The organism is Halobacillus litoralis, assembly GCF_009856445.1.
GTDB classification, from domain to species: domain Bacteria; phylum Bacillota; class Bacilli; order Bacillales; family Halobacillaceae; genus Halobacillus; species Halobacillus litoralis.
Genome location: NZ_WMFA01000002.1, coordinates 281946 through 338511, shown reverse-complemented (window position 1 = coordinate 338511; position 56566 = coordinate 281946). Strand labels below are relative to the sequence as shown.

Here is a 56566-nt window from a genome sequence, read left to right as displayed (position 1 = left end):
TTTGGCATTGAATATCTCTCCCCTTATTAAAACTCTCTACATGTCTAGATCGTCCTTCGTAGTTAGAAAAAAAGCGATTGACTATATGGCACAATCGCCCCTATTCATGAAGACTTAATTTCGAGATAAATTTAACGAATCCTGTATGATCTAGCCACACAAGCCCATCCACTTTCTTCAATAACCTTTTCTAATGTAGTTGGTAAAACATTATTCTTTGAGAAAAGTCGAAAGTATTGGCAGCAGTTTTTTTCCACTAACCAAATGGTCTTGCTTTGCAAGTCGTATAAACCTTGCGTTTGGAATTGCCTTTGTTAGTTGACGACCCACTTTATTAATGGATACAGGGCTTTTTTCGCCAACGATTATTTGCATAGGTATGGAAATTTGAGTAGCACGTACAAGGGGGGGCATATCCTGAGTTAGCATAATATCATAGGCAAGGGTCGGAGCTAGAGCTTTCGTGGTTTTCCAGCCAGGAAATAACGGCAATAATAGAACAAATACCTTAGGCATTCCAATTTCCTTTAAAAAGGTAAGCATTGCTTCTGAATTTTTTTCATTTTCGAGAAGTTCGTGTATTTTTTGGCTTAATTGTTTGTATTCGGCTTTTTCTTTCTCGTCACAAACATATGGCGCATCATACAAAGTTACTTTTTGCACTTTGTTGCCAAGTCGAAGTGCTGCCTCAAGTGCGATCACAGCACCAGAAGAATGGCCATACAAATGCGCCTTTCCGCCTGCCGCATCAATTATAGCTTCGAGATCTTCGATTTCACGTTCTACAGTATAAGGCAGCGTGTTCCCACTATCGCCTCGTCCACGACGGTCGTAATTGTAAACAGTAAACTCAGAGGCAAATATTTTGGCATCTTGCACTATAGGCTTAAATGAGCGATGGCAGCTTGCTCCCGTTATGTAAATGAGCGCTGGACCATTACCGTAAACATCGTACGCCAAGGTTGTGCCGTCTTTTGACTGGGTTGTTTTCATAAATATCACCTTCCCCCTCAAAGAATAGATGAATTTCATCCACATACATTTGCCAACATTCCAATCAATATACTGCTAATACATCCATTAAATTACATAAACATTAATTTCTACATCACCAATAAATTCCCTTCTATTATTCAATAAACTGAACTGATTGTTGAAAGGACTAAATAACGTAGGCGTTGAATTATATATTAAATATTCAAAGGCGTTTTTTGGTTAAAAAAACTAAAGGGGTGTTCTAATGAATAATATTTTTGAGATATCGTATACAGATGAAATATTAAATCGTATCGAAAACTTAAATGTAAATTCACAACCAAAATGGGGGAGAATGGATGTCTCTCAAATGTTAGCTCATTGCTCAGCTTTCCAAGATATCGCAATGGGAAACTCTTTAGCCCGAAGAAGTTGGTTAGGGTTATTAGTAGGTAGATTTGCCAAACCCATCTTTTATAATGACAAACCTTTAGACCACAACATGTCGACTATTCCAACTATTGTAATTACATGTAAAAAAGACTTCGATATAGAAAGAGAAAAACTAAAACAAAAAATAATAACATTTCAAAAGAATGGACCAGAAGCTTGTAAAAATCATCCACATCCTTTTTTCGGAAAACTTACGTCCGAACAATGGGGAAAAGGAACCTACAAGCATCTTGACCACCATTTAAGACAATTTGGTGTTTAGCGCAGAAATTAAAATATACCGTGCCACCTTAAACGAACCTGCATTTGCTCTATTTAACGATTCTAAACGTGGATTAGTTTTAGGAAATAATAAAAAGGACGACTACTCTTATTGAATAATCGCTCCCTATTGTTTGAGACTTGATATCAAGATAATATAAATAATTTCAAAGGACTCCTAAATACAGAATAAAGGAAATTATTTCTTAAAAGATAATCCCTTCTCTTTCAAAGCTGATTTGAGTTTTGGTAATGACGCTGGTCCCATGCCATGAAGTTTCAAAATCTCTTTTTCACTGTAGGTTGATAAAATCTTTAAAGAAGTTACACCGTTGTTTTCCAAGGCCCTCCTGGCTGGTGCTGGAAGTAAAGAGAGGAATCCACTTTCAGGTTTACGAGCGTTTTCACAGATTGGACAAGTCGGACAATCGCTACTTTTATAATATTTGTGCCCTTTGTCGCAGATCCTTCTATTTTCATTTGGAGTCATGTAAACATCTCCTTACTTAAAAAAATGAGATTACATAATAAATAACTTTTATCTTTATTCAAGATAAGCAATGAACTTCTTTTCTTGAAGGAGAGCCCCTATTTCTATATAACTTGATTTCGAGATAAAAACTGCTATTGTTTTATAAATCAACTTTTAGGTTGCTCCATCTTTCCCAAATTGCTTAATAGTAGCTGACTGCTGATTATTGATAAAAGAAATATAATACCTGGTTCACCTGTACTCCATATAGAAGTTACAATAAAAAATAAAGGTACTGAAACACTAATTAATAAAACAATATAGATTAATGAACTTATTATATCAGTCATACTTATCCCTTTCTAAATGATTTCTTGTATGAGCATGCACCGGTTTGTTTACCACTAAGTCTAAGCATATGTAATACATTTGCGTTTTTAGCCACTCATAGTAACTAAATCGTCTCATCCAATTTCTGAATTTTTGATTTAGAAATTAAGTACACATCACCAATAATGTCAATTTTGTCCCCCTTTATACGAACAGCGCAATCTTTGTTCGAGGCATAAATATTTATTTCTTCTGACAAGGGAGACAGTTCTCTTTGAACAAGCTCCATGTTATTTTCTAGATCAAAATGAGATAAGACAGAAAACTCGTCAAGGCCGATTCCTTCGTAAACAGAGCTTACTTCAAGTTCATCTCCAAAGTTTTTTGAGCATAACCATTTAGCGGACATGTTGATTGCACCAGCACTTGCCCCCATTACAACTGCGCTGCTTTTTTTAATCCAATCCGACAATTCATATTCCCTCAAAAAGCCATTTTGTTTAAGAATATCTCCACCCAGTAAGAAAATAACTGAAGCATTGTGAATTAATCTTTGGGCACCTTCCTTCTGAACGCGATGATTAATTAAATGATATTCATCAAACATAATGCCGGCATGATCAAGCCACGACCGTTCAGTAGCACCGTCATCTTCATAAAGTGATGGATTGGAGCTAATCATAACAATTGATTTTCTATCAATGATATCCTCCTTTAAAACCTTTCTCAGATTCTCAGGAAAAAAGTTACTAAACCAACCTAAATAATAATGAATTTTCATAAGTATCCCCCGTAGCAAACTGTAAATAATATTAATTTTCTTCGTTACTCATGTTGTTTTCTAACACCAACACAATAATGTCAATGTTGACTCAGAAAGTAATAACAGGGCAATCTGTATTCCAAGAAAGCCCCCGTTTGAGGAAGACTGAGTTTCGAGATAATTTTCACATAATCTTTCTCTAACTGCATATATTGTATGTATTTTATCTTGTAAAATAAGCCATTAATATTAGATCAAAGTATCTTCCTAAATCATCCTTGATAGCTTCTTGTTTTTGCCCTTCTACTATAAACCCTACCTTTTCATAAAGAAATATAGCATTAGTATTAGATGCAAATACCTCAAGTGAAACTTTCTCAATGAAAGGGTGCATTTTTGCCCAGTTAAGCAATTCTATCAACAAAGCTTTACCTATGCCTTTGCCTCTGAAACTAGAGGAGACACTCATCCCAAAATTTCCTTGATGCTTAATTCTTTTTTTATTTCCGTTATGGAAATCCAAAAATCCTATAATATCTCCACGGTACTCTGCTACTATTGCAAGCTTTCCCTCATCATTTACTATCTTTTTTATAAAGTCTTTCTGCTGTTCTACAGTTAGCTGAAATTCTTCCTCAGTAGTCAATAAATAAGGTGAGTTGCTAATAATCTCTTTATTAAATTCAAGTATTTTGAGAGCATCCTCAATACGAGCTGTTCTTACTTGTACTTCTTGACCGTTCTTTAATTTATAAGGATTTAATTCAATTTGCCCCACTCACAGCCCCCCTAAATTAATCTTAGTAATAGTTTAACTAACGCCCCCGTTAGTTGAAGACTTGAATTCTAGATAAACTCAATAAAACCCTTTAATAAATTTATTAGTTAATATCACGGTAAGGTAATCTATGACTTGTAGGATTAAATATACTATTACAACTAAAATAAAAATGCTTATACAATACGAGAATAATAAGCTACATCGGCCACTCTGCCGTGTAAATGAGATTCAGGCAACACAGCTACTAACGTAAATCCTAGTTTTTCAATTAACTTTTTTGATGACATATTTTTATTATCTATAGTAGCAAATAGGCGTTTAAGGTTTAATGTGCCTTTACTATGTTCAATGACCGCAGAAACCGCTTCATACGCAAAACCGCCTCCCCAATGCTCCCTCATGAACCGAAAACCAATTTCGCCAAGATAACCTTCTGCTATTTCTGGAATCATTACATCACCGATGAACTCATCTGTATCTTTTAATGCGACCGTCCATTTTGTTTCAGTGCGATTCCTAACCATTTCTAACAATGAGTGTTCATCACGAGGGGGATTAATTCCAAGAAATTTTCTTACTTCATCATTGTTAAACATTTTAAGCATATTAGGAATGTCTTTTTCCGCTCTCGGACGTAAAACCAATCGTTCTGTTTGAATTTTCGGTGCTTCTTTTTTTGCCATGATTTATTCCAGCCTTTCGTACATTATATAAATAGTCTATCAATGTGAACGGTATTGAACTTCATCTTTTGTATGTTATAAAGGGCGATTGCTCTATTTAGCAATCGCCCCCGTTAGTTTAATACTCGAATTCGAGATTTGTTTGAATCAATGTTATATAGCATTTCATGAAAGCTCCCTACCTTCCGTCTCTTTTTTCTCTTTCCAGTGAATGACAATAAGGCTTGCCGAGAAAATTAACAATACCAACATAAAAATTGGTGAGATTAGTGATATTACTCCTGCTTGTTCGCTAATCTTACTAATAAGTTCAAACAAAAAATAGGGCATTAACAGTATGCTTAATGCAAATATAAGAACTTCAACTTTCAACTTACATACCTCCAATTCAAATTTTGACTTTTAATTGTATTCTTGTACGGATAGGAAAGTATCAACAATCCTACTGAGCAAACGCCCCCTTTTATGCAAGACTCGAATTCGAGATATCTCTTACTGTCTTTTTCTTTAGAGAAAGAATGGATAAGTAGTTTTTTTTATTTTGCTTTATTTGAGTCAATTGTTGTTCCAACTGTTATTCCAAGAACCAAACCTATACCAGCCCCGATTGCTAAGTCATCAAATAAAGTTAACCCAAGTACTGCTCCTAAAGGTAACCCAATACCAATTCCAACCGCTAGATAAGTATCCCCAGTTGTTTTTTTATTTTTGCCCATCATTTACTTTTCCCTTCTGATAACCTTATTTGCTTTTACTATTCCTCAAGCTTGCTTCGTAAGTTAAAAAACTTCATTTATGATGGTCCTGCTTAAGTAATTAGGGCGATTATCTGTTAAACAATCGCCCCCGTTAACGGAAGAATCGTATTCAAGATATTTTAATTTACTTTATAAACATTTGTTCATTCAGTTCAATTAAGAAGGCAGTGTCTGAATTAAATCGTAGAAATATTTAGGGTCACCCGTATTGAAGTAGCTATACCACGCCTCAAGTGTCTCCTCAGAGAACACATCTAACTTAGCTAGTATAATTTGAGCGAATGGCAGCGCACCTGCAGAACTAGCTGTTATCAAGTTCTGGTCCGAAATAGCTTTAACATCTCTATAATAGGATTCTCCTTTATAACTCGGGCTTACCATCTTGAGATAATCAAGACTGTTGCTAGTATGTACACGTTTATTAAATACACCAGCTTCGGCGAGTACAGTTGTAGCACCGCAAATTGCAGCAACAATTGCTCCACATTCTAACAGTTCAGTTGCCTTTTCTATAATCGGTTTATGTTTTGAGTCATTCCACGTATCTGCCCCGGGCAGCAACAAAACTGACGTTGGAGAAGAAACGATTTCGTCAGTGGTTATCTCTGGTATAACTCTCATCCCCCCCTTGGTTAAAATTGAATCCCTGTCAGCCCCAACGATCTTAACAGAAGCATTTTCACTATTTTTCTTAAAGTATTGACCCGAATTTAATTCTGACGTCACATATCCAAGCTCCCAGTCTGCTAATGTGTCCAAGGCATAAATGTAAACATTAATCATATTACCCCTCCAAAAAAATTACTCTTATTCCACTAACATGCTCCGTGTGTTGAAATACTAGTCTTACCTTTTTAGTCCCTTTGTATAAGAAAATAGGAGAACGCATTATTGAGCAATCGCCCCCGTTTGTTTAAGACTCGATTTCGAGATATACCTTCTTATAAACATTTAATCAGCTTCAATATAATGGTTGATAATTTTCAGAAGTCGATCAGAGCTTTCCGATGAAACACCTTCAGAAAGCCTGGCTGCAGCAATAATAGGAACCCATTCTAAGATTTCAACTTTTGAAAGACCACTCTTCTTACAATATAGATTCAAATATGTATCCGCCATATCCCCTGAGAACTGAGAATATAAAAGGTAAGTCCTACATACATCAGCCCTTATATTTCCAACACTTGCATCCACCCAATCTATTGTTGCAGCTCCCCTGTTCGATCTGATCACATTATATATGTGATAGTCTCCATGACAAAGCCTACTCTCAATGGGCATGGAATCTAACTTTTCAATTAACAATGCTTTGATGTTGTCTTCTAACTTTGGTGCAATTTTAATTTGTCGATTTAATTTTGCAGACATAAGCTCAATACACTCGCCCTCAAGTTGATGAATTCTTTGGTGTATATCTACGGAAATACTCAAGTAATGTTCCTCTTGTTCTGGATTATGTGACATGAGTTCTCCTATTGTTTTTCCGGGGATATACTCCATCAAAAGGGCTTGTTTGCCATCTATTTTAGTAACATCCAATACTTTTGGAACGTGAATTCCACAAGAATAAGCATACTCTTGCTTATAAGCTTCATTTATCGATTCCGTCTCAGGGAGATTATCATTGAATACTTTTATGATTTTGTTCTCAAAAAGATAAACCTTTGCTGTATTACCGACGGCAAATGGCTCTCCTATATCATTTAGGTTCATATGTCACCTCTACATTTCGTTTCTTACATTTTCAAACTAAAGCCCCATTTGTGTAAGACTCGATTTCGAGATAAATTTCATTATAAGTTTATTTTTCACTGGGTGGATACAGTGTATTACCACCTTTTAGTAAAGTGCAGTTACTGAATCAATTCCAACTTTTCCTTTAGCCTACTTACCTAGATATATTAGTTCTTGTCCGTTTTCAGTAATGAAATTAAGAGCTCCATTGACCCCGTGCTCATTGCCGTAATAATCTTCTTTACCTAAGCCGACTTTTCTAAAGTCAAATGTTATTTTAGAGTCCCCGGCACGAAAACTGAAATCATCCTCATTTATAGTGGTGTGGAATTTTATCACATTAATCATTCCGTTTAATTCACGTTCTATTATTTTAGATGAAACGCTCTTATTAACATTTTGATTAAGGCAATTTTTTGCTTGAGATAAACATTCCTCAATAGGCAAGCGTTCAAATTTAATTTTGATAAAATTAGAATTATCAGGGGCTCTGAAGTAAATTTCTTTACCTGAAGCCATGCAGTCAATATCATCTGCAATCATGTGATTTAGTAGCATATCATTATTTTTAACTTCAGCTACAATTTCTTTTTGATTATTCCAAAGCAAAGTATTAACAGATATCTTTCCTTTTTGGTCCTGTTCTAGTTTAAATAATTCTTTTCCTTTCATTCTCAATGTCAGAGAAGGTGAAAAAAGATAGTTATTTCCACATATCACAACTCCCTCATCAATACTCCATCCTAACCTACCTTTAGGTTTTTCTCTCTTTTTAGCTTTTTTCATTTGATGTAAATCTTCAATTGACCAGGCTCCTTGGTCAGCTTGTCTATGGTGAATTGGACAAAGAGCTATCATTCCATCTTCGTTATGCATTTTTCCTTCATTAAAAGGGGGATCAAAGTGATGATATTCGAGAAAAGGGACTCTACAGCCTTCCACTGGGCAGCCAAAACCAACTTCTCTCCTCAACATTCTTCTCTTCTTTTTTCCAATAGCATCCCTCGCCATAACTAACCTCCTCTATAATGATAAAAAATTCATAGTCCCTCAGTTCACAGATGCATTCACATCAACCATACTTTTCCATAATCCGACAAAGTGTAAGTGTAACCCTTTTTTGTATTAAGTGTATTTAGATCAATATCTTGAAACTGAGTCTTCCACAAACCTGCACAAAACATTATGAAGGAGGCAATTTTTCTGTTAAAGAATCGCCCCCGTTTCTTGAAGACTCGATATTGAGACATATTTAGATATTTTATTAACCACATATTTAAGTTAGATGCCTAATTATACATATGGACCAGGGTTACATCGATAAAAATTAATATAAAGAAGGTTAGTGCGCTCCCATATAGATAAACCTTTTTTTCCTTGAATATCCAAGCAGCTAAGGTTAAAAGTGCAAAAACAACTATAGAACCCTGTAATTTTTGTAATCTATCCTGCTTCTGAACAATATCAAGCATTTCTGAAGGGTCACCTTTAAAAGGTTGTTCATTGATTTCCTTACCATACCAGTTATAACTAATAATTCGATAAGTGGAGGATTCCTTGATATACTCTAACTTTTTAAAACCTATCACTGGTAACTCAATTGAAAAAACAAAAAGTAATCCAGCTATAATGAATATTAATATTTGTGCTAATGTCTTTTTTTTCAAAAGAAACCTCCTTATGAGTAAGTTTAATTGTTTAAAGCTAGGCTTTGTTCCATGTAACTCGATTGGTTAAAATAAATAAGCGGTCGTTAATTGAACAATCGCCCCCGTTACAGGAAGATTTGATTTCGAGATATCTTCCTTCACTTATAAATCTCTATATTATATGTTTTATTTTAAAAAGAGCCATATTAATACTAGCGTGACAGCTATTATAGTCCAGAAAATAACTTGTTTATTCCTCAAACTCTCACCTCTTTGTACTAGGTTAATTTTAAGAAAACGCCCCCGTTTATGTAAGACTCGAATGCAAGATATCTTATAACGCTCTTTAACTTTAGAGCTTTATAGATTAAGTTCCATTACTCATAATTTAGTTCCGGATTGGCGGGGATGTTGTCACATACGTTTGCGCAATGAAGTCATGGATCGCACGTTTATCTTCTCTTACCCCTATCATCAAGGCACTTACAATCAATCCAATTCCTAATGTAAGAGTATAGGCAACTCCTGCTACTATAACCCTTAATATCATTGTACCAACCCCAACTTTTCTCCCATCAATTCTTACGATACGATTGCCTGCCATTCTTCTTCCTAACGTGTACCCAGACCATAAAACAGGTAATAACAAGGTATAAAATAATCCTAAAATATCAGTGGGGTAGGAGTTATCACCATCATAAAATACTCCATATAGAAAGTAAGAGAAAATTCCCGTTACCAAAAATATAATAATAAAATCTAAAACACTTGCTAACAACCTGTTCTTAAAACCAGCTGGATAAGTAATTTCCATATACACCACCCTTTCATAATTTTATATTCCCAGCTTTCACACTAAAATAATAGTCCCTTTACAACTAAAGCCCCCATACTTACTATTGAGAATCTCTTATTACTTTATTTGTTATAAGCCAGTCTTCAAATGTCTGAAATGCTTCTTCATCAGATAGACTTTGACCGCAGATAGAAAATATCAGCAACCCATAATTTTTCACATGAACCCCTAATTCCTTCTCTAATACGAACTTAAAAAACACTCCTGGTTCATAGTCATCTATAAATACATCCCAGATGTCTTCCCTTTTCCTTTTATAAGCCACTACTTCAAGATCGTGTCCATCTTCATAATAGCCTATATGATAATGTTGGTGGAGTACGTACATCTTACTTGATCCCTTCCTCGTAATTACTAAAAAATAAAGTCGACATTTTCACATTAACGCCCCCGTTTGTTTAAGACTCGGTTTCGAGATAATTTCTTTTGCAAATTAAAAATACCTAGCGTTAGACTATATTGTTATATGCTGTTGCTATTAAGATAACTATTAAACCAAATATAATAGCAGCCATCGGATGAGCCCATTGCTTCTTATGTTCGCGTCTAATTTTTTCGGTAAACATTAAAGCAAAAAAACCAACAGTAAAAATAAGAACGTAATACATATTCATACCTAAATCAAAAACTAGTTCCACAAAAGTGATGATCAAAAAAGCAATTACATAAGGTGAAATTTCTTTTAAATATGATCTCATAAACATTTATAACACCCCTACACGCTTTTATTTTGTTGACTTGAATTTAGGAATGATCAAAATCAATATTTGTCAATAAAAGTACTAAGTTGAATTGAAAAACCCACTAATAAAATTAGCCCCACAAGTAAACAGCCAATGTGAATGACCCTTTGAAAAGTTGATTCTTCCTTAAGCTTGTGAATAGTAATTAAAGGGAATAAGGTTAACAGGACACCGAACAAAAGAGCAAAATCCATAATATCATCCTTCAAAAATAATTTTTTAAGACTGTAATATGGTTATCTATATGTACGATTATTCCTTACAAATGTTTCAATTTTTTCCTATTACATCGAAACTCAGCCTTTCACAATCCTGTCCAAAACATTAAAAAGAGGGCAGTTGTATTACTGCAGAATTGCCCCCTTTAGTTGAAGACTCAGTTTCGAGACTTTTGTTAGGTGGATGGGGTCTGCGGGGAATAGCTCGCTTTACCATAGAAGGTTCTCGAAACCACTTCCCGAATCATCAGCTATTCAGTTTGATGGAGTATCATTATAAACTCCGATGCAGAGACACTTGAACCCTGAAAGCTTGATACAGAGCGTTTTATGGTTACAACAATCGAGGTAGCGGGATACCATCCTACTTGGGAAAGGGGTTCGTTAGCCCCTTCATCTGATGGGGTGGTTGGGAAGCTGCGAGACTCCCGTGGGAGAAAGGAGATCGGCGAGATCCCGCAGGGCGTAGCCCGAGGAAGCTCGCCACTCCCCCACTGGAAAACGAGTAGCTTCCCAGACACCCCTGACGCTCAACCCGGGCAACGAACCCTGGAAAGTCTCGAAGCTGAGTCTTCAACAATCCTGCCATATACTTTAATAACCATTAATCACCATCAGTTTACCAGATGACGATGAAAAAGCCGTGCTGATGATATCTGCACGGCTTTATATCTTTTATTAACCGATGGAACCTTCCATTTCAAATTTGATTAACGGGGGTTTATAAATGGTTTTGAACATTAATAAATATGCTTATATAACAGCTCTTTAGATATAGGGTTAATAAATAAAAATAAACATTAACAATAGCAGTCGGCACAAAATCGGCACGTGCCGATTGCTGAGTTTCTTCTATATTAATTGTACTTTTGAAAACTTGTTAAATATATGTGGTGAAGTTGTTTGATTTACTTGTTGCTTGCGGAGGTTCTCAGTTTCAAAAGGATCCTCAGAGAGCAAAAGCGAAAGTCAGCAAACCGAACAAAACCAAGAAAGTAAAACGGCAACTCCAGAAAGTTCGTACAGTAGTGAAGAGGCAGGCATTCTAAAACAAAGAAAATGAATTTGTTGCCCTATCTGACTGAACTGATGCAGAGTCACGGTAAATTAATGGCCTTAAGTTCTATGAACCAATAATCAACTACAACTAGATTTTCCTCTTTAAATATTAATTTATCAACTGCTTAACCTTTCCTCGTAATCTCTCATTATGAATGTATTTAATTTAACAATTCCTCCTTATTCAATCCTTACCGAATAACAATACCCTACTGCTCCAATAGTGCATAAAAATGTTATTGTATTTTTTTGGATATATATGTAATATAAAATTTGTACCAAATAAATGGTTCAATTTTACAAAAATTAAGGAGAAGGAGTATTTTGAAAAAAAAACATAAGTATCTTATCCCAGTAATAGCTGTTGTCCTAGCAACAGTAGTTCTTATTCTATATAACTACTATCAACAAATGAATGACTTAGAGAAACTTCAGTGGACAAACACGCAGATTTCAACATGGGGTCGAGATCTAATGGAGGGGGATGTTATTCAGAATAATCAAAACAAAATAAAAGTTGCTATATTAGATAGCGGTATAAACGATGAGCATCCAGATTTAGTTGGAAAAGTAAAAGGAAAATACAATGCTTTTAATGGAAGTGATCAGACCAAAGATGATCTAAACCATGGTACAGCCGTAGCAGGTATAATAACAGCTAATGACAATAACAATGGTGTAATTGGAGTAAACCAAAATATACAGTTATATGATGTGAAGATTTTAGGGAAAAACGGCCATGGTAATTTAGAACACCTTTCAAAAGGTATACAATGGGCAATAAAACAAGAGGTTGACTTGATTAACTTAAGCTTCGGGTTTCAATCTGATAGTTCTGAACTAAAGCAGATTATTAATGAGGCTGTATCCTCAGGAATAATTGTTGTTGCTGCTGCAGGGAACACTTTTAATCTTGGAATGGATTACCCTGCACAATATAATAATGTGGTTTCAGTAAATGCAATAGATTCCAATAAGGACTTGATTAATGCAGCTGCCCTAGGAAAAACTGATTTTGTTGCTCCAGGAGAAGATATACTATCAACCGATTCAGCTGGAGGTTATTCTTTATTTTCTGGTACTTCTTTTGCATCAGCTTATATCACTGGAGGCTTGTCTTATTGGATGGGAGAATTTAAGGATTCGCCAGGATATGAACCAGGAGATTATAGAGGATTATTAAACTATGTTCAAAACAATGATGGATTAGTTACATTTAGCGATAGAAATAAACAACAGTATATTAAAATCAAATAACGAGGTGCCTGATGAATACAAAAAAGATATTTGCTTCTATAATAGTAATTTCCCTTATTATTCCATTGTTTACTAATTATGATCTTATTAGTGCTGAAGAAATACCTGAATATATTGATGATAAGACTATAGAAGGTGATCAGGAATTCTCTGACACTTTAGATAACGGTCTTGAAGTAAAAGTTAAAGAGGATACAACAGAAGAGGTTGTTCTTGAAACAGAACATGTTGCTGGAGAAATAGAAGTAGATGTTCACATAGAGATGGAGAAAGAAACAGAGGATATTAATGTTTCTGGGGAAGTAAAAGACGAAAATGGTGAAACGACTTACCAGAATTATGATGTAATTGTCCATGATGTTGAAGGTGAAAAATTTATTGCAACCTTCATTGATACAGAATCTGGAGACACAGTAGAAATTGATACAACTCAAATGACAGCTTCAGCACTCCCTATTATTATTGTCGCTGCTGTAGCTAGATATGGAATTAGTTATGCAATAAAAAAATATGGAAAAAAAGCTGCACAGAGTGCTATAAAGTCAAAAAGCTATGGCAAAGTTCTTACATCAGTTAGCAGATTAAACGCTAATAGCAGATCTCATATTCTTGCTAGTAAACATAATTGGAACAAGGTTACTGGAAACAATTGGAGCGATGTTTCAAAAGTAATGTCTCATGTAATGCGAAATGGTAAAGAGAGTGCATACAAAAAAGTACGAAAAAAGACTCTTAGTATGAGTGGTAAAACTGTAACAGTTACTTTTACAAGAAAGAATGGCAAAGTATATATAAGTAACGGATGGGTGAGCTAAAATGATTGATAACTTTCGAGATTTTATATTAGAAGGCAAATATTACGAAGCCAAACAATATGCAAAAAATTTATCTATAGACGAACTCGATGGAGAATTAACGGAAATAGCATTTAATCAACCAAGTATATCTATTTATACTTTTGTTATAAGTTTAATTGTAGAAGAAGAAAAGATAGAGTTACATGAAATTGCATTCGATATGCTTGTTAACCCCCTTTGCCACATAGAAGGCGCTTATCATTCTTCGTTATATCACGCAAGACGATGTATTGATTTAGCTGATCAAAGTATGATAGCAGAGTACCTCTCTCATTTACTGTTCTTGCACGATGTACCTGATAAGGTGGTGAGTAAAACTGAAGCAATAGCTACTGCAAATAAAATTTTAGAAATGGATCCCAATTCTGAAATTGCTAAAGAGTTTATAGAAAGACACTAACCTTAGAAACCCTCTTAAAGTATAGGATCTGTTTGATATTACTACAAAAAGGCACTTCCATTTTTAGGGAATGCCTTTTTTGTATTAGGCTTATAAAACTAAAGACCCGTTAGCGTAAGACTTGTATTCAAGATATTGAAGCGTATCTTTAACTAAAGTACGCCTTGAGACCAGAAGGATGAATGTATTCTATTTATATGCCTTTGCAAATGTCGATGGTGAAAAGGAAACTTTGTATTTACCTTCAAGTTCTTTCTGTACTTTTTCTGTTATTTTCAATCCCTCTTTATTGTGTTCTGCTTCAAGTTCTACACCATTAGGAACTATTTCATCTTTATCCCAATCAATCCATTCACCATACTTCCCAATCCATTTCATTAACTCCAACTTCAAATCGCGTTCAATTGGAATCTCTTCTATGTCAAGGTTGCAATTACAGTGATTACACCAAATAGGGTCTGCACCTACATCTCCCTCAACTTTTAATTCATTTGTTTTTTGTTGTTTACATTCACATCTCATATTGTTCCCCCCTCCATTTATTAAAGTACACTGCTCTGTTAGTTAAAAGGACGATCGTCTATATTGAACAATCGCCCCCGTTACTTTAAGACTCGATTTCAAGATATGTCCCTTTTCTTCTTTCTCTTCTCCAGTCTATAATTAAGAGTTGGACTGGTTTTTAAATAATTTAAATAAACCTAGTGTAAACAGGACTAGCCCTAGAACTAATAAAAATACGACGTAGAAATTATCAAATATACTTGGCATACTTAAAGGATTATAGGAACCACTTCCGTTTACTTTGACTGCGGAACTTTCACCAACATATAAGTAAATAGCCAAAAATCTTTCCATAGTGAATAAAACACCACTCAAGGCTACCAGTCCAAGCCCCGTAAAAAAACTTATTTTCGCCATTATTCATTTCCACCTTCTTGCCTCTTACTTTTGTTTGTATCATAACTTTCTTCCTCTTTTGTTCTTTTGCACATTAAGCGACAGCATAGCAAGAATGCTACTATCGCCCCCATTAACGAAAGACTTGAAATCGAGATAATTCTCAAATTAGGTTGAGTAAACATGAACTTTTTGATCTCCAAGTACAATTTCCTTATCAAAATCCATCCCTATTTTATTAGCCACCTTTCTCGAAGGCATATTATTAGGTTGAATTAAAGAAACAAGTCTATTTTCACCTAGATCAATAAGTCCGTATTCCTTCAAAGCTTTTGCTGCTTCTGTAGCGTAACCTTTTCCCCAATGTTTTCGAGAAACCCAATACCCTATTTCAATTTCTTCAGCTCCGTCAACTGTTTGAGGTACCAGACCTGCATGCCCTATTTGAGTATTATCTTCCTTATTTTCTAGTACCATTAAACCCGTATCAGTACCAACATCATATGTACTATAAATCCAATTTAAAAAATTATTGGTACTTTTCTCGTCTTTTGTATTTCCATCACCTATATACCTCACCATTTCTGGATCTGATAGTAAAGAGAATAAGTATTCGAAATCCTCATCATTGTACTTACGAAACTTTAACCTTCTGGTCTCATATATCACTTTTCTATGCACACTCCTTCCAAGTCTCAATCATCTAAATGCGTCCCTTATCATTCCTCAGCTTATGAGGGGCTAGGGTACTCTTACATAAGAAATGCCCCCGTTTGTTTAAGACTCCATGTCAAGATAATTGAGGTATATATTATTGTCTATAGTTAAAAGCCTTAACATCAACTTCATCTATATCGCACAATCCATTGGTGATTCATTCTCTTCCCTCTGACCAAGCGGGAATTCCCACCGATTCCTTAAGGTGTTATAAAATAAAAAATACTTCTCATCACACTTGATTGCTGCATAAGAACCACCTAATCTTTGATAATCGTGAATATTATGTTCGTTGACTACAAGAAAACCAAGAAATCTAAAGCCAATATTATATATAAAAACACTACAGGTAATATGTAATTCCTAACACGCTAGATCCACCACTAATTTTTTCGGAACTTTTTCCCTAACAAAAGTGCTGCAATTATAAATGTCACGACAAACAAGGACTGTGCAATATTTGGTCCCCAGTTTAAAGCGTCATGTCTAATATAATCCGATATAACTAACCAGGCAGTAAGAAGAAAAACCCCTGCAATATAAATTATACTTGTTCTAATAATAATTCCCTCTCTATCAATTTCATTTTTGAAATTTCATTTACTTAATCGAAAAAGCTCATCACTCGTAGATAAGTCCATGGTTATTAGTATTCAGTTGAGCTAACCTGCCATGAAAGGCAAGAAAATCACACCTAATACAATGCTCAATAAACAAGTAATAATCCAGTCTCTCTTGCTTCTCATATTAAACAAAAAGTTAATTGTAGAACTTATGATAAAGCATACTGAAAATGCAAATAAGAAATATGCTATGTATTCCATTTCAACACCTCTTTTAAATACTTTTCACCCTATCGTTTGAATGAATGCCCTCGTCTTCATGAAGTGAAATAAAAACCGCATATACTCCTGACCCAACTCTTGAAAACTCAGTTTCAAGATAACTTCATTAGCCCCTCTATCTCTAATTATCTCTAAAAGATTTTATAATAAAAGAACACACACAGTGCATAGAAGGGGGCAGCCAAACAAATAAATATTATTCCAGATTTTATTTCATCAATAGTATATAGGTGAGAATAAAATAAAAAATATAACAGCCAGGAAATCAAGGCTATAGACGCTATCAAATAATGAAATACTTCGTCTTTTTTTCTATAATCCATTACATCACTCAACGTAAAGCCCCTTTCAAAGATATTTAAAAATCCGATATAACTTATGTACGAGACAAAAAGATTTTAGTTTCAAAATGACTGTTATATCTAAGTTGAGTCTTTAACAACCCCCTGCGCAATCAATATTAAGAGGGCAATTCCATAATTATAGAATTGCCCCCGTTAACGGAATACTCGAATTCAAGATATTTTAATTTACTCTATAAACATTTGCTCATTCAGTTCAATTAAGAAGGCAGTGTCTGCATTAAATCGTAGAAATATTTAGGGTCACCCGTATTGAAGTAGCTATACCACGCCTCAAGTGTCTCCTCAGAGAACACATCTAACTTAGCTAGTATAATTTGAGCGAATGGCAGCGCACCTGCAGAACTAGCTGTTATCAAGTTCTGGTCCGAAATAGCTTTAACATCTCTATAATAGGATTCTCCTTTATAACTCGGGCTTACCATCTTAAGATAATCAAGACTGTTGCTAGTATGTACACGTTTATTAAATATACCAGCTTCGGCGAGTACAGTTGTAGCACCGCAAATTGCAGCAACAATTGCTCCACATTCTAACAGTTCAGTTGCCTTTTCTATAATCGGTTTATGTTTTGAGTCATTCCACGTATCTGCCCCTGGCAGCAACAAAACTGACGTTGGTGAAGAAACGATTTCGTCAGTGGTTATCTCTGGTATAACTCTCATCCCTCCCTTGGTTACAATTGAATCCCTATCAGCCCCAACGATCTTAACAGAAACATTATCACTATTTTTCTTAAAGTATTGACCCGAATTTAATTCTGGCATCACATATCCAAGCTCCCAGTCTGCTAATGTGTCCAAGGCATAAATGTAAACATTAATCATATTACCCCTCCAAAAAAATTACTCTTATTCCACTATCCTGCTCCGCGTGTTGAAATGCTAGTCTTACTTTTTTAGTCCCTTTGTATAAGAAAATAGGAGAACGCATTATTGAGCAATAGCCCCCGTTTCTAGAAGACTCAGTTTCGAGATAATTTTCACATAATCTTTCTCTAACTGCATATATTGTGTGTATTTTATCTTGTAAAATAAGCCATTAATATTAGATCAAAGTATCTTCCTAAATCATCCTTGATAGCTTCTTGTTTTTGCCCTTCTACTATAAACCCTACCTTTTCATAAAGAAATATAGCATTAGTATTAGATGCAAATACCTCAAGTGAAACTTTCTCAATGAAAGGGTTCATTTTTGCCCAGTTAAGCAATCCTATCAACAAAGCTTTACCGATGCCTTTGCCTCTGAAACTAGCGGAGACACTCATCCCAAAATTTCCTTGATGCTTAATTCTTTTTTTGTTTCCGTTATGGAAATCCAAAAATCCTACAATATCTCCACGGTACTCAGCTACTATTGCAAGCTTTCCTTCATCATTTACTATCTTTTTTATAAAGTCTTTCTGCTGTTCTACAGTTAGCTGAAATTCTTCCTCAGTAGTCAATAAATAAGGTGAGTTGCTAATAATCTCTTTATTAAATTCAAGTATTTTGAAAGCATCCTCAATACGAGCTGTTCTTACTTGTACTTCTTGACCGTTCTTTAATTTATAAGGATTTAATTCAATTTGACCCACTCACACCCCCCCCCCTAAATTAATCTTAGCTATAGTTTAACTAACGCCCCCGTTTACGTAAGAATCGATTTCACAGTAATATTAACCCATCTTTCTTTAACAATAGGGACATTGGAATAAAATAGATCACGTTAGCGACAAATCATTATTTTGTATCTTTTTCCTTTAAAGCTCTCTTTATATCAAAGAAACCAAACGCTCCACAAACAAATGTGCCTAAAACTAAAATAAATGTAAGAATCCAATTTTGTCCCCAACTACTAATGTTTTCTTTTGACTCAGAGAAAAATAAATCTCTAAGATGTATTTCTGCCATACCTAAAACAAATCTTTTACACGAACAGATATTCAAAAAATTGTAAAACAACGTTTGCGATTATTGACTTCATCATTATTTAGGTGTTGATCAATTAGCTGTAAGGTCGTTTATGACAATGGTTCCTGAACTTGATTTGGGATTCGTTGTGTTATTGAACTTTGATGGGACTATGCATTACCAAATTTGTGATAATTAAATCATAGAAACTTTTATTGACTTATTGGTAGGAGTTGCTCTTCTAGGTGCTTACATATGGGCTGTACCTATGAACATGGGGTTTTTCGAATACTTCCAGAACTGGGGAGCTTAAGTTACCCCAGTTCTGAATTCATTATTCATGTTATCTGCATAAACGCCCCTAATACAGGAAGACTTGATTTTAATAAATTTTGTGTGATTCAATAGCGTACACACCAGTTACTAGAAGAAGAGTGTTATCCATTTAGTCTACTTTGTAATTTTTCCAAGGAATACATTAATAGAGGGAGCAACATTTTCTGTAAAGTCTAGAGTGAAGTCCTCTTTGTTGGATAATCCAATGAAACTTATAATTAACCAGTTACTTTTCGCATCATAAGTTCAATTGGCCCTCTCTTGAATTTTTTCCTCCAATAAGTCGATAGAATTGTAGAGATTAGAAAGAAGGTAATAGCAATTGTTGTTGTAAATTGCAGGGTGTTATTGACTAATCCTCCAAACATTGATAAGACAACCAATACGAGAAAATGGCCCACATAGAGGGTTAGGGCAAGTTGTCCCGTGTTTACAAGTGCTTGAATTATGGCATTTTTTTTAAAGCTTTTAGATAGTTTGATACATAGAAGGATGATGAGGATCGCCGTACTTGTGCTTGAAATCATATAAAACATTGTTGGGGGCATAGGCTTAGTGTCGAATAAATAGTACGCCACTTCATGCCCTAGTATGGGTGAAAAAAGTTTGATTAGAGCAAAAGACGATACTTCTACAACCGAGAAAGTAATGAATGATACGATCATTATTTTTCTTATTAGTTTATTGTTTCGGAAATTTAGTCTTCCTAACCACATTCCAATGAATACGAATGCCATCCATGGAAAGATAGGATGATACCCGTTAAAGAATAAGTTGCTTATAAATCCTTTAATCGTCCAAAACTCTTCGTAGTATTGAAACGATTTATCCCATCCATACTCATAGTTTAATAGGAGCTGAAAGACTTGTGAAGTAAGCACTGTAGCAAGGGCTGCTAATAAGAGGTTCCTAGCGGAAGTCACTATGAAAAACGATGCAATGAACATATAGAAGGCATAATAATGCAGGATATCTGCGCTCCATTGCATTAGAAAGAGACACATGCCTAGAACGAATAAGAATACTGACCGTCTCCAAATCATTGTTCGATTTTTTTTAGAGGAAGTACTATGTAGCAAGGCTTTTCTCGTCATCAATGAGATACCGATACCCGCAAGGATAACGAAAATGGCAGAGGCTCTGCCTTCAAGTAAACCAGTGGAGATGATAAGCCATTCTGGACCATTACCTTCTGCATGCATTGATATTTTGTAGTTTACAATAACCATCCCGAGTATAGCTAAAGCACGAGATATATCGAACCCAATAATGCGATTTTTAGATTTCAACATAACATTACCCCTCATTGGAAAATACTTTTAACCGAAAAGACCCAGATAGAAACTGGATTAAAGGCATAATCTTCGTTCGAATATTTATCAAGCCCGTCGACTATTAAAGTCAAAAATTCTGCCTTGGTTTTTATCTCATCATTTGAAAGTAATTCGTACTTATGGGCTAATTGTAAAAGGTTTTCAAACCCGAATAGGAATTCATGAAGAACCTTCTTTAATGCCTGTGCATAATGTGAGTTCATAAAGATAAACCTTTGCTGTATTACCGACAGCAAATGGCTCCCCTATATCATTTAGGTTCATATGTCACCTCTACCTTTTGTTTCTTACCTTTTTAAACTAAAGCCCCCGTTAGCGTAAGACTCGAAATCGAGATAAATACAATTTATTATACCTCTTCTGGTTATATATAGTAATTCCTGACACCCTTAAAAGTCTATTTGTATTTTTGCATCTTCCCCCAAGGGTTGACCATTATTATCTGTCGGAGCCTTTATAAGAAAATCAACGCTTTCAATCTCCTCAACTGTCGAAGTTTCGAATAAATAAGATATCATGCGAGACCTTGTATAATTTTCTTTAATATATTGCATTTCCACTTGGTCACTCATATAGTCGTGAGGGGCTTCAAAGCTTTCACCCGTATTGGTTGTTAATTTCAAGTGTTTGCTAGAGAAGTTAATGTCTTCTTCAGTTGTATCAATCTCCAGCCCTATGTTTATGTAATCAATATTTTCTTTTCCTATATTATCAAGTATAAAAGAATCTGTTATTGTACCTTTAACTAAATTAGAGACTACAACATTTATCGTTAAAGGACCTACTTTCACTTTTTCTATATCTTCTCTATGAGCAACTGCCTCAAAATCCCCACCAAATGTATCTACTTCAGTTCGGTCTGAATCCTTTTCTTTGGTCTGTTTCTTTTCATCCTCTTGAACAGAATTATTTTCTTGTTGAGTTTGATCAACCTCCTCATCTTCGTTTCCTTCACTGCAAGCTCCCAAAAATAGTATTGGAAGCACTAAAGAAGTCAGTATAAATCTTTTCATGATCCATCTCCTCTGAATATATTCAACACACATATTATCACTTACTTTTTCAGGGTACAAAGATTGTTATTGAGATTGATGGATATGATTTTTTGACCTGCCCATCTAACAAAAAAAGCGATTGCACTTATTGAACAATCGCCCCCGTTTGTGAAAAACTCAGTTTCGAGATAATCGCTATTATTTACTGATCCCTACCTTTTAAACCTTCAAATAAAGAAACCATTTCCTTTCTTCCTGACTCTACATTTGGATACTTGTTCAGTAATTCTTTTATAAGTTGTTCTCTTAAAATATCCGACTGCACATAATCATTTCTGAAGATCTTCAGGTACCCCAAAAGTGGCTCCCCTTCTTCAACTTTAATATCACATAGGTATGTTATTTAGACCTTAACCACATGTGTATTTGCCACTATATCGTATAGGGATTGTTTCTTTCTCGTAAAAATGGCTGTTAATATATATGCAAATATAAGTACATAGATAATCCCGGCTAGCAAATAGTGGGTGAACGGTACTTCGCCATCACCTATATAAATGAGTCGATATACAAGGAAATGTGACAACTCCCAAGGCAAAAACTTTAGGATGGTCCGAAAAGTTGCATGTGGCATTGTTAATGCCTTCCCTTTGTTTCCAACCACACGTATACCAACTTTCCTTTTTCCGAATGACTGTGCAACAACATTTGAATCACTAATAATAAAATAAAGGGATACAGGTAAAGTTACTAATAAAAAACCTGTTACCTGAGCTACAATTAGTGAGCCGGTGAAGAATTTCTGTAAGAATGGAAATAGAAATACACTGAAAATAAAAAGTCCGACTAAATAAATGAGGATAAGGATGTAATCAATGATGAAAGCTTTGAAGCGAAGTAAAAATGAGGCATTCATTAACACGCCCTCTTTCGTTTTGGTTTATAAGTTTACTAAACTGCTACGTTAGCAAAATAAGCGACAGCCGCTGTACAGTTATCGCCCCGATAAAGTAAGACCTTTTAAATAAAAGCCCCCTTTACAGGAAGACTCAGTTTCGAGATATTTATTTGCTTTTAAGTTTTTCCTTCACTAGCTCAACAGCGGATTACCCTTCAATCATTTTAAGATATGGTATATGCTTGTCATTCACAATTGCTATGTTTACTTGTGTGTTTGTTTCGTATATCTTAACTCCAACTGGTAATTTATTTGCTGTACCGTTAGTAAAATTACTAGCCTGATCTGTTTGTTTAGTTACTTCTCCTATTTGCTCACCTAATTTATAATCTAGTTCTTCAACCCAATCCACATCCTGAGCATTTGAATAAACATTTCCTCCAAGAAGAACTATATCTGCATCTTCGTTCTTCAAAAAATCCTCAGGCGTTGGATTGCCTATGGTCTCGCTTTCATTAATGCTGCTATTACAGCCAGTTAAAAGTAAGGATAAAAAACCTAGTAAAAGTAAAATCCTTGAAAGATTCATTAGTATCTCCCCTTATAAATAAGCAGATGTACTAAACCAAAAATAGTTACTCACATTCGTTAAACATCCCGGCTTGTAAGTTATTTCTAATAGACTTACACTTTGTTTAAAGAAGGCGAATACTTTACTGAGTAAACGCCCTCGGTTTAAAATCGAGATATAGATTAAATTTTACTATGAGTTTTCTTATCTAAACTATAATCGATGACTTTATTTGACTTATTAAGTGTTAACTTTACATCTACATACCTACTAGTAATAAAGTAAAATGTTGTATCTTCATGCTCGTTATAACTTGACTTAATTACTTCCAGATCATTTATGCTAACTTGGCTTATTTTTGCAGCTATACCTAATAGAGAAGCCTTATCAAAACTTTCAATTACATGTACTTCGGCTTCATCTGATTTATTTTTCTGAAAAAAATCGTAGATGTATGCTCCTATTATAGAAGCAGGTATATTACTTAACCAAAGCAGAAGATCTATTCCCCAATCAGATGCACCTTTCTCGAAAATCTTTTCAGAATGTGTAATTTTTAATTCCTGTCCAAACTCATTATGTAATTCATTTATCAAACTCTGAGTTAATTTCTCATCAAAGTTAGAAACATGAACTAGAGTATCACCCAAGTTAGAATCAAAGCTTGGATAATCAATTTCTTCGCCATTACTTTTTAGATACTCTGTAATAAAAGAATATTCACTAGTATCAAACAGTTCTATTCTTACAAAGATGATGTTATTAAAACCGTTAATATACACAGAAAACCCATCACCTATTCCAAACCCTATTTTTCTGTGAACTTCTCTGGAAAACTCATCTAATTCCTTATCCAATTGATAACATAGTGTCTTTAAATGTACATCTTCTTTTGGGCCAAAACCCATCTCGTCCCAAACTTGTTTATAAATATCTACTATAAACCTATTAATGATAAACTCCCCCTCATCTATAGAATTATTCTTCTCAATAAAGAGATCACTACATATATTTTAATTATCTCGAAGCTGTGTCTACGACTATTCATATTGAATAATCGCCCCCAATTCATGAAGACTTGATATCAAGATAATGACCCGTTTACAACAATATTTATAAACTACCTTTTATTTAAAATAACAAAAAAATTATCGATATAACTAAAAATGGTGAACCGAATATGCCAATCACCATTCCTAATCTCCTTTCTTCTCTATCACCTTTATCTTTTGAAGCTACATTTAATTCAGATCTTCTAATAAAAGTTTTCATAAGGAAAGCAGAAATAAATGCTGATCCAAAACCGATAATATTGACTATACTGATGAACATTTTCAAGCTAACAAATGTTGTAAATGACACTATAATTAATAATACAACACCATATAATATTGCCTTTCTCAATATCACACCTCACTCTTTATGTTTTATGTCGTTTATATCCATATTTTAACCGAATTGCTTGCCAAGGAAGCTAACAAGACATATCTACTTATGATTTTCCCTATTAAATTAAAGCCCCCCCTATAGATGAAGACTCAATCCTGAGATCATTAAAACAACAATCTAAATGCTAATATCACAATAATTACCAAAGTAACAGCAGAGAGATTGTTAATAGCTCTTTTATGCAACTTATGTTCCCTCCTGCTTCTATTAGAGAAATCAATAAGAAACTTTATAAACAATATCCCTATTATTGCTAAACCTGCATATAAGGTTTCTCCACCTCCAAAAGCTACAGCGAGGACAATAAACAAAGAGAATATTCCTATAATTTCTTCTTCTTTTTTTATCTGCTTTTTTATTTTCTCATTTTTTCCACTCACACACCTCTTTTTCAAGACATTCACCTCAACTTAGAGGAATCCACCGTTTCTCCACTATTAAAGATTCCTTATTAAACATACGATATCAATCCAATTTAGTTTCAAAACTGGCCATTATCTCGAAATCGAGTCTTCAACTAACCTGCCCGTTTCTGTAAGACTCAGTTTCGAGATAAATGAAACACCGACTCCACCTTTATGATTACATGGGATCTGGAACCGAAAAGTAAAAGAGACTAAAAGAGTCTACTCTACAAAGCTTGTTCAAACAATCACTGACCAAACCTCCCAGCATTTCTTTCAGAGTTCAACAACTATATATTTATTAATCCCTTATGATTCCGTGACTCGAACCAATCAACACTTCTTTTCCATGTTGATTGCGATAGACAGACTTCATCTCCACTTTCTTATGCCCATCGGCCTGAACAACCTTTTCCAAGTTCACTTCACAGGTAATCGTATCCCCAGTAAAAACAGGGCGGAGAAACTCGCTGACCATATCTCTTGCTATGTAGTGCAAATCCCCGCCGATCTTTGTACCGATCGTAGCCGTTAGTAATCCTTGAACCATCAGTTTCCCCTCATCATCGGGTTCCATATGGTGTCTGCCCTGATCACCGGATATCCGGCCGAACTCCAAGACTTCCTCATTCGTAAACGTGCGTTTCCAAGTGTACCTATCTCCCTCTTTCATCAAACTCATCCCCTTTACATGATTGAAAGAAGTCCATTTCACCTTCCGACCTTCATGGTGAAATCTCCATCTCCTAATACTTTTTCAAAGTGAGAACGCATCCCGTCATCTAAAACGAGGTGATAGCCATTCGATGTATAAAGCCGTATGGCACTTTCCCATGAGTTGTGCGTCTCCAGCACAAGTCTCTCATACTTGCAGAAACGCGCAGAATCTTCAAGCTTTTCAAGCATCGTTTGCGCGATCCCCTGCCTTCTGTAAGAACTTTTCACAGACATCCGCTCAATTCTCCCCATCCGGTGATCCTCTTTCGTAACGGCACCTGTCGCTACAAGCACACCATCATCAAAAGCAACAAAGAATACATGGCCTTCTTTCGCATAGGTGCCCATCAGATCTTTCAAGTCGGGGTTCAGCGAATGATCGATAAATCCAAAACGCTCTAAAAACCCGGCTAATATAAGATCCCTGGCTTCGTCCTCCACCGCTTTATATAACGGCAGAATTTCCAAAGACCGGCTCGCTTCTTTTTTCAAAAACCATCGCTCCCCTCTCCAAGAGAAACTTCCACTTGAAAATTCTCTAATTCCGTCAGGTAGATTTGTAGACGCTTTTCGATTTGTTCTTTTGTTCCAAACCGGATGATCTGTTCCTTCATTAATGTTTCTTCCTGCAGCAGTTCAAGATGAGCATGGGCCATCGTCACAAGTTTCAAAAACACTTCAATATGAAGGTCCATTCGTTTTTGTTCTGAACCATGCGTATATCCTTCCACAAAGCCATCGGCATGAACTTTCAAAAGGTTGGCATAGAGATGATACTTTCCTTTTGCATATCGCCTTGTATCGTAGACGGTAGGGAAAAAGGTGCGATAGTTGAATACATGGTTAGCAGCAATAGAGGTTCCTGTGTAAAGAAGCGGGACAGGATCGATCATTTTCACGCCGTTACTTGTGAAGATCAAATTTTCCGGCGATGTATCCTGATTGGTGAGGATCCGCTTCTCCTGATCGATGGAGCGGTTGGGGATTAATTCCTTTCCGACGGCCGCCACTTTTTCTTTATCGAATTCATAGGCACTTGAAAGAAGGTTATGAAGTTCTTCTTCATATTCTCCTCTCTCTTCGACGATACACGCGCTCAGATCCATGTCGAGTCCGCCTTTTAATTCCCCGTTTTTCGCCACTTCCAAATAACCGATCCCTTCATAGGGAGGATCGATTTCTTCAAGGGTGCGGAAGAAATCACCCATCTCTCTTCCGTATTGCTCTGACTGTTTTTGCGTCTGTCCTTCCATTCCCAATGTTTCACCCATATAAGATTCAAGCGTGTAGGTAAGGTCTTCATTGATAAGATAATGGAAGAATTCCGGGCACATGCCTTTCTGTGCCTGGCTCGCTGCCTTGTAAAACGCTTCTGTCGCTCCGTATTCCGCTGTTAACTGATCACGGTTGAAAACGACGGCTTCCTCGTAAGCGACCTTTTTAGGTATTCGGAGGACTAACTGGTCTCTCTCCACTAAGTAAGCATAGTGCCAGGATCCCTCGCCTAAACGTTTGATATCCGATTCTCCCGACAGCGTGTTCAATCCTTCGTTTTCTAACGCCCGGTTGACCTGTTCGAATTCTGTTACCGATTGTTTCGTTAAAAACTCCACGTCTCGTTTCCTCTTTTCCTATCCATTATTTTGTTTTCGTTTGATTCCCAGTGTCTCCCTATGAAAAGTGAAGCAACTTCCCATATTTTAACATGATTTTCAGAACAATCAGCATAAAAAGAGGAATCGTACGAATAGACGCTGCCTAAGCGGATGAGTGTTTTTACTTTTTTGACTCATATCCTTATAAACGTTATACTAGAAAAACTCTTGAGACTTCGGTACTCATTTGAAATAAGTGATCAGGAGTGAGCAAATGTTAAAATTTGATGTGGGGCAGTCCATCCAGGAAAGATGCACAAGCTGCTACCATAATGTTCTTAAAGTAATTAAAGTCGTTCCAAAAGAATTTGAAGATAAAACGGCTTATGTTGTTTGGACGCAATGTCCGGAATGTGGAAACAATGATCATCAACTAACTCAACAAGACGCATAGAGGACATCCTTTCCGTCCCAGTCATTCATAAAGAGCTCTTAGAGCAAAAAAGGACTTCCTTATTCAGGAAGTCCTTTTTTGCATATATTGGACCAATCAACCCCACCATTCAGAAAGAAAGCGATATCACCAAGTTATTTCCTAAGAATCTCGAAAAGTCTATTGTCCCTTGTGAAGATTCTTGTTAGGATTATCTTTATTCCTTTAAAGCAAACCATTACATCACGAAAGGAACGAACCTATGAAACAGAAAAACTCATTCTCTACGTATGCCGTCATCGGGACGATGCTTTTCGGGCTCTTCTTCGGTGCGGGCAATTTAATCTTTCCTATTCAATTGGGCCAAATGGCAGGAACCTCCTTCTGGCCGGCACTGATCGGATTTCTTGTAACGGCCATCGCCCTTCCCTTAATGGGTATCCTTGCGATCGTTTTGTCCGGCAGTCAAGGTTTGAATGACCTTGCCGGTAGGATCCATCCGTTATTCGGTATCTCTTTTGCCGTCATTCTCTATTTGACGATCGGTCCTTTTTTCGCGATTCCAAGAACAGCAACGGTCCCTTTTGTGGTGGGATTTGAGCCATTCATCAAACCGGATCAAACTCAACTGTGGCTTGCCGTGTTCAGTTTCGTATTTTTCGCACTCGTCTATTATTTTTCACTGAACTCAGCCAAAGTTATGGATATCATCGGAAAGTACCTAACACCGACATTCTTACTGTTTTTATCCATTCTCATCATTACCACTATTGTCAAACCAATGGGTGATTTTGGTGCACCGACCGGTGATTATGCTTCGGTACCTTTCATGACAGGATTCACGGAAGGCTATAACACGATGGACGCCCTCGGTGGCTTGGCGCTCGGAATTGTGGTGATCACCGCAATCCGCCACATGGGAATCACCGACACGAAGGCGATTGCTCAGACGACATGGAAATCAGGAATTTTCGCCATGGTGCTTATGATGCTCATTTACGGTCTCATTGCGTATATGGGAGCTTCCAGCGTATCTGTCGTTGGCAATCTTGAAAATGGCGGCCTTACTTTCGCAGCGGTGGCTAAGCATTACTTCGGTCCATATGGAGCGATTCTGCTCGCAATCATCATTGTCCTCGCCTGTTTGAAAACGAGTATCGGACTGATCATCGCCTGCAGTGAATTTTTCCATACCGTCTATCCGAAAATCAGCTATAAAACATTCGTGCTGATCCTATCACTGTTATCATTCATGATTGCAAACTTCGGCCTGACAAACATCATTCAATATGCGATTCCTGTGCTGATGTTCTTATATCCGATGGCGATCGTCCTGATTCTGCTCGGGCTCAGCTCTAAACTGTTTCAGCATAAACAAAGCGTCTATGCCGGCGCTATGATGCTGACTGTTTTCGTAAGTACCATCGATGGCTACAATGCGCTCCTGGGAACGATTCCTGGTGTCGCTAATCCTTTGTTGGATTCAGTCAGCACTTTCTACCAATCCTATCTTCCGCTTTACGGAATTGGACTCGGGTGGATACTGCCCGCTCTGATTGGTGCCATCCTCGGATACTTGTTGAAAGAAGGAAAAACGTCGGAATCCACCGTCCGGACTCATGAGGCTGAACACCTACCCCATTAAGAAGAAAAGACCAAGCCCTGACGGCTTGGTCTTTTTTCACCTACTTTTTCTTACGACGGTACAAATCGAGGGATTTATAGCCTTCCGATAAGATATCGATCATTTGTTTTGTCCGCTTATCTCGTGTGGTTTGCTGTTTTGCGGAGAAAATATGACGCGCCCAATCCCTTTGATAACCTGGGGTCAAGTTCTTGAAAAACTCCTGGGCAATCGGATGATCCTTTAATAGATTTTCAACATCCTCCACCTGGTCTTCATAATCGGCCACACATTGACTGGCCGCAGCGGTTTTTGGTGCTTTTTTCTTCTCCCGCTTCATGCCGACAACTGTGAACACGTCATCCATACTGACCATACGGGAAAACTTGATATCACTGCCTCCCACGTACTTATCCTCCCCGATTTTTAATGCCGGAAACATGTCATCCCTGTGTATGTACGTATCGTAACGCGTATTCCCTTTTTTCGGGTAGGCAAAGAAAACGTAGCCTTTCTCTGCTAAAACCTCCTTGCGATCGAGAAGTGTTTGCAAGTGTTCTTTCATCTCCTCAAGGTTTGCCACGAAAATAAAAATCGCATCATGATTTTCGGATAGGATTGACGATTGCTCATCAAATAAATCATAGTCTTCCGGCTGGTGAAGGACAACCATATTCTTATATTTCGTTAACTGTAACTTATCTTTGATTGTTGGTATGATAAACTCCCCCTCTTCAAATCAAACCTAAGGTAATACTAAAATAATATAGCAGAATCGCTTTGGATCATCGCTATTTCTTCATATTCATAAATCGAAGTTCATTTCCATCCGGATCGGTGATACTTAACATACGGATGCCCTCTATCATTTCGTACGGCGGATTCACTTCAAGTTTTTCCTGCGGCAATGTCTCATAAAAACGATCGACATCCTCGACAAGAATATGAACCAAACCACCAGGCTGGCAATCTCCTTCATGGGCGGTTAAATAGAGAAGATCTTCTCCCCTTGAAATCTGCATGAATACAGGATAACCAGGCTCAAAACGGTGCTCCCAGTCCACTCGAAACCCAAGCCCCTCTATATAAAAAGTCTGACTCTTTTCTTCGTTTGAGATTTTCAATGTCGGAATGACCTTCTGCATCCGCCTTCCTCCTTCTAAACAATCCTCTTATCTTTCTATTATAAAGAATATCTTCAGAAAAAATAGCTGGCGGCTGACGAAAAGCAAATCTTTAGTCATCCACACGATATGTTGAAATAATTGTAAAATGTCATGTGCCACCGTATACATTTTCCATATTATGAAACGATTTGAAGGGTTGCATCGTATGATAGATGATGGAAAGTACGAGGGGTGAGGACATGTGGATTTGGCCGATCATCAGTTATTTGTTCGCTGGAATCAATGGCGCTTACGTGGTGACGAAGTATAAGCTGCAGGAAGATATTACAATGCTCGGGAGTGGCACAGGGGGAGCAAGAAACGCAGGGAGAATGGCGGGGGAACAGGCATTCATTTGGACCGTGGTGATCGATGCACTGAAAACCATTCTTCCTCTGAGCCTTGCTCTCTACCTAAGCGTCTCCCCTGTCATCCTTGCGGCGATGGTCATATCCTCGGTTGCTGGTCATATTTGGTCGATTTGGCTGAAGGGCCGAGGGGGCAAGGGTGTTGTCGTCTATCTTGCCTGCACGCTTGTCCTCGAGTGGCCGGGACTTTTGATCTTTGGAGGGGCCGCATTACTCGCCAAATTTCTTCCCGTCTCTTTTTCAAAAGTGATGCTAGGCGCCATGATCATCCCCGTGGTCAGTGCCTTTTTCCGAGGAGATCCGGCTGTAAGCTTCGGACTCTTAATCGGATATGGATTAGTCGTCCTTTCCCATCTTATTCCTGTCCACCCAGGCAGCTAGAAAGAGGAGGAACATCTATGAAACAACCGTTCATATATAAAGTGGCATCAACCGATGAAGAATACGAGCAGATCCATCAATTGAATTACGCCACATTCGTCGAGGAGATTCCCCAACATGATCGAAATGAATCTCGTAGACTCACAGATAAATTCCATAATGAAAATACATATATCATTGCTAAAAAAGGAGAGGAAGTCATCGGCATGATTGCTGTCCGAGGCGATCGTCCCTTTTCTCTCGATCATAAACTGCCAGATATCGATAACTATTTGGAAGAGGGGTCTGTTCCCTGTGAAATCCGTTTACTCTCGGTGAAAAAAGAATACCGGAAGCGGACGACTTTCTTCGGTATGATTGACCAGCTGGCCAGCTACTGCCTGAAACAAAAATTCGATGTCGCGCTCATTTCTGGTACAGAACGCGAGCTCGTTTTATATCGGAAGCTGGGCTTTGAACCATTTGCTCATACTGTAGGGACGAAGGAAGCACTGTATCAGCCCATGAAGCTGACGAAGGAGAATTTCGTCAAGGCGACACAGGCCTATCACCGCATACTCGCCCGCTACGAGCCGATTTCCTTTTTATCCGGACCTGTTCCGATGGATGAAGATGTAGCTCAGTCATTGAGCAAAGCGACTCAATCCCACCGTTCAGATGAATTTTTGGAGCTGATGACGAGTGTACAGTCTCTGTTGACTGAGAAAACGAACGCCCCTCATGCTTCCATCCTTGTCGGAACGGGGACGCTTGCCAATGATGTGGTGGCCCAGCAAATCAAGCAGCTTGACGGGGAAGGTCTGATTTTATCCAATGGAGAGTTCGGCGAGCGGCTGATCGATCACGCCACAAGAGCAGACCTCTCTTTTCACACCATCCAAAAGAAGTGGAACACGGCCATCTCCATGGAAGAAATCTGTTCCGTGCTGGATGAGCGCCCTAACATCCGCTGGATATGGACGGTCCATTGTGAAACCTCTACCGGCTATTTATACGACCTGAAAGCACTGAAAGAAGCAGCAGCCGATTATGGTGTTCACTTATGTCTTGATGCATGCAGCTCCCTCGGCGTCGATGAGGTGGACCTTCGTGATGTGTACCTGGCTTCAAGCGTGAGCGGGAAAGGTCTCGGGTCTTATCCTGGTCTTGCCATCGTCTTTCATCATCACAAACCGTTTCCGAATTCCACGATTCCAAGGTATTTGGACTTAGGCTTATACGCATCAAAGAAAAGTACACCCTTCACTCACTCATCAAACGCTCTTTTTGCAATGAAGAAAGCACTGGAGCTTGATGCATCAGCAAAGGTTGAGTGGATGAATCTGCTGCGGTCGGAATTGGAAAACCAAAGTTGGACGGTTATTGGCGACAAGACGTATTCGAATGGGATCGTCACCATCGCCCTTCCCTCCACGTTTTCTTCCGTCACGTATGGAAATCGGTTGAAGAAGCAGGGCATTCTAGTCAATTATGAAAGCAGCTATTTGCAAGAGCAGAATTGGATGCAGATTGCCCTGATGGGAACAGTCTCCCATGTGAACATCACTCGGTTGCTTGATGCCATGAACCGCTTGAAGGAGACCGAACAGAAAAGAGTTTCGTCATGAAGGCGTACACAGGGCTGATTGCCTTTTACTGGGTCAAAATCGTGCTTCTTATGTACATCGGTTTTCAGCTGCAGCCGACGCATTGGCCCGTACATCTTGTGATGATCCTGACGATCCTCGGTCCTGTCATGCTTCTTTTCAGCGTGCCGCTTTTTACACCGGACCGGTTCAGGAAATGGGTATTACCAGCACTCCTGTTTCTCGTGACGTTCTGGTTGTACGCCCACCTTCTGTACTATCGTTTTTATGAAGACTTCATGACCTTGACTATCCTCCTTCAAATCGGGAATGTCGGTGGTTTGAGCCGCAGTACGTGGGAGCTCTTTTCCCCGTGGGATCTGCTTTTATTTATTGATATTTTTGTGTTCGGCTGGTTGTTGTTCAGAAAAGAAACCTTTCAGACGCCTCCGAAAAAGGGGTACCTTACAGTTGCAAGCCTTATGACCATCACCATGCTTGCAGCCGGCCTTCTCTACAAGCCGTATGTGCTCACGGAGAATTACAACCGCACCCAATTTGTGCAGACGATGAGTTTGTTTACCTATCAATGGTTCGATGTCGGGCACTCCATCCGCTCCCCGTTGTTCAAATGGTTGTCCGACCCCAGCGATGCAGAGCCGATGCAGGCCTATATCAAAGAGCAGGAAAAGGAAACAACCGAATGGTTCGGGGAAGCCGACGGGATGAATGTCGTGTTTATAGGTCTTGAGTCCGTACAAAATTTCGTCCTGGACTTGGAAGTTGATGGTGAAGAAGTGACGCCGTTCTTAAACGAAATCAAGGACGAGAGCTTTTATTTTTCTAACCTATATGAACAAACCGCCCAGGGAAAAAGTTCCGATGCGGAGTTCATGCTTGATACCGGCCTCTACCCGCTCGACGGTGGTTCCGTCTTCGTCCGCCGTCCCGACAATGCGTTTCACGGTCTCCCGGAGATTCTCGGAAACTACCAGTCTGCCGTCTTCCACGGCAATGAGCGATCGTTCTGGAACCGTACGGAAATGTATGACACGTTAGGCTACGACCGCTTTTTTTCAGAAAAGGATTATAAGGTCACCGAAGAAAACTCCGTCAACTATGGCCTAGAGGATCTCCATTTCTTCGAGCAGTCGGTACCCAAATTGAAGGAATTGGACACGCCTTACTTAGCTAAATTCATCACGTTGACAAACCACTTCCCGTTTTTGCTGCATGAAGAGGACCAGACGTTTGAAACGGACGTGACCTCAGAACCCGTTGTGAACCGTTATCTTTCAACGGTCCATTACTTGGATTCCTCTGTTGAAACCTTTATGGAGAGGTTAAAAGAACAAGGGATGTATGAGAATACGATGTTTGTCCTTTATGGGGACCATTACGGAATCTCCACAGAATATGAGGATGGTCTATTTGAACTGCTCGACCAGCCAGAGACGACCTTTTCTCACATCAAGAATCAGCGCGTCCCTGTCCTCATTCACATTCCTGGACTACAAGGAGAAACGTTCGATAAAGTGGCCGGCCAAATCGATATCCGTGCGACAGTTCTACACCTGCTGGGAAAACGGAGCGCAAACTATATGAGCTTTAGCGAGAACTTGTTGACCGGTGAGCACGACGCCTTTGTCACCTTCCGAAACGGAAATTACATCTCTGAATCTACCATGTATATTAAAGGACAGTGCCTCGATACTGAAAAAGGGACCCCCTTATCCAATCAGGATTGTGAAGAAGGAAGAAGCAAAGCCAGAAGCGAACTGCAGCTCTCTGATCAAGTGATCAAAGGAGATTGGCTGCGGTATAAAGATTAAGGAGTCATGGGACCATGACTCCTTTTTTCTTGCGCGGGTTTCTCTGCTTCTTGCGCGCGTTCCCTACTTCTTGCGCGCGTTCCCCGCTTCTCGCGCGCGTTCCCTGCTTCTTGCGCGCGTTCCACCGCTTCTTGCGCGCGTTCCCTGCTTCTTGCGCGCGTTCCACCGCTTCTTGCGCGCGTTCCCTGCTTCTTGCGCGCGTTCCACCGCTTCTCGCGCGCGTTCCCTGCTTCTTGCGCGCGTTCCCCGCTTCCCGCGCGCGTTCCCCGCTTCTCGCGCGCGTTCCTCTGCTCCTTGCGCGCGTTCCCTGCTTCTTGCGCGCGTTCCCTGCTTCTTGCGCGCGTTCCACCGTTTCCCGCGCGCGACTCACTCTTCCTCCGCGCGACTCACTTTCCCTGCTCGCGGCTCACTCTTCCTGCATGATATACATTTTCCCACCCCAGCCCATAGGTAAGCCTCTACACATCATCCACCGCCCTCATGAATAGGATAGGTACAAGGACAGATGTTTCACTTCGCAAAGGAGGAACCGTATGATCCAGGTATCCGGGAGGCCCTTTCAACCAGATGATTCGTGGAAAGCAGATACAACGGAAACGACGATCATAGAAGCCTTGCAAAAGACGCCAAACCTCTACTCTTTTTCATCAGAAAAGGAACTCATGTTCGAAATCAAAAGCAGAAAGAACATCATTGTGAGCGCAAAAGAAATGGACAATGGCGAATCATCCTTTGCCACTTTTCGCACGGCACGCTGCAACCCTGAATATTGGCAGCTGACGACCGCTGGCGGATTTTTGTTGAGAAGGCAGGTTTCCCCTGCTGATGCCACCCGGGATATTTTCACAAACAGTGCTCAATATAAATTCGAGTGTGCGACCGCTTGTGTCATCAACTTTTATCACGGTCTCCTCAAAACGATGGGCGCCTCTTCCTTCAACACGCTCTTTCCAAACCTTTATTTATACAGCTGGCATACCGATGACGACCTCGGTCTGTATTCCTTTTTTGCCAACCATTATGTTCCTGGAGATGTTGTGTATTTCAACAATCCTGATGTGAATCCAAGTACTTCATGGTTCAGAGGGGTCAACGCGATTGCCATCGGAGACAATGAATTCTTCGGACATGGATTCAGTATACGGACCTCTGAAAAAATGATTGAAGGCCTGAATACAAAAAGGAAACCCGACAGCCAGCAATCTGCTTATTTGTCAGGCTTGATCACCCGTCCTTCCTTCCAGTCATTATCCAGGTTTTCAGGCGGACGGACGATTCACAAAACAAGACCCTTCCTTGTCCACCACAACAAGACTTCCGTGTCCTACAGGCAGTATTTGTATGAGTTAAGTTATAAACCGAAGTATTGAGATTCACGTTGGCTGGAACAGCTCACGTTTTTATACCTTTCCATGATGAACACTCCCCAAGGGTAAAAATACTCACTCACAACGGGGAGTGTATCTTTTATGCCGAGGTTTATTTTTGAGGAAGCAGGGTATTAGTGAATCATTACTTATGACCCAGGAGATTATTTATGAATAAAGATAAAGAACTATTGGATAGAATTTCCATGAGAGAGAAAGATGCCTTTGATCAGCTAACTCAGAAGTACACCTTTTACCTGCACCGTTTAATCAGCAGGAGTATCCATAACCCCCGGGAAGCGGAAACCCTTCTGACTGAGATCTTCAAATCTATTTGGAAGACTCCCCAACACTATTCGCGGGAGAAACATGTTTCTGTAGGCATAACCAAAGCATGTTTACAATTGATTGCTGACACAGTTGGAAACAGCCATGAAGGACAGAAGCGGTCTCCAATCAATTAGACGTTCCAGTTCTTTAAAGATCCTGTCCGTTATGAATGGAATGGAAAACCCGCTTCTTCATTCCGGATGGCGGGCCTCCTTTTCCCCTCCTTTTACCTGCTTCTCCTATCTTCTGTAACACTTTTATTTCCTCACTGCATGTTGGACAATGATTCAGGTGTTTTTTAAACGCTATTCTTTCCTTTTCGTCCAATTGATTCCTTAAATAGTGGACGATCTCTTGGCATAGCTCCTCATTCAATGGTATTCCTCCGTTCTTCCTTTAAAAATTTCCGTAATTTCTCCAGCGCGAGTCTTATCCTTCCTTTGACCGTTCCAAGGGGAATGCCCTGCTTCTCTGAGATTTCGTTCTGAGAGGCTCCCTCCATGTAAGCGAGCTGAATCACCTCCCGTTGTTCCACAGGCAACCTTCTAACCGCTCGTCTCAAGTAATCATGATCCTCTTTGACTGTCAGACTTTCTTCAACATTCCATTCCCCCTTCTCTTCTGTGTCGTTTGAATTCCACTCCACTTCCGTCACGTTCCTTTTACGGACAAGGTCGATCGCAGCGTTTCGAGTGATTGTTAAAAGCCAGCTTGAAAATTTACCACGTCCCGGATGATAAGCACCTTTCCGGCTTCCTTTCCACAGCTTCATAAATACATCATGCATGACCTCTTCGGCGGCATGTTCATCATTCACAATTTGAAAGGCGAAGTAGTACAGAAGCTTTTCATAACGGGTGTAAAGGATCTCAAGGGCTTGTTTATCTTTAGAAAAGATTCTTTCATACAAGTCTAGATCTGTCTGTTTACTCATCTAAAGTTCTCCTTTGATGCCGTGTTACCTTTACAGCTTTTGAAACCTGTAGCCTGCACGGTTCACCCAGCATACGATGAAAGAAGCCCTTTAGATCATTTTTCTGCTACATAAAAATGAAAAGAAATCCCGCCTTGTGATTTTTCAGCTGTCCTAAACTGAATGAGCGCTTATTTGGAGTCGATTTTCAAAGAATCATTTGGAAGATCACCGCTTTGGTACACTCGTGACATGCACCCATTTTTAAGGTTGACGGGCTCAACTTTCTGTTAGGCGAGTACAATATAGTGACAAAGAAACAAAAGGAAAGGGATGTTTTCACATGGAAAATGTTAATGCTCCGTACACGATGGGCGCTAACGTAAACGCACCGTATATGGGGGCAAATATGCCTCACATGCCGTCTGCGCCTATGTACCACTGCCGTCCACGTCGAAACAATTTTGTTTTGATTGTGGTATTGTTCATTCTTTTGATCATTGTCGGCTGCAGCATTAAGTGGTAAACCCTTGATGTTTTCGTCCATGTTGATCAAAATGCATGGACGGAAGCCTGACAAAGATAAAAACTAAAAAAGGACGATGGCTCTTTATGAGCCATCGTCCTTTTCACATTCTCTTACTTCATATATTTATATTCCATCAAACTGTTCAAAATATAGATCTCCTGCAACAGTTCTTCCCCGACGTTCGTCTCCAGAACCTTCTTCCTCTCAAGCTCTTTATCTACCAATCGCTTCACAGATAATACATCCGTTCCATCCCGCAGCACTTCTTCCTTCGAGTTGAAGCGTTTGTGAGCGACCAGCTGCATGCCGAAGGAATTATACAGCAGCGTATATCCGGCAATGCCTGTGGTCGATTGATAGGCTTTCGAGAAACCTCCATCGATGACGACCATCTTCCCGCCTGCTTTGATCGGATCTTCCCCTTCAATCTCTTTGACAGGGGTGTGGCCGTTGATGATATGGCCCTGGTCAGGATTGAGCTCGAATTCTGCAAGGATCTTCCGGCAGACATCTTCATCTTCCCTCAGGTAATAGTAAGGATTTTTTCTCTCTTTGTGTGTCGATTTATCAGCGATGAAGTAGCGCTCGAACGTCGTCATTTCCCTTTTTCCGAACAAGGATGAGTACTGCCCTGTCCATAAATACCAGACCATATCTGTCGCTAGGTCATCGGTTTCTTTTGGATTGGCAAACGAATGACGCAGGTAATGCTCAAATATATCGAGAAGCTCACGTCCGGCATAGGATTTGTCTTCAATCGTCATTTTTTCCATATTTCCTTCTTCATCGACCGGGATGCACCCGTGAATCAGCAGGTTGCCATTGTATTTCAAATACAGGCTGCCCTTTTTCACGAGGAACTTCATGTGTCTGGCAAGCTTTTCTGAATGCTGGATAGAAAACAACAGCTTCTCGATGACCTGTTCTTCTTCCTCAAGGAGACGGTTAGGGTCTTCAGGGTCAATGGTTGAGAAACAAGGATTTTCAAGTGGATACGTCTTATCGTGGAGGGTGATTTCCTCCCGGTCATAGTCCACTTTTTCAAGCAGCAGGCGCTCAGACATGTGGAAATACGGGCGTCTTTTAATAATCGAACTCTCAAGCTTGAACTGAATCATCGCGATCGCCTGATGCATTTTCGTAATCTGTAGCTGCTCATGTTCCGATGGTTTATCATCGGTATGGATTTTAGGTCTGAACGCCGCATGATCGCCGTAATATTTCTCGGCGAGATTAAGGAGCGGCCTCAAGTTAATGCCGTACGCATCCTCAATGATTTCCAGATTGTTATAGCGGGCGCAGATGCGGAGGATGTTAGCCAGACACACTTTCGATCCGGCAAAAGCACCGATCCATAACACATCGTGGTTGCCCCACTGGATATCAACCGATGGGTAATGGATGAGTGTTTCCATGATTTTATCCGGCTCGGGTCCCCGGTCGTAAATATCGCCGACCACATGAAGGTGGTCTACCACTAATTTTTGTGTGGCATAAGCAAGACCACTGATCAGCTTGTCCGCCTGACCGAGAGAAATGATCTGTTGAACAATTTTCTTATAGTACGATTCTTTATTTGTTACATCATCCGTCTTGTAGAGCAGTTCTTCTATGATATAAACGAATTGCGTCGGAAGGGCTTTACGCAGCTTGGATCGTGTGTACTTGGAAGAAGCATAGGAAATGAGCTTGATCATCCGGTCGATCGTGTGCGTGTACCACATCTCCAACTCTTCATTATTATCAAAAGCGTTCTTGATCCGTTTGATTTTTTCTTCCGGGTAGAAAACGAGTGTCGCGAATTCATCCAGTTCCTTCCCAGCCATCTCCTCTTCAAAAAGATCCCTGATTTTTTCTTTGACTCTCCCTGAGCCATTTCTCAATACGTGCTGAAATGCCTGGTATTCCCCATGAAGATCACTGACGAAATGCTCGGTTCCTTTCGGCAGGTTAAGGATCGCTTTCAGATTGATAATTTCCGTGACGACTTTTTCTTCGCTGTCGTATTTTTGAGCAAGTAAGTCTAAGTATTTTGTATTCAAGGTTATGTATCCCCTTTCAAAATTCACTACGAGATCCTATTTAAAGACAAACGCTCTGCCAAGCCTTGCTATTCCTTTTAATTATTTCAAACGATTCTGTCTAAGACAATACTATTTGATAAAAAAGAGGGAGATCCCAGTTAGGAAAGTCCCTCCATCTGTTAATTAAGCATTGGAATTTGCTTGAACCTCATTGCTTTTTCCAATTTCATCCGCTTCGGGGCTGCCCTGCTTCCAAATGATATTCTGGAAGACAATCCCCACGGAACCAATACCTATTAAACCAATACCGATGATTTTAAATGCCGTCGTTACACCAAACTGATGAATGAGCAGACCGCCCAGAAGCGGACCGATGATGAACAATAAACTCAAGGTAGAGTCCACGATGCCGGATACCCTCCCAATCGCTTCTTTTGGAGGCTCTTTTTGAATCAGATAATTGACGGCAGTAAAGGCGAGGCCATTGCCGATTCCACCCAGGAGACCAAGACCGATGACTACAAATAGTATGGTAGAGGTGTTCAGAAAACTGAATCCCCCAGTCATGATACCGATAAGAAGGCTTCCTGTGCCGAAAAACCATCCGTATTTCTTAATTTCATCCAATCGATTCAAACCAAGGACTACGAGCAGCGACCCAATCCCGATGGCTGAAATAACCCATCCGGTGAGCTCTGCTCTCTCAGGAAAGATCTCACTGAACAGGGTGACGAACTGCGCATCAATCATCTGAATCGTCAAAGTAGTGACGATTCCGTATAAGAGGCTGGCCGTCAGAATACGACTGGTCAATACATAGCTCCAACCTTCTTTCCACGATGTCCAGAATCCAACGGTTCCCCCTGGAAATTCTGGCTTTTCTTTTGCCTCCTCTTTATTGGGACGAATGAACAGAAGAATGACTCCTGAAAGAAGAAAAGAAGCACCATTGATCGCGATTGAAAAAGATGGTGAGGAAGCGGCAGTCAAGGAGCCACCAATTAACGGCCCTACCACTTTCACGAGTTGAAACAGGCTTCCGTTTATCGTTACCGCCTTCATGATGGCCTCTTCATCCACGATCCTTCTCAACAACCCCTGCTGGGCAGGTAAACTGATGGCCCCCGCCGTATTCCTTAGGAAAATCAAAGCAAGTGCGAGAAATGGAAAAGGAGTAAAAACGAGCACCAATGTCAGTATCCCTCTCATCCAATCGGAATAGACCAGGATTTTCAGCTTATCCCGACGATCGGCAAATACACCAGCGAACTGTCCGAGCAATATACTGGGAACGGCGTACATCACTGGGATCAAAGCAATCAGTAAAGGATCCGCCTGCCACGTGTATCGAAATAAAATCAATACCGCTACAAAGTCAAACCAATTTCCTAAATTAGAAAGGGCATTCGCTGAAAAAAACGTAACAAAGTTCCTGTTTTTCCATATTGAATGTTTCTGTTTCATCTTTCATACCTCCCCGTCGTTCTTGCAAAAATCATAACGGAGAAATATCAGAAGAATATCAGAGATTGTTATTTTTTCTCAAATGAACATCCAATTGGTATTCAATGCGCTTTTTCAACTCAGAAAATCTGTATTCAAAAGCGAGTTCCTGCCACATCTCTTGGTATGTAAAAAGTAAACGGCTCTCCGGCCGGAATTCTTTGATGAAAAAGAGGATGACGTTCAAGCTGATCAGTAAACCTGGGATATACTTCGCTTCCTTGAACAGCTTGAATCCTTTTTGAAAAAAACGATCTGCTTTGTTTTCTTCCTGATTCCAAAAGCATTGGAGTCCTGTTAAAATGACAAACGTGGCTTGTTCCCGAGAGTAAGGATACTTCTCCAGCATCTCCCTCACTTCCTTCATCTTTTCCTCTATGGACGATTTTTCGTTTTTTAAAAATACTAAATAAAGTTCGGTTAATAGAATGAAAGGATACATATTCTGCAGCCCTCGATGTTCGATCTCATCCTTTGAAGCGCTGAGCTGGTGTTCTGCTTCTTGAATCCTTTTTGTAAAGATCAAGAGACTCAACCGGTTCAACAATCGTATTTCTGTCCTGTGGAATTCGGGGAGTTTCTCTTCCTCTAATGCCCTTGTGAAATAATCCAGACTTTTCCCTTGATCGGGTTGAATGTACGAATAGATATGCAATAAATAATAACAGCGATCCCAAAACGAACGTTCATTCCTCAGAAACCACCGGAAGTCACCCTTCATGAAGTGGAGATAACACTGGTTTTCAACATCGAGTTCAAAACCGAAGATATCCTGATTTTCCTCGAGCACCTTCAATGCTTTTCCCTGCCCATAAAGATGGTACTTATGAAAAAGCACTTTCGCACTGGAAGCAACTTCCTGGTCCTGCGTGAGTGGGCTTTTGTGAACTTCCTCATCCACTTTTAGCAGGTATCCTTTTCCCCTTACTGTAGCAATGTTCAAGATAGAAGCGAGCGGTGTCAGCTTTTTCCGGAGCCGATAGATATGATCATCCACGGTGCGGTCTGTCGGATTTTCCATCGACCACACCGCATCAAGAAGGTCCTCTCTTGAGAACACTTGAAACGGCCGCTCCCATAAATACTGCAGCAATTGATATTCTTTTGGAAGCAAAGATACTTCTTCTGAAGCATGTTTCACTTTCAGCTCATGATCGATCCATTGTAATTTTTCCATTTGTTCCACCTTCACTTTTTCGGCTCAGTCCTTGAAACACATTCCATTCCAATGAGCTCTGAAACTAGAAAGCACCATTTTCATTCGGTGAGTCCTCCGGCAGCGGCTGACCGATGTCCCACAACTCCACAATTTTTCCACCTTCAAACCGCATGATATGGACTACGGCTACTCCCGTATCATCCTGCTGTTGTTTAATATGAGAATGAACGACGACCATATCTTTTTCTTCGATCGCACGATGGACTTCAAGCGTCTTACGAGGATTTTTGGCGGCGTCCTCTTCCATTGCGCTCATCAGAGAATCTTTATCTCCACGGAAATAAGGATTGTGATGGGAAAAATCAGAACGGACATACCTTTCATACGCTTCCCGTACCTCTCCACCTGCCACTTGCACCAAAAATGATACCGCTCGTTCTTTGTTGGAAAATGCTTCACTGTTCTGTTGAGAATTCATAGATAAGCACCCTTTCATCAATAAGTCATCGATTAAGTTATGTACCTCTCAATTATTTCAAACGCTTTCAAAATACTCAAGATGTATGAAAAAAGCGCAACCTTTTTAGAGGTTACGCTTTCTGCATGATTTGTTTTTAAGCTAAAAGGGGACGGGCACACCCTTTTAGGAAAGGATGTTCACAACCGTTCTTCCTCTTACTTTTCCTTGTAAAATATCGGATAAAGTATCAGGAAGCTCTTTTAGTGAAACTTCCTTTTCAATCTCTCCTAAATCATCCGGCTTCAAATCCGTAGCCATCCGCGTCCATAGCTTCTCTCTCAAGTCTTTCGGACAATAAACGGAATCGATGCCGAGCAGATTCACTCCTCTTAGGATGAAAGGGAAAACCGTTGTCGGCACTTCCACTCCGGCAGTCAAACCACTTACAGCAACGGCACCGCCATATTTCGTGTTGCTCAAAACAGAAGCCAGTGTTTTTCCTCCCACGGGATCGACCACACCAGCCCACTTCTGCTTACCGATCGGGCGGATTTTCTCAGGGGTGACTTCTTCCCGGGAAATGATCTCTTGTGCGCCCAACGTTTTCAGATATTCATGCTCCGATTCTTTTCCTGTACTAGCCGTCACATGGTACCCGCGTTTGGCAAGCATGGAAACAGCCATACTTCCGACACCGCCAGTAGCGCCTGTAACGAGAATCGTTCCATCTTCCGGTTTAACGCCGCTTTCTTCAAGCCGATGGACAGAGAGCGCTGCCGTGAACCCTGCTGTACCAAATGCCATCGCTTCCTTCAATGTCATATTCTCAGGCAGTGGAACCACCCAGTCGCCAGGGACACGTGCATATTCACTGTAACCACCATAGTGGGAAACGCCTAATTCATAACTCGTCACGACCACTTCGTCACCTTCTTGGTAGCGGTCATCCTCGGACGAGACGACAGTCCCGGCAAGGTCGATCCCAGGAACGAAAGGATAGGACTGAACGATTTTGCCATTCGGAATACTTGCCAACCCATCTTTATAGTTGACGCTGGAATAGTGGACGTGAATCGTCACATCCCCTTCAGGCAGATCTTCCAAAGTCAACGATTCCACATTCACTGAAAAATCTTCCTCTGTTTTGTTCACGACAAGTGCATGGAATTCTTTTGTCATTCGAACATTTCCCCTTTCTGCTTCCTCATTTAACTAGATTATAAATCTATCATAGACCATTTTATACTGACCGGTCAATTTATTTTGACCAGTCAGTATAAAAGATTCGAATATCCTTTCTTTTTCTTGTATAATAAACAGAGCATCCAATGGAGGTTATATTAGAAAATGGCAAAAAAAGCAGAACAGAGACGCAAACAGATATTAAAAGCTGCCTTCCAAGCCGCAACCGAAAAAGGCTATGAATCCGTCACCCTGCAGGAAATCGCCGATTATGCCGATGTCAGCAAAGGGGTCACGAACTACTACTTTAAAAATAAATCCGATGTTTTCACGCAATTGTTTGAATGGATCACAACCCGCATCTATGAAAAAGAAGCCGCATCCGTTGGTGAACAGGAAACGGCAATTGGGAAACTTGAAGCATACATCGACCGCGTGTTCATCAGTCCAGAAGAAAATAAAAATTTCTATCGTGTCTACCTGGACTTTTTATCCCAAGTGAAAAATAACGATTCGTATAAAGAGATCAATCAAAAATTCTATGAAAACTGCTGGTCCATCGGCCGAGAGATCATCCATCAAGGATTGGAAGAAGAAATCTTTGAAGTCGATGATGTGGAACAAACAGCGATCAGTATCCGCTGTATGATTGACGGAAGTCTGATTCAATGGCTGATGAGAAATGACGATCAACTGCATGACTATTACCGGACGACCTGTTACGAGTCCATACTGAAAATCCTTCAATACAAAAAATAAAGCGACCGTTAGTCGGTCGCTTTTTATAATATTGCCCGCAAGGTATTATTTTCCTCTATATCTTTTGATTTACTTCTGTTCCGTAACGGACTCCTTTAAACTATTTTAGTTCTTCATCCGTTCCTTTTCTGTCGACAAACGTTTCATACAAATTCGCAGACCGGTTTTCCTCTAGACTGCTTTGATAAAAATCAATTTTTTTATTTAATAGATCCAGGTTTTTCTTGTAGATCTCTATTTGCTTTTTCACTTTATCTCTATGGTTGGTCAGGATATCAATCATTGCCACAGTACCTTCTTCTCCTGATTCCCACAATTTCGTATAGTTCTTCAGGTCTTCCATAGACATGCCTGTTTCTTTCATGTGCAGGATAAACTCTGCCCATAATTTATTATGTTCGGAATAATTACGGACATTGTTCTTGTCACGATCAGGTACAACTAACCCCTCTTTTTCGTAATATCTTAACGTATGTTCACTGACACCGATCAATTTTGAAAGTTCTCCAATACGATACCCCATGGTTTACACATCCTTATTGTCTTTTTCACTTACAGGACAACTTTATAAAAATGTTCCTGCAACCGTTCTTTTTGTTTTCTACCTATACATTACTACTTAGAGTTAACTTTAAGTCAAGGTTACGGCCGAATGTTCCTTTTACATTTTATCCCTTGCCTTAAAGTGTACACGAAGGTCTATACTTTTCCTTGAAAACTTGATTAAAAGAATTGGGAGGTTAAGAACATGGCAAATGAAGAGTTGCGGAACAGCACGATCTTTCCACTGGGACAGAAAGTCGAATCAGATAACTTCATCGGTGACGCTTACTTGCAGATGGTGTTTACAGATGAGAAGCCACTCAATACAGCTATAGGAAATGTAACCTTTGCTCCGAGAGCCCGTAATAGTTGGCACTCGCATACAGTGGGGCAAGTCTTATTGGTTACAGGCGGGCAAGGCTGGTACCAGGAAGAAGGAAAACCGGCCCAGTTCCTCGAAACCGGCGATGTGGTGAATATTCCTGCCCACGTAAAACACTGGCACGGGGCGACAAACGAAAGCTGGTTTGTCCACTTAGCCATGACACCAGGAGAAACCGAGTGGATGGAACCTGTCGATGACGAGTGGTACGACCATTTGTAAAAGCAAATAAAAAACGGAAAAAGTCAATCTTATCATGTAGAGGTTGGCTTTTTTCTCGTCAGCTGTAACCAGTTGCCTTAGAGTCCACTCCAAGGGGTAAAATGGGAGTAATGATCTTATTAATGAAAGAAGGAGGACTCCTATGGACATCAACGGATTTTTAGACCATTTGAATAAAGGCAGGACTGTAGAAGGTGGATCAGAGGTCCATCAAGTCATGCACCAAGTCTCACAGGAAGCATTGAAAGTAACTGCTGAGCTGAACGGGAAGTATCATCCTCCTGAAAAAGTTCGGGAGCTATTTTCCGAGTTGATTGGAAAACCCGTCGACAGCAGTTTCGCCATGTTCCCTCCCTTTTCCAGCGATTGTGGCAAAAACATCGAAGTGGGGAAGAATGTCTTCATCAATTCCGGCTGCCGCTTTCAAGACCAAGGAGGGATTATCATAGGAGATGGAGTGCTTGTGGGACATAATGTCGTATTGGCTACGCTGAATCATGACGTCCATCCTGAGAAGCGCAGCACGCTCCACCCCGCTCCTATTAAAATCGGAAATAATGTCTGGATCGGTGCAAATGTTACCGTGCTCCAGGATGTGACCATTGGTGATGGAGCCATCATCGCTGCAGGCTCCGTCGTTACGAAAGATGTTCCATCGAACGTTATGGTCGGAGGAGTCCCTGCGAAGGAACTGAAAAAAATTGATACTTCTCAGGAGTAAAAAATAGAAATCGGTCTCCTGAAGCGATGGGAAGCTATCTAACGAATTTATGAAAGCGTACAAGTGAAATAGTTTAGAAGACAGGTGCTGATGCGCCTGTCTTTTTTTAAAGAAACTGGCAGGATTATATTCAAATAAAAAGAGACCGATTTCTCGGCCTCTTTTTGCTGTTCCAAAATCGATGTTATTTAGTGAAACTTTCAGATTTAGACTATTACAACTTCCCACCGAATACAGGCATGACACTCGCCTCACCGTAATCTTTGATGGTTTCGATATTTTTCAGGAAATCCATGTCCTCATCAGAAATGGTGAAATCTACATCTGCATTATTCTTCATATGTTCCGGATTTGCTGTTTTAGGAAGTGGAAGAAGTCCAAGCTGCAAGACATACCGAATGCTTAATTGAGGTACAGAAACTCCGTATTTTTCTGCAAGGTCTACCACTTTTTCATTTTTTAACAATTCTCCGTGAGCGATCGGTGAATAAGCTTCCACGAGAATGTCTTGCTCCTGCGTATATTGAATCAATTCGAACGGTGTATTGCTAATATGAGCGAGGATCTGATTGACCATCGGTTTGACGATACAAGCACTAAGAATGTTTTCAACATCTTCTTTTTGGAAGTTCGATAAACCGATCGCACGTATTTTCCCTGCTTGGTACGCTTCTTCAAGAGCTTTCCATGCTTCACGGTTTCCTTCAAAGTAACGATCTTCACCTCCGAAGTCCTTCCATGGTTGTGGACTGTGAATGATCATCATATCCACATAATCCAGTCCCATCGTCTCCAAGGATTGATCAATGGCTGAAACGGCTTCGTCATATGATTTGACTTCCGCAGCCAGTTTTGTCGTAATGAACAAGTCTTCCCTGTCCACACCACAAGTGCGAATGCCTTCTCCGACACCACTTTCATTCTGATACGCCTGAGCTGTATCAATATGACGATAACCGATTTCCACAGCATCCACCACAGCCTTTGCGACATCGTCATTGTCAATCATCCATGTTCCAAGACCTAATTTAGGAATCTCGATTCCATTTGATAACTTATACGTTTCCTTCAACATCATAAGAACATCTCCTTTTTTTAGTTCGTGTTGACCGGCACGCAACCTCTGTGCCAAAAAATCAAAGACATTCAAGTCAAATGTGATTGATTTACGTGAAGTATATTGCCTAGAGTTAACTCTAGGTCAAGAATAAACCCTTGAAATCATTTATGTTTATGTTAAAGAATAAAACGCCCAATTCTTATGATCCCGCTCTTTAACGAGTGAGGTCAGGCTGGATAAATTCAAGGAAATCCTAAATAATCATCCCTGTCGTTTATCTACTTGGAAACCAGGACCTCTTTCAATCGTACCCATATGAAAAGAGTCCTTGGAAGTATAAATCTCCTCAAGGACTCTTTTCTATGAGACTGGCATCATTTGATAGTACTTATACAACGCCTGCGTCCCATCATTATCTCCACCTGCTTCACTCAGTTCTTCATACAACTGCTTCGCAAGTTTCAATCCAGGAACAGGAATCTGCATGGTCTCCGCAGAATCAATGGCGATCTTCATATCTTTGATAAAGTGCTTCACATAAAATCCCGGATCAAAGTTACCGTCAATCATCCTCGGACCGAGATTGGATAACGACCAACTTCCAGCTGCACCGAACTCAATGCTGCTCAACACCTTCTTCGGATCGAGACCGGCTTTTTCTGCATATGTAATAGCTTCACAGACACCTAGCATCCCGGATGCAATCGCGATTTGGTTGCTCATTTTCGTATGCTGCCCTGCTCCCGCTTCGCCTTGGAGGACGATATTTTCACCCATCGCTTGAAAGACGGGCAGGACTTCGTCAAAATAGTCCTGTTTCCCACCGACCATGATCGTGAGCTTCCCGTTTCTTGCGCCAACGTCCCCGCCGGATACAGGAGCATCATACGCATGAATACCAGCCTTTTCAGCTTTTTCAGCAATCTCCTGTGCCAAATCAGGAGAGGATGTTGTCATATCGATCACATACGATCCCGGCTTCGCATTCTCTAAGATTCCATCTCCGCCGAGATAAACTTCCTCTACATCTGAAGGGTATCCAACAATGGTAATGATGAGATCAGAGTGCTCAGATAGGCCAGCCACACTTTCCTTCCAGTTTGCTCCTTCTGCTACCAGGTCGTCCGCCTTTCCTTTCGTACGTGTAAACACATTCAGATCATATCCAGCCTTCATCAAGTTGCGTGCCATGCTTTTCCCCATCACACCTGCACCGATGAAACCAATGGTTTGTTTAGTCATCTGCCTCTTCCCTTCTTAAAACGAGTTGTCTCAAGTATAGCAACTTCAGCACTCTAAAGAGAAGGGAAATGCCAAACCCTGACACTAGATGGAAGAGTGTTTGTCCTTCTTATGCCGCCACAACATGAAGACGAACTGACTGATGAAAATACCAAAAAAAATTCCTATAAACGATGGCCAGTCAACGTTAAATTCATTGAGCATATACGTAACCATCACACCTAATAGTCCAGCAATGACCGAATAGAGGAGAAACTTCCACTTTTCCAAAATGATATCCCCCTTTTTAAACGCCCATAGTTGCCCCAGGCACCTTTGGACATCTATTACCTGAATCTTGCATACCCAAACTCTCCCAAATAAAAAGGCCGATTCCCCTTGGTTATATGGAGAACCGCCCTCTTATTTCGTTATCCTCTTCTTACATGAAATAGCCATTTGGAAAATCGATGATCCTTCCCTGCTTTGTTAAGGAATGGTCAAGTCAGGAAGCCTCCAGGATCAACCTTCGCATAGATCTATCATTCATTTCGATATAAAAGGCTTCAGCAAGTGGCTCAGTCCTTTCAAGACACCCATGTTCGGGCGAGTCACAATCTTCCTTATCAATGGATTATGAAGAGACTTCGTCACTAAATCCAGCTGATGATTGCTCAATCTTTCAATCCCTCTGCGGAGGACAAGGGAATCTTCATAATCGTTGAAGAGCGGTTTACATAATTTTTCATAATCCCCATGACCGCAAATATCCTGCGCTGCGTAAATACCAGTCAGAATGGACCCTGTCTGACCAAAACCCAGGAAAGGAGTAATAGCTCCGAAACAGTTGCCGACAAAGAACGTGTTTCCGATTCTTGGATAGTGGCATTTTCCTACGATATAATCGTTGATCGTAAATTCATTCTCCACCACCAATTCCTGCTCAAGGGCGTGGGAGGCTTCCTTCACCATGGTTTCCCAGAACTCACTTCTTTTCTGCAGCCACTCGTCTTTATATTGTGGGAAGACAATGACAAGAGTCGCTTGAGTTTCGGAATGCGGGATCAAATAGCCCATACCTTGGGGAGCAAAATCGTTATTGAACCACGTATGTACCTCATTCCGGACAAACTCACCTTTGACGACAGCACCGGCAAAAGCTGAAGGCAGTGCGATGTCAAAGGGCTGGATCTGCTGTGTATCCTGTGGATCCCCCGTGGCTACGACCACGTGGGTATATTCTTTGGAGATGTTTTCATAATTTGCGTGGCTGTCATAATGGATGGTGCTATGCACCAGCTGTTGAGCCAGTTGTTTCTCGTAAGAGTCCTCATACCTGCCTCTCATATTCACAAAACCGATATTTCCTTCAACATAGGAAGATTCGTTCTCAGAATGAACAAAGATCTTCTGTACATTGCTGGCCGGCTTGAAGTGGATATCATAGGTTTCAGAAAAGAATTTCACCGAATCATTGATGGGTCCATGAAGAATAGGCGTCATTAATTCTGCAATATCGTAACCTAAACCTATTTCGTTTCGTTGCTCAAAAATATCAGCCGAATGGCCGTGTTTCTCCAATGCCACGGCACACGAAAGGCCGGCAAGTCCTGCTCCGATGATCGCTATTTTCACAACGTTCCCACCTTTTTTTTCCTAGTGTTCCTAAACCCTGCTGATTTATGTATATCCTGTCTTTACAGGGCCGCCGATACATTCTTTCTCTATGCCACATAATACAACTATAGAGTCCTCCCTAATCCAAGATATAATAAGGCTGTTGTTAATCTTCTGTTCACTTTTACGATGTAACATAGAAAGTGGTGGAGAAAGGATGAATGTGATGACCTCAATTTTAATCATCGATGACGATCCTCACATCGTAAATCTTGTAGGGGTGACTCTAAGGGAAGCTGGCTTCCATACATATAAAGCCGGAAATGGTTTAGAGGCCTTGGAACTGCTGGAAGAATCGGCGATTGATTTAGCTATTGTGGATGTGATGATGCCCAAAATGGATGGGTACACGCTTACAAAAAAAATAAGGGATACGTACGATATTCCGGTCATTTTACTCACAGCGAAAGGTGAACTCTATGATAAAGAGCAGGGCTACACGGCTGGAACGGACGATTATATCGTCAAACCTTTTGAACCAAAGGAATTAATTTTCCGGGTTCAGGCCGTCTTACGGAGATATGATAAACCGAGCAATTATGTCATTCAATTACAGGACGTGAAGATTGATCAACGAAACTATGAAGTACAGATCGGTAAACAGCACTTGCTTATGCCTTTGAAAGAATTTGAATTATTAGCCCTATTAGCCTCCCGCCCGAACCAGGTCTTCAATCGTGACGCCTTGATTGAGAATATATGGGGACTGGATTTTGAAGGGGATGAGAGAACGTTAAACGTTCACATTAAGAGAATCCGTGAACGTCTCGGCAGACTCACCTCTACGATTCGAATTGTTACGGTCCGTGGTGTCGGATATAAATTAGAGGTGACTTTCTCATGAAGTCCTTGTATTCCAAATTTCTGGTGACCACGTTATTCATCATGTTACTCAGTTCGATTATCGGTTTTTTTATGGCCAATGCCTACTATCAAAATAACCTGAAACCGGAAAACGACTCAAAAAACATGGAAATCGCCAGCAGAATCGCTGAATACGCAGAAACACAGGAGAACCTTGATCAATATCTCGAGCATACTGCTTCTATAGGATATCAACTTTTTGTCGTCGATCAGCAAGGAGAAAGACGTTCTTTTGGTGGATCTTTTGATGAAAAAAATCTATCATCAGCGACGATCGAGAATGTCCTTAGTGGGCAGGTTTATCATGGGATGAGAGATTTCCCCAAGAAAACTTTTGTGACCGGTTTTTTTGCGAATGAGCTGAAAAATTCTGTAGGTGTGCCATTGACTCACAACAGCACTACGTATGCTCTATTCCTGCGGCCGAACATCAAGCTTTTGTTTAATGAAATACACATTCTCATGGGGTGGATGGGTTTGGCTGTTTTCCTACTCAGTTTAGTCGCTGTACTCATTTGGGCGGCGATGATCATACGCCCTGTTCGGAAGTTATCTCATGCTACGAATAAAGTGGGAGAAGATGGATTTGACGTCCGTCTAGACATCCACAGGAAGGATGAAATTGGACGTCTGGCTCAAAATTTCAAGCATATGATTTCAAGGCTGGGAGAGTTAGACAAGCTGAGAAGAACATTCGTCTCCAACGTATCGCATGATATTCAGACGCCTTTATTGAATATCCAGGGATACAGCCGTTTATTAGAAAGCCACACGCTTTCTGAGGAAGATCGAAAAACGTACTTAAAAGTGATTCAGGAGGAAGCAAAGAGGATGTCGACTTTATCCAAGCAGCTGTTAACCTTATCATCACTCGAACCAAACGGTCATGATTTTCCTGAAAAACCCGTGGATGTCACCGGCCAATTGAGAAATCTCCTTCATAAGTACTTTTGGCTGATCGATGAAAACCAACTGTCATTGACCTACTCTCTTGATGAGGTGTGGGTGAAAGGAAATCCGGAACTCCTTCATGCTGTTTGGGAAAACCTGTTGACCAATGCGGTTAAATATAATAAACCGGGCGGGAATATTGACATCGTGGTGAAGAAGTCAGGCGATCAAATCGAAGTCACTTTTACAGATACAGGGATAGGTTTAAGACCCGGAGAGAAAGAACAAATCTTTGACCGCTTTTACCGTGCCGACTCAGCCAGAAGCAAACAAGGAACAGGCTTAGGATTATCCATCGTGAAGGAAGTGATCGACCTCCATGGAGGAAGCATTTCAGTAAATAGCCGCTTGGAAGAAGGAACCACATTTAAAATTCTTCTTCCCCCTATGTAATGGATCATTAACCTTTTGTTCACTTCCCTGATTTAAAGTAATCAGGGAAGTGAACAAAAGGTTTTTTTAGAAAGGATGGAAGGATCCATGTATATGGCTTGGAAAGAAATGAAAAAGAATAAAGTGAAGTTTTTAATTGTAGGCTCCATCGTTTCCCTCATCAGTATGTTGACGTTCATCATTTCCGGTTTGGCGGATGGACTATCACAGGACAACGTATCCTTGATAAAAAATATACCGGAAGGAACGTTTTATATGTCCGGGGATTCTAATGATTCCTACACCCAGTCTCATATAGACGATCAGAAACTGGAGGACTTTAAAACAGAAGATGAGCATTCCTTCGCTTTTTCACTGCAAATGGGGGCTCTGAAAACACAGTCCGACAATCAACAGAGTGTCGCTTTCCTGACAGCTACAGAAACGCCGCTCCTTAATACTGTGAAAAGTGGAGAAGTCATCCTCGACCGCTCATTAAAAGACGAAGGCATAAAGATTGGTGACCGACTGTCCAGTCCACAGTCTGAGGAAACGTTTGAAGTCGTCGACTTTATCGATCACCAGAAGTTCAACCATTCCCCTGTGGCATTGATCCATTCAAAGGATTTTAACCGCATGTTCAGAACAAAAGAATATCAGCTGATCTATAGTGAAGAGACAACAGAAAACATGGGAGGATTACAGGCATTCTCAAAAAGTGAATTCTTGTCGACGATCCCCAGTTATCAAGCGGAGCAAATGACTTTGAATATGATTGTCTGGTTTCTCGTTGTGATCAGCGGCCTGTTATTTTCCATCTTCTTTTATATGATGAATGTCCAAAAAATAGCTATGTATGGCATACTCAAAGCTCTAGGCATTCGTACAGCTGATTTGTTCCAGATGATCTGGAGTCAAATGGCCCTGATCACCATGACTTCACTACTTGTTGCTGCTTTGATAAGCCAGGTTTTTCAAGTTTTCGCTCCTGATACGATTCCCTATCACTTATCGGTCTCAACCACTGTTCAACTATCCGTTGTATTTTTCGTGGTGGGATTCTTAGGATCTACCTTATCAGGATTACAGATTAAACAAATTGAACCTTTACAAGCCATTCAACAAGGGGAGGCCTGACATGAGTCGATTACAATTAGAGCAGGTAAGAAAGTCATTTAAAAATGGTGACACAGAAGAAGAGGTATTAAAAGGCGTGGATGTGACACTCGAAGAAGGAGAAGTCACTGCTTTAATAGGGGCTTCAGGTTCTGGAAAAAGTACACTCTTGACCATCGCTGCCGGTCTGCAACGACTTTCTGAAGGCCGGGTGTTATTTAATAATCAAAATCTAGCCGAATGGAAGGCAGAACAAGTGAGAAAAATTAGAGCTCAGCATTTCGGATTCGTATTCCAAAGCTCCCACCTTGTCCCTTTCCTAACGGTTGAAGAACAACTTTCGATCATGATGGACATCGCTGACCGTCGTGGCATCAAACAGGAAAAACAAAAACAGATCAAGAAAATCCTGGATGAAGTAGGGATGTCCCACCGACGAACTGCCTACCCCTCTTCCCTCTCCGGTGGAGAAAAACAAAGGGTAGCAGTGGCACGTGCCATCATCCATGAACCTTCCATCCTTTTCGCGGATGAACCGACGGCCAGCTTGGATTCAAACAGGTCAAGAGAAACGATGGCGTTGATTCAACAGGTCACTAAAACTCAGAATATGGCGACACTAATTGTGACTCATGATGAACAAATGTTGAATTACACGGATCGTATTGTGAAAATGAGTGACGGGAAAATCGTTTCTTGAAAGGAAGAAGAGGTCGGAGTGTTTTACTCTGACCTCTTTTCTTACGCTTTATCTTATATCAAGAAGCCCACGGCTATTACGCGTTCCTGTTTTTCGATTGCTTCCAATGCAAGTATTGATTGTATTTATGGATTCTCTTATTTACATAATGAATAAGCGGGAAGGATAACAGTAAAATGAGGGCTGCATAAACATAAAAAGCTCCCTCAGAAACAATGGATAATCCTCCAAACATCACGTTGCCAATTAGATATACGAATAAAATCAAAACCGATGAAACCGTATACTTCACACGTAACGTATAACGACTGTTCACTAAGATCTTAAAATGAATGAAGAACGTGATGGAGCAGGAGACTACAGCGATCAACACGCTCATTGCATAACTAAACATCTGTGAAAATAAGGGCTGTCCGGTCACAAGAAGCAAGGATGCGCGGATCATCACACCGACACATACCGATAGAATCAGAGCTTCCAAAAAATATTTACGCAATTTCCTCACCTCATTCCTAAAAACGCTTTAAAAGACTTGACGTAACTCTTGGAAACTTCCACTTCTTTTTTTGACCCTGCAAACGTTAATAAAAGTCTTCGGTTGAACCATGGAATGACTTTCGTCACCGCATTGATTTGCACAATAAAAGACCGGCTCACTCTGACAAACTGGTCGCCGGGCAGGCGGTTTTCCAGTTGAAACAACCGCTCTTTCAGATGATAGGTTTCCTCAGAGGTATGACAGAGAACGACGGCATCCAGTGCTTCAAAATATAAAATATCTTCATGGGGTAGAATGTAATACGCATCATTCAACATCCCTGTCACCTTAGATGTCACAGATTTGCCCACATAATGATGTAGTAAATCCACCAGCCCATCAAGGTTGTCAGGATGAAAAACGATGCAGGGGAGCAATCCCTGGTGCAGCCCCTCTTGTACAAGATACACATCGGCACTGGCGTATAACTCAACCCCGAGCTCCTGAACTTTTGCAGCAACGTCCTCCCGGATCCTATCCTCACAAACTAATCCTATTTTCATGACTACTCCTTTATCAATGGCGTCTTTTTTTAACGATAAACACTAGCAGACCTATAAACACAACGAGAACCATTCCACCAAAATACTTCCCTGCAAACGCATAAAACGTGTGCGTTCCCTGGACAGGCATATGGCCACGCATCACCCAGTGATCGGTAGTAAAATGATTCATTTTCGCCAATGTCTGCCCTGTATAATCGGTCATCATGGACATACCGTTAACCGTTTGGGTAACGGTATTCGCTCCATTTTCAATGCCGCGGAAATTCCCCACAATCGTATGATAGGGTGATATTTCTTCCCAGTCTGCCGAAGGGATGAATAAATGGTCAATGTCTTTTTCCCCCACCTGATTGACTACGGAAGGGAAGTCTTTATCCCAGCAAATGATGCCCGTTAACCGACCATAAGGCGTATCAACAGCCTGGATCTCCTTCCCTTTCGTTACCGTCTGTTCAATAAAATTGCCGCCATATTTATAGTGCTCTAATACAATCTCTCCGTTCGGATCGATGACGTACAAGACATTTTCATTCTTTTTGGCGTCCTCTGTAAACACATAAGGAACGGTAATCATGTACACCTCATTTTCTTCCGCCATACGCTGCAAACGACTCAAGTAGGAGGAGCGCTGAGATTCATCCATCACGGCGGTTCCTTCTGAATGGTGAATGATTTTCGCACCCGCTTCTGCTTCCTGCATGGTCCGCTCCATTAAGGTTTCGATATGCTTTTCTGTTTTCTCGGTAAAATCCTCCAAATCCTCATTTCGCAAATTAAAGATCTCCAGGACCTCTTCATTGTTACGATCCAACGTATGAATGCCTGAAACGAGAA

Annotated in this window: 67 protein-coding genes (2 of these 67 only partly in view); 19 read left to right on the top strand and 48 right to left on the bottom strand. The window is 40.0% G+C overall.

The window, feature by feature from the left end:
- Both GLW00_RS06980 and GLW00_RS06975 read right to left on the bottom strand, forming a co-directional pair.
- Nucleotides 1-8: the beginning of a phosphotransferase gene (locus tag GLW00_RS06980; protein WP_160912544.1), read on the bottom strand. The gene continues 787 nt to the left of window position 1, outside the view; only the first 8 of its 795 coding nucleotides appear in the window; the start codon lies at nt 6-8; its stop codon lies off the left edge, out of view.
- Nucleotides 9-210: 202 nt separating this feature from the next.
- Nucleotides 211-993 carry an alpha/beta fold hydrolase gene (locus GLW00_RS06975; protein WP_160912542.1) on the bottom strand — a complete coding sequence of 261 codons (783 nt, stop codon included), beginning with the start codon at nt 991-993 and terminating at the stop codon, nt 211-213.
- Between the two features lie 247 nt (nt 994-1240).
- Between GLW00_RS06975 and GLW00_RS06970 the strand changes: the two genes are divergently transcribed.
- Nucleotides 1241-1690: a DUF1569 domain-containing protein gene (locus GLW00_RS06970; RefSeq protein WP_160912540.1), complete on the top strand. Its 450-nt coding sequence runs from the start codon at nt 1241-1243 to the stop codon at nt 1688-1690.
- Nucleotides 1691-1888: 198 nt separating this feature from the next.
- Here GLW00_RS06970 and GLW00_RS06965 read toward each other — a convergent pair whose 3' ends face one another.
- The 13 genes from GLW00_RS06965 to GLW00_RS06905 all read right to left on the bottom strand — a co-directional run bounded on the left by GLW00_RS06965 (nt 1889) and on the right by GLW00_RS06905 (nt 10419).
- Entirely contained in the window at nt 1889-2179 is a 291-nt protein-coding gene (locus tag GLW00_RS06965) for an RNA polymerase alpha subunit C-terminal domain-containing protein (protein ID WP_160912538.1), read from the bottom strand.
- Nucleotides 2180-2615: 436 nt separating this feature from the next.
- Nucleotides 2616-3272, bottom strand: a complete 657-nt coding sequence (locus GLW00_RS06960) for a Type 1 glutamine amidotransferase-like domain-containing protein (protein WP_160912536.1) — start codon at nt 3270-3272, stop codon at nt 2616-2618.
- A gap of 205 nt (nt 3273-3477) precedes the next feature.
- Nucleotides 3478-4032, bottom strand: a complete 555-nt coding sequence (locus tag GLW00_RS06955; RefSeq protein ID WP_160912534.1) for a GNAT family N-acetyltransferase — start codon at nt 4030-4032, stop codon at nt 3478-3480.
- 176 nt (nt 4033-4208) lie between these two features.
- Entirely contained in the window at nt 4209-4718 is a 510-nt protein-coding gene (locus tag GLW00_RS06950) for a GNAT family N-acetyltransferase (RefSeq protein ID WP_160912532.1), read from the bottom strand.
- A gap of 165 nt (nt 4719-4883) precedes the next feature.
- Complete coding sequence (locus GLW00_RS06945; RefSeq protein WP_160912530.1) at nt 4884-5090, bottom strand: hypothetical protein; 207 nt, start codon at nt 5088-5090, stop codon at nt 4884-4886.
- Between the two features lie 164 nt (nt 5091-5254).
- The gene (locus GLW00_RS06940; protein WP_237417459.1) at nt 5255-5437 is read right to left on the bottom strand and encodes a glycine zipper domain-containing protein; all 183 of its coding nucleotides are present in this window, start codon (nt 5435-5437) and stop codon (nt 5255-5257) included.
- Nucleotides 5438-5632: 195 nt separating this feature from the next.
- Nucleotides 5633-6259: a DJ-1/PfpI family protein gene (locus tag GLW00_RS06935; RefSeq protein WP_160912528.1), complete on the bottom strand. Its 627-nt coding sequence runs from the start codon at nt 6257-6259 to the stop codon at nt 5633-5635.
- A 168-nt stretch (nt 6260-6427) separates the two neighbouring features.
- Nucleotides 6428-7189 carry a phosphotransferase family protein gene (locus GLW00_RS06930; RefSeq protein WP_160912526.1) on the bottom strand — a complete coding sequence of 254 codons (762 nt, stop codon included), beginning with the start codon at nt 7187-7189 and terminating at the stop codon, nt 6428-6430.
- A gap of 171 nt (nt 7190-7360) precedes the next feature.
- Entirely contained in the window at nt 7361-8221 is an 861-nt protein-coding gene (locus GLW00_RS06925) for an HNH endonuclease (protein WP_160912524.1), read from the bottom strand.
- 278 nt (nt 8222-8499) lie between these two features.
- Nucleotides 8500-8877, bottom strand: a complete 378-nt coding sequence (locus GLW00_RS06920; protein WP_160912523.1) for a hypothetical protein — start codon at nt 8875-8877, stop codon at nt 8500-8502.
- A gap of 370 nt (nt 8878-9247) precedes the next feature.
- Nucleotides 9248-9673, bottom strand: a complete 426-nt coding sequence (locus tag GLW00_RS06915; RefSeq protein ID WP_160912521.1) for an RDD family protein — start codon at nt 9671-9673, stop codon at nt 9248-9250.
- Between the two features lie 82 nt (nt 9674-9755).
- Nucleotides 9756-10043 carry a DUF3986 family protein gene (locus tag GLW00_RS06910; protein WP_160912519.1) on the bottom strand — a complete coding sequence of 96 codons (288 nt, stop codon included), beginning with the start codon at nt 10041-10043 and terminating at the stop codon, nt 9756-9758.
- A gap of 121 nt (nt 10044-10164) precedes the next feature.
- Complete coding sequence (locus GLW00_RS06905; RefSeq protein WP_160912517.1) at nt 10165-10419, bottom strand: hypothetical protein; 255 nt, start codon at nt 10417-10419, stop codon at nt 10165-10167.
- Nucleotides 10420-12059: 1640 nt separating this feature from the next.
- Between GLW00_RS06905 and GLW00_RS06900 the strand changes: the two genes are divergently transcribed.
- The 3 genes from GLW00_RS06900 to GLW00_RS06890 are packed head-to-tail and all read left to right on the top strand — an operon-like array spanning nt 12060 to nt 14249.
- Nucleotides 12060-12992, top strand: coding sequence for a S8 family serine peptidase (locus GLW00_RS06900; RefSeq protein WP_160912515.1), 933 nt, complete (start codon nt 12060-12062; stop codon nt 12990-12992).
- An 11-nt stretch (nt 12993-13003) separates the two neighbouring features.
- Nucleotides 13004-13807 (top strand): SAR2788 family putative toxin, encoded by an 804-nt coding sequence (locus GLW00_RS06895; RefSeq protein ID WP_160912513.1) that lies wholly within the window; start codon nt 13004-13006, stop codon nt 13805-13807.
- Between the two features lies 1 nt (nt 13808).
- Nucleotides 13809-14249, top strand: a complete 441-nt coding sequence (locus tag GLW00_RS06890) for a hypothetical protein (RefSeq protein ID WP_160912511.1) — start codon at nt 13809-13811, stop codon at nt 14247-14249.
- Nucleotides 14250-14438: 189 nt separating this feature from the next.
- Here GLW00_RS06890 and GLW00_RS06885 read toward each other — a convergent pair whose 3' ends face one another.
- The 16 genes from GLW00_RS06885 to GLW00_RS06810 form a co-directional block, all read right to left on the bottom strand.
- A complete protein-coding gene (locus GLW00_RS06885; RefSeq protein WP_160912509.1) occupies nt 14439-14771 on the bottom strand; it encodes an immunity protein CdiI family protein in 333 nt (110 codons plus the stop codon).
- Between the two features lie 141 nt (nt 14772-14912).
- Complete coding sequence (locus GLW00_RS06880; protein ID WP_160912507.1) at nt 14913-15170, bottom strand: hypothetical protein; 258 nt, start codon at nt 15168-15170, stop codon at nt 14913-14915.
- A gap of 147 nt (nt 15171-15317) precedes the next feature.
- A complete protein-coding gene (locus GLW00_RS06875; protein WP_335808450.1) occupies nt 15318-15830 on the bottom strand; it encodes a GNAT family N-acetyltransferase in 513 nt (170 codons plus the stop codon).
- 1443 nt (nt 15831-17273) lie between these two features.
- Nucleotides 17274-17900, bottom strand: a complete 627-nt coding sequence (locus GLW00_RS06870; protein ID WP_160912505.1) for a DJ-1/PfpI family protein — start codon at nt 17898-17900, stop codon at nt 17274-17276.
- 194 nt (nt 17901-18094) lie between these two features.
- On the bottom strand, nt 18095-18649 hold the full coding sequence (locus GLW00_RS06865; RefSeq protein WP_160912504.1) for a GNAT family N-acetyltransferase: 555 nt from the start codon (nt 18647-18649) through the stop codon (nt 18095-18097).
- A 145-nt stretch (nt 18650-18794) separates the two neighbouring features.
- The gene (locus GLW00_RS06860) at nt 18795-18965 is read right to left on the bottom strand and encodes a hypothetical protein (protein ID WP_160912502.1); all 171 of its coding nucleotides are present in this window, start codon (nt 18963-18965) and stop codon (nt 18795-18797) included.
- Between the two features lie 554 nt (nt 18966-19519).
- Nucleotides 19520-20593 (bottom strand): DUF418 domain-containing protein, encoded by a 1074-nt coding sequence (locus tag GLW00_RS06855; protein WP_160912500.1) that lies wholly within the window; start codon nt 20591-20593, stop codon nt 19520-19522.
- 431 nt (nt 20594-21024) lie between these two features.
- Nucleotides 21025-21648 (bottom strand): hypothetical protein, encoded by a 624-nt coding sequence (locus GLW00_RS06850; RefSeq protein WP_160912498.1) that lies wholly within the window; start codon nt 21646-21648, stop codon nt 21025-21027.
- Nucleotides 21649-21832: 184 nt separating this feature from the next.
- A complete protein-coding gene (locus GLW00_RS06845; protein WP_160912496.1) occupies nt 21833-21988 on the bottom strand; it encodes a hypothetical protein in 156 nt (51 codons plus the stop codon).
- A 45-nt stretch (nt 21989-22033) separates the two neighbouring features.
- Nucleotides 22034-22546 (bottom strand): RDD family protein, encoded by a 513-nt coding sequence (locus GLW00_RS06840; protein WP_160912494.1) that lies wholly within the window; start codon nt 22544-22546, stop codon nt 22034-22036.
- A gap of 190 nt (nt 22547-22736) precedes the next feature.
- Complete coding sequence (locus tag GLW00_RS06835) at nt 22737-23117, bottom strand: hypothetical protein (protein WP_160912492.1); 381 nt, start codon at nt 23115-23117, stop codon at nt 22737-22739.
- 164 nt (nt 23118-23281) lie between these two features.
- Nucleotides 23282-24007: a hypothetical protein gene (locus GLW00_RS06830; RefSeq protein ID WP_160912490.1), complete on the bottom strand. Its 726-nt coding sequence runs from the start codon at nt 24005-24007 to the stop codon at nt 23282-23284.
- A 645-nt stretch (nt 24008-24652) separates the two neighbouring features.
- Complete coding sequence (locus GLW00_RS06825) at nt 24653-24928, bottom strand: hypothetical protein (RefSeq protein WP_160912488.1); 276 nt, start codon at nt 24926-24928, stop codon at nt 24653-24655.
- A 325-nt stretch (nt 24929-25253) separates the two neighbouring features.
- Nucleotides 25254-25625, bottom strand: coding sequence for an FAS1-like dehydratase domain-containing protein (locus tag GLW00_RS06820; protein WP_160912487.1), 372 nt, complete (start codon nt 25623-25625; stop codon nt 25254-25256).
- A 38-nt stretch (nt 25626-25663) separates the two neighbouring features.
- Complete coding sequence (locus GLW00_RS06815; RefSeq protein ID WP_160912485.1) at nt 25664-26161, bottom strand: GNAT family N-acetyltransferase; 498 nt, start codon at nt 26159-26161, stop codon at nt 25664-25666.
- On the bottom strand, nt 26158-27282 hold the full coding sequence (locus GLW00_RS06810; RefSeq protein WP_160912483.1) for a hypothetical protein: 1125 nt from the start codon (nt 27280-27282) through the stop codon (nt 26158-26160). The genes GLW00_RS06815 and GLW00_RS06810 overlap by 4 nt, the downstream gene beginning before the upstream one ends.
- A 256-nt stretch (nt 27283-27538) precedes the next feature.
- On the opposite strand from GLW00_RS06810, the gene GLW00_RS06805 reads away from it, so the two are divergent.
- Both GLW00_RS06805 and brnQ read left to right on the top strand, forming a co-directional pair.
- Nucleotides 27539-27718: a hypothetical protein gene (locus tag GLW00_RS06805; RefSeq protein WP_160912481.1), complete on the top strand. Its 180-nt coding sequence runs from the start codon at nt 27539-27541 to the stop codon at nt 27716-27718.
- A 241-nt stretch (nt 27719-27959) separates the two neighbouring features.
- Nucleotides 27960-29342, top strand: coding sequence for a branched-chain amino acid transport system II carrier protein (gene brnQ / locus GLW00_RS06800; RefSeq protein WP_160912479.1), 1383 nt, complete (start codon nt 27960-27962; stop codon nt 29340-29342).
- A 40-nt stretch (nt 29343-29382) separates the two neighbouring features.
- Here brnQ and GLW00_RS06795 read toward each other — a convergent pair whose 3' ends face one another.
- Nucleotides 29383-29994 (bottom strand): YdeI/OmpD-associated family protein, encoded by a 612-nt coding sequence (locus GLW00_RS06795; RefSeq protein WP_160912477.1) that lies wholly within the window; start codon nt 29992-29994, stop codon nt 29383-29385.
- Nucleotides 29995-30112: 118 nt separating this feature from the next.
- Nucleotides 30113-30466, bottom strand: coding sequence for a glyoxalase superfamily protein (locus GLW00_RS06790; RefSeq protein ID WP_160912475.1), 354 nt, complete (start codon nt 30464-30466; stop codon nt 30113-30115).
- 221 nt (nt 30467-30687) lie between these two features.
- Here GLW00_RS06790 and GLW00_RS06785 point away from each other — a divergent pair, with 221 nt between their 5' ends.
- The 5 genes from GLW00_RS06785 to GLW00_RS06765 all read left to right on the top strand — a co-directional run bounded on the left by GLW00_RS06785 (nt 30688) and on the right by GLW00_RS06765 (nt 36464).
- Nucleotides 30688-31236 (top strand): glycerol-3-phosphate acyltransferase, encoded by a 549-nt coding sequence (locus GLW00_RS06785; RefSeq protein ID WP_160912473.1) that lies wholly within the window; start codon nt 30688-30690, stop codon nt 31234-31236.
- Between the two features lie 17 nt (nt 31237-31253).
- Entirely contained in the window at nt 31254-32843 is a 1590-nt protein-coding gene (locus GLW00_RS06780) for an aminotransferase class V-fold PLP-dependent enzyme (protein ID WP_160912471.1), read from the top strand.
- Nucleotides 32840-34633, top strand: coding sequence for an LTA synthase family protein (locus GLW00_RS06775; protein WP_160912469.1), 1794 nt, complete (start codon nt 32840-32842; stop codon nt 34631-34633). The genes GLW00_RS06780 and GLW00_RS06775 overlap by 4 nt, the downstream gene beginning before the upstream one ends.
- Before the next feature lie 533 nt (nt 34634-35166).
- Nucleotides 35167-36003 carry a spore coat transglutaminase TGL gene (gene tgl / locus GLW00_RS06770; RefSeq protein WP_160912467.1) on the top strand — a complete coding sequence of 279 codons (837 nt, stop codon included), beginning with the start codon at nt 35167-35169 and terminating at the stop codon, nt 36001-36003.
- Nucleotides 36004-36170: 167 nt separating this feature from the next.
- Nucleotides 36171-36464, top strand: a complete 294-nt coding sequence (locus GLW00_RS06765) for an RNA polymerase sigma factor (RefSeq protein WP_160912465.1) — start codon at nt 36171-36173, stop codon at nt 36462-36464.
- Between the two features lie 13 nt (nt 36465-36477).
- Here the strand turns inward: GLW00_RS06765 and GLW00_RS06760 are convergent, their stop codons facing one another.
- Complete coding sequence (locus GLW00_RS06760; protein WP_160912463.1) at nt 36478-36705, bottom strand: anti-sigma factor family protein; 228 nt, start codon at nt 36703-36705, stop codon at nt 36478-36480.
- Entirely contained in the window at nt 36698-37264 is a 567-nt protein-coding gene (locus GLW00_RS06755; RefSeq protein ID WP_160912461.1) for an RNA polymerase sigma factor, read from the bottom strand. The genes GLW00_RS06760 and GLW00_RS06755 overlap by 8 nt, the downstream gene beginning before the upstream one ends.
- 322 nt (nt 37265-37586) lie before the next feature.
- On the opposite strand from GLW00_RS06755, the gene GLW00_RS20660 reads away from it, so the two are divergent.
- Entirely contained in the window at nt 37587-37769 is a 183-nt protein-coding gene (locus GLW00_RS20660; RefSeq protein ID WP_089650981.1) for a YjcZ family sporulation protein, read from the top strand.
- Between the two features lie 113 nt (nt 37770-37882).
- Here the strand turns inward: GLW00_RS20660 and GLW00_RS06745 are convergent, their stop codons facing one another.
- From GLW00_RS06745 to GLW00_RS06725, 5 genes are all read right to left on the bottom strand, one after another.
- Nucleotides 37883-39814: a fructose-1,6-bisphosphatase gene (locus tag GLW00_RS06745; protein ID WP_160912459.1), complete on the bottom strand. Its 1932-nt coding sequence runs from the start codon at nt 39812-39814 to the stop codon at nt 37883-37885.
- Between the two features lie 165 nt (nt 39815-39979).
- The gene (locus GLW00_RS06740) at nt 39980-41260 is read right to left on the bottom strand and encodes an MFS transporter (protein ID WP_160912457.1); all 1281 of its coding nucleotides are present in this window, start codon (nt 41258-41260) and stop codon (nt 39980-39982) included.
- Between the two features lie 58 nt (nt 41261-41318).
- Nucleotides 41319-42476: a winged helix-turn-helix domain-containing protein gene (locus GLW00_RS06735; protein WP_160912455.1), complete on the bottom strand. Its 1158-nt coding sequence runs from the start codon at nt 42474-42476 to the stop codon at nt 41319-41321.
- A 64-nt stretch (nt 42477-42540) separates the two neighbouring features.
- Nucleotides 42541-42936 (bottom strand): nuclear transport factor 2 family protein, encoded by a 396-nt coding sequence (locus tag GLW00_RS06730; RefSeq protein WP_160912453.1) that lies wholly within the window; start codon nt 42934-42936, stop codon nt 42541-42543.
- A 165-nt stretch (nt 42937-43101) separates the two neighbouring features.
- Nucleotides 43102-44097, bottom strand: coding sequence for an NADPH:quinone oxidoreductase family protein (locus GLW00_RS06725; RefSeq protein ID WP_160912451.1), 996 nt, complete (start codon nt 44095-44097; stop codon nt 43102-43104).
- A 168-nt stretch (nt 44098-44265) separates the two neighbouring features.
- Between GLW00_RS06725 and GLW00_RS06720 the strand changes: the two genes are divergently transcribed.
- Nucleotides 44266-44859, top strand: coding sequence for a TetR/AcrR family transcriptional regulator (locus GLW00_RS06720; RefSeq protein WP_160912449.1), 594 nt, complete (start codon nt 44266-44268; stop codon nt 44857-44859).
- A gap of 100 nt (nt 44860-44959) precedes the next feature.
- Here the strand turns inward: GLW00_RS06720 and GLW00_RS06715 are convergent, their stop codons facing one another.
- Nucleotides 44960-45382 (bottom strand): MerR family transcriptional regulator, encoded by a 423-nt coding sequence (locus GLW00_RS06715; RefSeq protein WP_160912447.1) that lies wholly within the window; start codon nt 45380-45382, stop codon nt 44960-44962.
- Nucleotides 45383-45607: 225 nt separating this feature from the next.
- Between GLW00_RS06715 and GLW00_RS06710 the strand changes: the two genes are divergently transcribed.
- Together GLW00_RS06710 and GLW00_RS06705 are read left to right on the top strand one after the other, a co-directional pair.
- Complete coding sequence (locus GLW00_RS06710; protein WP_160912445.1) at nt 45608-46006, top strand: cupin domain-containing protein; 399 nt, start codon at nt 45608-45610, stop codon at nt 46004-46006.
- 142 nt (nt 46007-46148) lie between these two features.
- Nucleotides 46149-46727: a DapH/DapD/GlmU-related protein gene (locus GLW00_RS06705; RefSeq protein ID WP_160912443.1), complete on the top strand. Its 579-nt coding sequence runs from the start codon at nt 46149-46151 to the stop codon at nt 46725-46727.
- A 214-nt stretch (nt 46728-46941) separates the two neighbouring features.
- Here the strand turns inward: GLW00_RS06705 and GLW00_RS06700 are convergent, their stop codons facing one another.
- From GLW00_RS06700 to GLW00_RS06685, 4 genes are all read right to left on the bottom strand, one after another.
- Nucleotides 46942-47805: an aldo/keto reductase gene (locus GLW00_RS06700; RefSeq protein ID WP_237417458.1), complete on the bottom strand. Its 864-nt coding sequence runs from the start codon at nt 47803-47805 to the stop codon at nt 46942-46944.
- Between the two features lie 342 nt (nt 47806-48147).
- Nucleotides 48148-49029: an NAD(P)-dependent oxidoreductase gene (locus tag GLW00_RS06695; RefSeq protein ID WP_160912442.1), complete on the bottom strand. Its 882-nt coding sequence runs from the start codon at nt 49027-49029 to the stop codon at nt 48148-48150.
- A gap of 84 nt (nt 49030-49113) precedes the next feature.
- Nucleotides 49114-49299: a hypothetical protein gene (locus GLW00_RS06690; RefSeq protein WP_160912440.1), complete on the bottom strand. Its 186-nt coding sequence runs from the start codon at nt 49297-49299 to the stop codon at nt 49114-49116.
- A 255-nt stretch (nt 49300-49554) separates the two neighbouring features.
- A complete protein-coding gene (locus tag GLW00_RS06685) occupies nt 49555-50643 on the bottom strand; it encodes an NAD(P)-binding protein (protein ID WP_160912438.1) in 1089 nt (362 codons plus the stop codon).
- A gap of 208 nt (nt 50644-50851) precedes the next feature.
- Here GLW00_RS06685 and GLW00_RS06680 point away from each other — a divergent pair, with 208 nt between their 5' ends.
- From GLW00_RS06680 to GLW00_RS06665, 4 genes are all read left to right on the top strand, one after another.
- Nucleotides 50852-51529, top strand: coding sequence for a response regulator transcription factor (locus GLW00_RS06680; protein WP_160913762.1), 678 nt, complete (start codon nt 50852-50854; stop codon nt 51527-51529).
- Complete coding sequence (locus GLW00_RS06675; protein WP_160912436.1) at nt 51526-52893, top strand: sensor histidine kinase; 1368 nt, start codon at nt 51526-51528, stop codon at nt 52891-52893. Before GLW00_RS06680 ends, GLW00_RS06675 begins: the two co-directional genes overlap by 4 nt.
- An 87-nt stretch (nt 52894-52980) precedes the next feature.
- The gene (locus GLW00_RS06670; RefSeq protein WP_160912434.1) at nt 52981-54009 is read left to right on the top strand and encodes an ABC transporter permease; all 1029 of its coding nucleotides are present in this window, start codon (nt 52981-52983) and stop codon (nt 54007-54009) included.
- Nucleotide 54010: 1 nt separating this feature from the next.
- Nucleotides 54011-54688, top strand: coding sequence for an ABC transporter ATP-binding protein (locus GLW00_RS06665; RefSeq protein WP_160912432.1), 678 nt, complete (start codon nt 54011-54013; stop codon nt 54686-54688).
- A gap of 76 nt (nt 54689-54764) precedes the next feature.
- Here the strand turns inward: GLW00_RS06665 and GLW00_RS06660 are convergent, their stop codons facing one another.
- The 3 genes in view from GLW00_RS06660 to GLW00_RS06650 are tightly spaced (at most 13 nt apart) and all read right to left on the bottom strand, a layout consistent with a single transcriptional unit that may run on beyond the window.
- Nucleotides 54765-55184 carry a hypothetical protein gene (locus GLW00_RS06660; RefSeq protein WP_160912431.1) on the bottom strand — a complete coding sequence of 140 codons (420 nt, stop codon included), beginning with the start codon at nt 55182-55184 and terminating at the stop codon, nt 54765-54767.
- A 5-nt stretch (nt 55185-55189) separates the two neighbouring features.
- Nucleotides 55190-55729, bottom strand: coding sequence for a LytTR family DNA-binding domain-containing protein (locus tag GLW00_RS06655; RefSeq protein ID WP_160912429.1), 540 nt, complete (start codon nt 55727-55729; stop codon nt 55190-55192).
- Between the two features lie 13 nt (nt 55730-55742).
- Nucleotides 55743-56566 carry the 3' portion of a nitrilase-related carbon-nitrogen hydrolase gene (locus GLW00_RS06650; RefSeq protein ID WP_160912427.1) on the bottom strand. Its footprint extends 628 nt past the window's final position, so only the last 824 of its 1452 coding nucleotides appear in the window; its start codon lies off the right edge, out of view; it ends in the stop codon at nt 55743-55745.

Excerpts from the sequence above, each read along its gene's own strand:
- GLW00_RS06880 (WP_160912507.1), bottom strand. The coding sequence starts at position 15,170 with ATGGCGAAAATAAGTTTTTTTACGGGGCTTGGACTGGTAGCCTTGAGT.
- GLW00_RS06710 (WP_160912445.1), top strand. The coding sequence starts at position 45,608 with ATGGCAAATGAAGAGTTGCGGAACAGCACGATCTTTCCACTGGGACAG.
- GLW00_RS06725 (WP_160912451.1), bottom strand. The coding sequence starts at position 44,097 with ATGACAAAAGAATTCCATGCACTTGTCGTGAACAAAACAGAGGAAGAT.
- GLW00_RS06735 (WP_160912455.1), bottom strand. The coding sequence starts at position 42,476 with ATGGAAAAATTACAATGGATCGATCATGAGCTGAAAGTGAAACATGCT.
- GLW00_RS06950 (WP_160912532.1), bottom strand. The coding sequence starts at position 4,718 with ATGGCAAAAAAAGAAGCACCGAAAATTCAAACAGAACGATTGGTTTTA.
- GLW00_RS06890 (WP_160912511.1), top strand. The coding sequence starts at position 13,809 with ATGATTGATAACTTTCGAGATTTTATATTAGAAGGCAAATATTACGAA.
- GLW00_RS06960 (WP_160912536.1), bottom strand. The coding sequence starts at position 3,272 with ATGAAAATTCATTATTATTTAGGTTGGTTTAGTAACTTTTTTCCTGAG.
- GLW00_RS06910 (WP_160912519.1), bottom strand. The coding sequence starts at position 10,043 with ATGTACGTACTCCACCAACATTATCATATAGGCTATTATGAAGATGGA.
- GLW00_RS06705 (WP_160912443.1), top strand. The coding sequence starts at position 46,149 with ATGGACATCAACGGATTTTTAGACCATTTGAATAAAGGCAGGACTGTA.
- GLW00_RS06680 (WP_160913762.1), top strand. The coding sequence starts at position 50,852 with ATGACCTCAATTTTAATCATCGATGACGATCCTCACATCGTAAATCTT.
- GLW00_RS06835 (WP_160912492.1), bottom strand. The coding sequence starts at position 23,117 with ATGAATCTTTCAAGGATTTTACTTTTACTAGGTTTTTTATCCTTACTT.
- GLW00_RS06755 (WP_160912461.1), bottom strand. The coding sequence starts at position 37,264 with ATGAGTAAACAGACAGATCTAGACTTGTATGAAAGAATCTTTTCTAAA.
- GLW00_RS20660 (WP_089650981.1), top strand. The coding sequence starts at position 37,587 with ATGGAAAATGTTAATGCTCCGTACACGATGGGCGCTAACGTAAACGCA.
- GLW00_RS06720 (WP_160912449.1), top strand. The coding sequence starts at position 44,266 with ATGGCAAAAAAAGCAGAACAGAGACGCAAACAGATATTAAAAGCTGCC.
- GLW00_RS06965 (WP_160912538.1), bottom strand. The coding sequence starts at position 2,179 with ATGACTCCAAATGAAAATAGAAGGATCTGCGACAAAGGGCACAAATAT.
- GLW00_RS06780 (WP_160912471.1), top strand. The coding sequence starts at position 31,254 with ATGAAACAACCGTTCATATATAAAGTGGCATCAACCGATGAAGAATAC.
- GLW00_RS06970 (WP_160912540.1), top strand. The coding sequence starts at position 1,241 with ATGAATAATATTTTTGAGATATCGTATACAGATGAAATATTAAATCGT.
- tgl (WP_160912467.1), top strand. The coding sequence starts at position 35,167 with ATGATCCAGGTATCCGGGAGGCCCTTTCAACCAGATGATTCGTGGAAA.
- GLW00_RS06700 (WP_237417458.1), bottom strand. The coding sequence starts at position 47,805 with ATGATGTTGAAGGAAACGTATAAGTTATCAAATGGAATCGAGATTCCT.
- GLW00_RS06850 (WP_160912498.1), bottom strand. The coding sequence starts at position 21,648 with ATGAAAAGATTTATACTGACTTCTTTAGTGCTTCCAATACTATTTTTG.
- GLW00_RS06975 (WP_160912542.1), bottom strand. The coding sequence starts at position 993 with ATGAAAACAACCCAGTCAAAAGACGGCACAACCTTGGCGTACGATGTT.
- GLW00_RS06905 (WP_160912517.1), bottom strand. The coding sequence starts at position 10,419 with ATGTTTATGAGATCATATTTAAAAGAAATTTCACCTTATGTAATTGCT.
- GLW00_RS06805 (WP_160912481.1), top strand. The coding sequence starts at position 27,539 with ATGTTAAAATTTGATGTGGGGCAGTCCATCCAGGAAAGATGCACAAGC.
- GLW00_RS06695 (WP_160912442.1), bottom strand. The coding sequence starts at position 49,029 with ATGACTAAACAAACCATTGGTTTCATCGGTGCAGGTGTGATGGGGAAA.
- GLW00_RS06855 (WP_160912500.1), bottom strand. The coding sequence starts at position 20,593 with ATGTTGAAATCTAAAAATCGCATTATTGGGTTCGATATATCTCGTGCT.
- GLW00_RS06785 (WP_160912473.1), top strand. The coding sequence starts at position 30,688 with ATGTGGATTTGGCCGATCATCAGTTATTTGTTCGCTGGAATCAATGGC.
- brnQ (WP_160912479.1), top strand. The coding sequence starts at position 27,960 with ATGAAACAGAAAAACTCATTCTCTACGTATGCCGTCATCGGGACGATG.
- GLW00_RS06860 (WP_160912502.1), bottom strand. The coding sequence starts at position 18,965 with ATGGCAGAAATACATCTTAGAGATTTATTTTTCTCTGAGTCAAAAGAA.
- GLW00_RS06840 (WP_160912494.1), bottom strand. The coding sequence starts at position 22,546 with ATGAATGCCTCATTTTTACTTCGCTTCAAAGCTTTCATCATTGATTAC.
- GLW00_RS06715 (WP_160912447.1), bottom strand. The coding sequence starts at position 45,382 with ATGGGGTATCGTATTGGAGAACTTTCAAAATTGATCGGTGTCAGTGAA.
- GLW00_RS06820 (WP_160912487.1), bottom strand. The coding sequence starts at position 25,625 with ATGAAAGAGGGAGATAGGTACACTTGGAAACGCACGTTTACGAATGAG.
- GLW00_RS06795 (WP_160912477.1), bottom strand. The coding sequence starts at position 29,994 with ATGGTTGTCCTTCACCAGCCGGAAGACTATGATTTATTTGATGAGCAA.
- GLW00_RS06930 (WP_160912526.1), bottom strand. The coding sequence starts at position 7,189 with ATGAACCTAAATGATATAGGAGAGCCATTTGCCGTCGGTAATACAGCA.
- GLW00_RS06730 (WP_160912453.1), bottom strand. The coding sequence starts at position 42,936 with ATGAATTCTCAACAGAACAGTGAAGCATTTTCCAACAAAGAACGAGCG.
- GLW00_RS06655 (WP_160912429.1), bottom strand. The coding sequence starts at position 55,729 with ATGAAAATAGGATTAGTTTGTGAGGATAGGATCCGGGAGGACGTTGCT.
- GLW00_RS06915 (WP_160912521.1), bottom strand. The coding sequence starts at position 9,673 with ATGGAAATTACTTATCCAGCTGGTTTTAAGAACAGGTTGTTAGCAAGT.
- GLW00_RS06935 (WP_160912528.1), bottom strand. The coding sequence starts at position 6,259 with ATGATTAATGTTTACATTTATGCCTTGGACACATTAGCAGACTGGGAG.
- GLW00_RS06830 (WP_160912490.1), bottom strand. The coding sequence starts at position 24,007 with ATGGGTTTTGGCCCAAAAGAAGATGTACATTTAAAGACACTATGTTAT.
- GLW00_RS06775 (WP_160912469.1), top strand. The coding sequence starts at position 32,840 with ATGAAGGCGTACACAGGGCTGATTGCCTTTTACTGGGTCAAAATCGTG.
- GLW00_RS06870 (WP_160912505.1), bottom strand. The coding sequence starts at position 17,900 with ATGATTAATGTTTACATTTATGCCTTGGACACATTAGCAGACTGGGAG.
- GLW00_RS06740 (WP_160912457.1), bottom strand. The coding sequence starts at position 41,260 with ATGAAACAGAAACATTCAATATGGAAAAACAGGAACTTTGTTACGTTT.
- GLW00_RS06670 (WP_160912434.1), top strand. The coding sequence starts at position 52,981 with ATGTATATGGCTTGGAAAGAAATGAAAAAGAATAAAGTGAAGTTTTTA.
- GLW00_RS06925 (WP_160912524.1), bottom strand. The coding sequence starts at position 8,221 with ATGGCGAGGGATGCTATTGGAAAAAAGAAGAGAAGAATGTTGAGGAGA.
- GLW00_RS06885 (WP_160912509.1), bottom strand. The coding sequence starts at position 14,771 with ATGAGATGTGAATGTAAACAACAAAAAACAAATGAATTAAAAGTTGAG.
- GLW00_RS06790 (WP_160912475.1), bottom strand. The coding sequence starts at position 30,466 with ATGCAGAAGGTCATTCCGACATTGAAAATCTCAAACGAAGAAAAGAGT.
- GLW00_RS06940 (WP_237417459.1), bottom strand. The coding sequence starts at position 5,437 with ATGATGGGCAAAAATAAAAAAACAACTGGGGATACTTATCTAGCGGTT.
- GLW00_RS06895 (WP_160912513.1), top strand. The coding sequence starts at position 13,004 with ATGAATACAAAAAAGATATTTGCTTCTATAATAGTAATTTCCCTTATT.
- GLW00_RS06675 (WP_160912436.1), top strand. The coding sequence starts at position 51,526 with ATGAAGTCCTTGTATTCCAAATTTCTGGTGACCACGTTATTCATCATG.
- GLW00_RS06665 (WP_160912432.1), top strand. The coding sequence starts at position 54,011 with ATGAGTCGATTACAATTAGAGCAGGTAAGAAAGTCATTTAAAAATGGT.
- GLW00_RS06765 (WP_160912465.1), top strand. The coding sequence starts at position 36,171 with ATGAATAAAGATAAAGAACTATTGGATAGAATTTCCATGAGAGAGAAA.